The organism is Xanthobacter autotrophicus (assembly GCF_030015065.1).
Classification (GTDB): Bacteria; Pseudomonadota; Alphaproteobacteria; order Rhizobiales; family Xanthobacteraceae; genus Xanthobacter; species Xanthobacter autotrophicus_D.
The window spans coordinates 1-45,798 of sequence record NZ_JAIVFN010000024.1; the positions used below are offsets into that span (position 1 = coordinate 1).

At 69.5% G+C, this 45,798-nt stretch carries 47 protein-coding genes; 28 read left to right on the plus strand and 19 right to left on the minus strand.

Annotated elements, in window-relative coordinates; genetic code table 11:
- The 6 genes from K9U40_RS07305 to K9U40_RS07330 all read left to right on the plus strand — a co-directional run.
- The coding region (locus tag K9U40_RS07305; RefSeq protein ID WP_282889553.1) for an ABC transporter ATP-binding protein at positions 1 to 933 on the plus strand (933 nt) is incomplete at its 5' end.
- Positions 930 to 2,120: an ABC transporter permease gene (locus K9U40_RS07310; protein ID WP_282889554.1), complete on the plus strand. Its 1,191-nt coding sequence runs from the start codon at positions 930 to 932 to the stop codon at positions 2,118 to 2,120. The genes K9U40_RS07305 and K9U40_RS07310, both read left to right, overlap by 4 nt.
- Before the next feature lie 95 nt (positions 2,121 to 2,215).
- A complete protein-coding gene (locus K9U40_RS07315) occupies positions 2,216 to 2,947 on the plus strand; it encodes a heme ABC transporter permease (protein ID WP_282889555.1) in 732 nt (243 codons plus the stop codon).
- Between the two features lie 23 nt (positions 2,948 to 2,970).
- Complete coding sequence (ccmD, locus tag K9U40_RS07320) at positions 2,971 to 3,141, plus strand: heme exporter protein CcmD (protein ID WP_282889556.1); 171 nt, start codon at positions 2,971 to 2,973, stop codon at positions 3,139 to 3,141.
- Positions 3,138 to 3,752, plus strand: coding sequence for a DsbE family thiol:disulfide interchange protein (locus tag K9U40_RS07325; protein ID WP_282889557.1), 615 nt, complete (start codon positions 3,138 to 3,140; stop codon positions 3,750 to 3,752). The genes ccmD and K9U40_RS07325 overlap by 4 nt, the downstream gene beginning before the upstream one ends.
- Positions 3,753 to 3,908: 156 nt before the next feature.
- Complete coding sequence (locus K9U40_RS07330; protein WP_282889558.1) at positions 3,909 to 4,727, plus strand: HesA/MoeB/ThiF family protein; 819 nt, start codon at positions 3,909 to 3,911, stop codon at positions 4,725 to 4,727.
- A 119-nt stretch (positions 4,728 to 4,846) separates the two neighbouring features.
- Here the strand turns inward: K9U40_RS07330 and K9U40_RS07335 are convergent, their stop codons facing one another.
- Positions 4,847 to 5,848 carry a 2-hydroxyacid dehydrogenase gene (locus tag K9U40_RS07335; protein WP_282889559.1) on the minus strand — a complete coding sequence of 334 codons (1,002 nt, stop codon included), beginning with the start codon at positions 5,846 to 5,848 and terminating at the stop codon, positions 4,847 to 4,849.
- Between the two features lie 153 nt (positions 5,849 to 6,001).
- On the opposite strand from K9U40_RS07335, the gene K9U40_RS07340 reads away from it, so the two are divergent.
- Positions 6,002 to 6,553, plus strand: coding sequence for an SH3 domain-containing protein (locus K9U40_RS07340; protein WP_282889560.1), 552 nt, complete (start codon positions 6,002 to 6,004; stop codon positions 6,551 to 6,553).
- Positions 6,554 to 6,612: 59 nt separating this feature from the next.
- Here K9U40_RS07340 and K9U40_RS07345 read toward each other — a convergent pair whose 3' ends face one another.
- Positions 6,613 to 6,933, minus strand: a complete 321-nt coding sequence (locus K9U40_RS07345) for a 2Fe-2S iron-sulfur cluster-binding protein (RefSeq protein WP_282889561.1) — start codon at positions 6,931 to 6,933, stop codon at positions 6,613 to 6,615.
- 314 nt (positions 6,934 to 7,247) lie between these two features.
- Between K9U40_RS07345 and K9U40_RS07350 the strand changes: the two genes are divergently transcribed.
- The 4 genes from K9U40_RS07350 to K9U40_RS07365 all read left to right on the plus strand — a co-directional run bounded on the left by K9U40_RS07350 (position 7,248) and on the right by K9U40_RS07365 (position 13,932).
- Positions 7,248 to 11,468: a hypothetical protein gene (locus K9U40_RS07350; protein ID WP_282889562.1), complete on the plus strand. Its 4,221-nt coding sequence runs from the start codon at positions 7,248 to 7,250 to the stop codon at positions 11,466 to 11,468.
- Positions 11,469 to 11,581: 113 nt separating this feature from the next.
- Positions 11,582 to 12,355: a hypothetical protein gene (locus tag K9U40_RS07355; RefSeq protein ID WP_282889563.1), complete on the plus strand. Its 774-nt coding sequence runs from the start codon at positions 11,582 to 11,584 to the stop codon at positions 12,353 to 12,355.
- A gap of 30 nt (positions 12,356 to 12,385) precedes the next feature.
- Positions 12,386 to 13,402: a P1 family peptidase gene (locus tag K9U40_RS07360; protein ID WP_282889564.1), complete on the plus strand. Its 1,017-nt coding sequence runs from the start codon at positions 12,386 to 12,388 to the stop codon at positions 13,400 to 13,402.
- On the plus strand, positions 13,399 to 13,932 hold the full coding sequence (locus K9U40_RS07365) for a hypothetical protein (RefSeq protein ID WP_282889565.1): 534 nt from the start codon (positions 13,399 to 13,401) through the stop codon (positions 13,930 to 13,932). The genes K9U40_RS07360 and K9U40_RS07365 overlap by 4 nt, the downstream gene beginning before the upstream one ends.
- Before the next feature lie 3 nt (positions 13,933 to 13,935).
- On the opposite strand, the gene K9U40_RS07370 is transcribed toward K9U40_RS07365, so the two are convergent.
- Entirely contained in the window at positions 13,936 to 15,483 is a 1,548-nt protein-coding gene (locus tag K9U40_RS07370; RefSeq protein ID WP_282889566.1) for an FAD-dependent oxidoreductase, read from the minus strand.
- Between the two features lie 190 nt (positions 15,484 to 15,673).
- Between K9U40_RS07370 and K9U40_RS07375 the strand changes: the two genes are divergently transcribed.
- Both K9U40_RS07375 and K9U40_RS07380 read left to right on the plus strand, forming a co-directional pair.
- Positions 15,674 to 16,195 (plus strand): SixA phosphatase family protein, encoded by a 522-nt coding sequence (locus K9U40_RS07375; protein WP_282889567.1) that lies wholly within the window; start codon positions 15,674 to 15,676, stop codon positions 16,193 to 16,195.
- A gap of 15 nt (positions 16,196 to 16,210) precedes the next feature.
- Entirely contained in the window at positions 16,211 to 17,665 is a 1,455-nt protein-coding gene (locus K9U40_RS07380) for a YcjX family protein (RefSeq protein ID WP_282889568.1), read from the plus strand.
- A gap of 74 nt (positions 17,666 to 17,739) precedes the next feature.
- Here the strand turns inward: K9U40_RS07380 and K9U40_RS07385 are convergent, their stop codons facing one another.
- The 4 genes from K9U40_RS07385 to K9U40_RS07400 all read right to left on the minus strand — a co-directional run bounded on the left by K9U40_RS07385 (position 17,740) and on the right by K9U40_RS07400 (position 21,315).
- The gene (locus tag K9U40_RS07385) at positions 17,740 to 18,381 is read right to left on the minus strand and encodes an ABC-type transport auxiliary lipoprotein family protein (protein WP_282889569.1); all 642 of its coding nucleotides are present in this window, start codon (positions 18,379 to 18,381) and stop codon (positions 17,740 to 17,742) included.
- Between the two features lie 7 nt (positions 18,382 to 18,388).
- Positions 18,389 to 19,312, minus strand: a complete 924-nt coding sequence (locus tag K9U40_RS07390; protein WP_282889570.1) for an MlaD family protein — start codon at positions 19,310 to 19,312, stop codon at positions 18,389 to 18,391.
- A gap of 62 nt (positions 19,313 to 19,374) precedes the next feature.
- Positions 19,375 to 20,181 (minus strand): ABC transporter ATP-binding protein, encoded by an 807-nt coding sequence (locus K9U40_RS07395; protein ID WP_282889571.1) that lies wholly within the window; start codon positions 20,179 to 20,181, stop codon positions 19,375 to 19,377.
- Positions 20,182 to 20,187: 6 nt separating this feature from the next.
- Entirely contained in the window at positions 20,188 to 21,315 is a 1,128-nt protein-coding gene (locus K9U40_RS07400) for an MlaE family lipid ABC transporter permease subunit (protein ID WP_414114781.1), read from the minus strand.
- A gap of 375 nt (positions 21,316 to 21,690) precedes the next feature.
- On the opposite strand from K9U40_RS07400, the gene dgcA reads away from it, so the two are divergent.
- Positions 21,691 to 22,677: an N-acetyl-D-Glu racemase DgcA gene (gene dgcA / locus K9U40_RS07405; protein WP_282889572.1), complete on the plus strand. Its 987-nt coding sequence runs from the start codon at positions 21,691 to 21,693 to the stop codon at positions 22,675 to 22,677.
- On the opposite strand, the gene K9U40_RS07410 is transcribed toward dgcA, so the two are convergent.
- The 5 genes from K9U40_RS07410 to K9U40_RS07430 all read right to left on the minus strand — a co-directional run bounded on the left by K9U40_RS07410 (position 22,647) and on the right by K9U40_RS07430 (position 27,497).
- Positions 22,647 to 23,846 (minus strand): MFS transporter, encoded by a 1,200-nt coding sequence (locus K9U40_RS07410; protein WP_282889573.1) that lies wholly within the window; start codon positions 23,844 to 23,846, stop codon positions 22,647 to 22,649. The two genes, dgcA and K9U40_RS07410, sit on opposite strands and share 31 nt — an antisense overlap.
- An 8-nt stretch (positions 23,847 to 23,854) precedes the next feature.
- Complete coding sequence (locus K9U40_RS07415; RefSeq protein ID WP_282889574.1) at positions 23,855 to 24,856, minus strand: threonine ammonia-lyase; 1,002 nt, start codon at positions 24,854 to 24,856, stop codon at positions 23,855 to 23,857.
- Positions 24,853 to 25,920, minus strand: a complete 1,068-nt coding sequence (locus tag K9U40_RS07420) for a glycosyltransferase family 4 protein (RefSeq protein ID WP_282889575.1) — start codon at positions 25,918 to 25,920, stop codon at positions 24,853 to 24,855. Before K9U40_RS07420 ends, K9U40_RS07415 begins: the two co-directional genes overlap by 4 nt.
- A complete protein-coding gene (locus tag K9U40_RS07425; RefSeq protein WP_282889576.1) occupies positions 25,920 to 26,729 on the minus strand; it encodes a UDP-2,3-diacylglucosamine diphosphatase in 810 nt (269 codons plus the stop codon). The genes K9U40_RS07420 and K9U40_RS07425 overlap by 1 nt, the downstream gene beginning before the upstream one ends.
- 198 nt (positions 26,730 to 26,927) lie before the next feature.
- Complete coding sequence (locus K9U40_RS07430; protein WP_282889577.1) at positions 26,928 to 27,497, minus strand: LysE family translocator; 570 nt, start codon at positions 27,495 to 27,497, stop codon at positions 26,928 to 26,930.
- Positions 27,498 to 27,715: 218 nt separating this feature from the next.
- On the opposite strand from K9U40_RS07430, the gene K9U40_RS07435 reads away from it, so the two are divergent.
- Positions 27,716 to 28,564, plus strand: a complete 849-nt coding sequence (locus K9U40_RS07435) for a fumarylacetoacetate hydrolase family protein (RefSeq protein ID WP_282889578.1) — start codon at positions 27,716 to 27,718, stop codon at positions 28,562 to 28,564.
- Between the two features lie 28 nt (positions 28,565 to 28,592).
- Here K9U40_RS07435 and K9U40_RS07440 read toward each other — a convergent pair whose 3' ends face one another.
- The 5 genes from K9U40_RS07440 to K9U40_RS07460 all read right to left on the minus strand — a co-directional run bounded on the left by K9U40_RS07440 (position 28,593) and on the right by K9U40_RS07460 (position 33,697).
- Entirely contained in the window at positions 28,593 to 30,257 is a 1,665-nt protein-coding gene (locus K9U40_RS07440; protein ID WP_282889579.1) for an SDR family oxidoreductase, read from the minus strand.
- Positions 30,250 to 30,657, minus strand: coding sequence for a thiol-disulfide oxidoreductase DCC family protein (locus tag K9U40_RS07445; protein WP_282889580.1), 408 nt, complete (start codon positions 30,655 to 30,657; stop codon positions 30,250 to 30,252). The genes K9U40_RS07440 and K9U40_RS07445 overlap by 8 nt, the downstream gene beginning before the upstream one ends.
- Positions 30,658 to 30,724: 67 nt before the next feature.
- Complete coding sequence (locus K9U40_RS07450) at positions 30,725 to 31,846, minus strand: carboxylate-amine ligase (RefSeq protein WP_282889581.1); 1,122 nt, start codon at positions 31,844 to 31,846, stop codon at positions 30,725 to 30,727.
- A gap of 253 nt (positions 31,847 to 32,099) precedes the next feature.
- Positions 32,100 to 32,828 (minus strand): 16S rRNA (uracil(1498)-N(3))-methyltransferase, encoded by a 729-nt coding sequence (locus K9U40_RS07455; RefSeq protein ID WP_282889582.1) that lies wholly within the window; start codon positions 32,826 to 32,828, stop codon positions 32,100 to 32,102.
- Positions 32,829 to 33,304: 476 nt separating this feature from the next.
- Positions 33,305 to 33,697, minus strand: coding sequence for a c-type cytochrome (locus K9U40_RS07460; RefSeq protein WP_282889583.1), 393 nt, complete (start codon positions 33,695 to 33,697; stop codon positions 33,305 to 33,307).
- A 190-nt stretch (positions 33,698 to 33,887) separates the two neighbouring features.
- Here K9U40_RS07460 and K9U40_RS07465 point away from each other — a divergent pair, with 190 nt between their 5' ends.
- Genes K9U40_RS07465 through K9U40_RS07485 form a run of 5 tightly spaced genes read left to right on the plus strand, consistent with a single transcriptional unit; the run spans position 33,888 to position 37,848 of the window.
- Positions 33,888 to 34,547: an aspartate kinase gene (locus tag K9U40_RS07465; protein ID WP_282889584.1), complete on the plus strand. Its 660-nt coding sequence runs from the start codon at positions 33,888 to 33,890 to the stop codon at positions 34,545 to 34,547.
- Positions 34,544 to 35,125 (plus strand): flavoprotein, encoded by a 582-nt coding sequence (locus K9U40_RS07470; RefSeq protein ID WP_282889585.1) that lies wholly within the window; start codon positions 34,544 to 34,546, stop codon positions 35,123 to 35,125. Before K9U40_RS07465 ends, K9U40_RS07470 begins: the two co-directional genes overlap by 4 nt.
- A 1-nt stretch (position 35,126) precedes the next feature.
- On the plus strand, positions 35,127 to 36,545 hold the full coding sequence (locus K9U40_RS07475) for a DUF6513 domain-containing protein (protein ID WP_282889586.1): 1,419 nt from the start codon (positions 35,127 to 35,129) through the stop codon (positions 36,543 to 36,545).
- On the plus strand, positions 36,542 to 37,111 hold the full coding sequence (locus tag K9U40_RS07480; RefSeq protein WP_282889587.1) for a DUF447 domain-containing protein: 570 nt from the start codon (positions 36,542 to 36,544) through the stop codon (positions 37,109 to 37,111). Before K9U40_RS07475 ends, K9U40_RS07480 begins: the two co-directional genes overlap by 4 nt.
- Positions 37,108 to 37,848, plus strand: coding sequence for a (5-formylfuran-3-yl)methyl phosphate synthase (locus K9U40_RS07485; protein ID WP_282889588.1), 741 nt, complete (start codon positions 37,108 to 37,110; stop codon positions 37,846 to 37,848). The genes K9U40_RS07480 and K9U40_RS07485 overlap by 4 nt, the downstream gene beginning before the upstream one ends.
- A gap of 30 nt (positions 37,849 to 37,878) precedes the next feature.
- Here the strand turns inward: K9U40_RS07485 and K9U40_RS07490 are convergent, their stop codons facing one another.
- Positions 37,879 to 38,586, minus strand: coding sequence for a type 1 glutamine amidotransferase (locus K9U40_RS07490; RefSeq protein ID WP_282889589.1), 708 nt, complete (start codon positions 38,584 to 38,586; stop codon positions 37,879 to 37,881).
- A gap of 416 nt (positions 38,587 to 39,002) precedes the next feature.
- Between K9U40_RS07490 and rpsD the strand changes: the two genes are divergently transcribed.
- Positions 39,003 to 39,620, plus strand: coding sequence for a 30S ribosomal protein S4 (gene rpsD, locus K9U40_RS07495; protein WP_282889590.1), 618 nt, complete (start codon positions 39,003 to 39,005; stop codon positions 39,618 to 39,620).
- A gap of 96 nt (positions 39,621 to 39,716) precedes the next feature.
- Here the strand turns inward: rpsD and K9U40_RS07500 are convergent, their stop codons facing one another.
- Positions 39,717 to 40,040, minus strand: a complete 324-nt coding sequence (locus tag K9U40_RS07500) for a DUF1476 domain-containing protein (RefSeq protein WP_282889591.1) — start codon at positions 40,038 to 40,040, stop codon at positions 39,717 to 39,719.
- 369 nt (positions 40,041 to 40,409) lie between these two features.
- On the opposite strand from K9U40_RS07500, the gene purC reads away from it, so the two are divergent.
- The 7 genes from purC (at position 40,410) to K9U40_RS07535 (ending at position 45,728) form a co-directional block, all read left to right on the plus strand.
- On the plus strand, positions 40,410 to 41,204 hold the full coding sequence (gene purC, locus K9U40_RS07505) for a phosphoribosylaminoimidazolesuccinocarboxamide synthase (RefSeq protein ID WP_012116061.1): 795 nt from the start codon (positions 40,410 to 40,412) through the stop codon (positions 41,202 to 41,204).
- 112 nt (positions 41,205 to 41,316) lie between these two features.
- Complete coding sequence (purS, locus tag K9U40_RS07510) at positions 41,317 to 41,559, plus strand: phosphoribosylformylglycinamidine synthase subunit PurS (protein ID WP_121625173.1); 243 nt, start codon at positions 41,317 to 41,319, stop codon at positions 41,557 to 41,559.
- Between the two features lie 100 nt (positions 41,560 to 41,659).
- On the plus strand, positions 41,660 to 42,358 hold the full coding sequence (gene purQ / locus K9U40_RS07515) for a phosphoribosylformylglycinamidine synthase subunit PurQ (protein WP_282889592.1): 699 nt from the start codon (positions 41,660 to 41,662) through the stop codon (positions 42,356 to 42,358).
- Positions 42,355 to 44,604, plus strand: a complete 2,250-nt coding sequence (gene purL, locus K9U40_RS07520) for a phosphoribosylformylglycinamidine synthase subunit PurL (RefSeq protein ID WP_282889593.1) — start codon at positions 42,355 to 42,357, stop codon at positions 44,602 to 44,604. Before purQ ends, purL begins: the two co-directional genes overlap by 4 nt.
- A gap of 30 nt (positions 44,605 to 44,634) precedes the next feature.
- Positions 44,635 to 44,874 (plus strand): BolA family protein, encoded by a 240-nt coding sequence (locus K9U40_RS07525; RefSeq protein WP_282889594.1) that lies wholly within the window; start codon positions 44,635 to 44,637, stop codon positions 44,872 to 44,874.
- A gap of 165 nt (positions 44,875 to 45,039) precedes the next feature.
- Complete coding sequence (gene grxD / locus K9U40_RS07530; RefSeq protein WP_282889595.1) at positions 45,040 to 45,378, plus strand: Grx4 family monothiol glutaredoxin; 339 nt, start codon at positions 45,040 to 45,042, stop codon at positions 45,376 to 45,378.
- A 14-nt stretch (positions 45,379 to 45,392) separates the two neighbouring features.
- Positions 45,393 to 45,728, plus strand: coding sequence for a hypothetical protein (locus K9U40_RS07535; protein WP_282889596.1), 336 nt, complete (start codon positions 45,393 to 45,395; stop codon positions 45,726 to 45,728).
- Positions 45,729 to 45,798 lie beyond the last annotated feature (70 nt).

Consider the following 45,798-nt stretch of genomic DNA (forward strand, 5'->3'; position numbering starts at 1 on the left):
TCATTGGCCCCTCCCCTGGCCATATCGGGCCTTCACGCGGGCTATGGCGCCCGCGCGGTGCTGACGGGCGTCGACCTCGTCGTGCCCGAAGGCACCGTGACCGCGCTCACCGGACCAAACGGCGCGGGCAAGACCACCCTCGTGCGTGCCATCTGCGGCCGCATCGCCCCCCGGGACGGGGCGGTCGAGGTGTGCGGCGTGTCGGCGGCGGACGGCGCCGCCCGCGCCCGCATCGGTCTCGCGCCGCAGGACATCGCGCTCTATCGCAGCCTGACCATTTCCGAGAACCTCGAAGTGTTCGCCAGCCTTGCCGGCGTGGCGGGCGCCCGCGTGCCGGCCCGCGTCGCGGACGTGATGGTCCGGGCCGGCATCGCCGACCGCCGCGACGAGCGCATCGACCGGCTCTCCGGCGGCTGGCAGCGCCGGGCGAACGTGGCCGCCGCCCTGGTGGGCAACCCGCGTCTCCTCGTGCTCGACGAGCCCACCGTGGGCGTGGATGCGCCGGCCCGCGCGGATCTTGCCGCGCTGGTGCGCAGCCTGGCGGCGGAAGGGCTCGGCATTCTCCTCGTCACCCACGATTTCGCCTTTGCCGAGATGGTGGCTGACCGCGTCGCCATACTGGTGGCGGGGACGGTGGCGCTGGAAGGCCCGCTGGCGACCCTCGTCGCGGCCCGCTTTCCCCACCAGCGGCGGGTGGAAGCGACCTTCGCCGTCCCGCCCGATCGCGCCGGGCGGCAGGCGCTCGCCGCGCGCGGGCTTCACGACGGCGCCGACGACACCGCCTTCAGCGGCGTGGTGGCCGACACCCCGGAGGCGGCGGGCGACCTGATCGCGGCACTCAAGGCGGCGGGCCTAGCGCCCCGCACGCTGTCGCTCCAGGCCGCTGGGCTCGATGCGCTCTACGCCGCGGTCACCCGGGAGGCGCAGCCATGATGGCCGCCATCGTCCGCGCCATGGCGCTCACCCTGTTGCGCGACCGCGGCGCGCTGCTGATGACCTTCGTGCTGCCGCCGGTGCTGTTCGTGCTGTTCGCGGCGGTCTTCGCCGGCACCGGGGGCGAGGCGTCCAGCATCAAGGTGGCGGCGGCCCGGACAACCGACGCGCCATCGGCCCGGATGCTCCTCGACGCCCTCGCCCGCGCCCCCGAGATCCATCTGGCCGCGAGTACCCCCGAAGAGGTGGCGCAGCGCGTGGCGGACGGGCGCGCCGACGTGGGGCTGATCGTGCGCGGCGACGTGGCTGCCGCCACCGACAAGCCGCCCCTTGTCGTCATCTCCGATGCCGGGCGCAATGTGGCGGCGGCGCTGCTGGCGGCCCGCATCCAGCGTCTGTTCACGGACGACCTTCCCGGCCTCGCCATGCGGCGTGTGGCGGCCCAGATCGAGGTGCTGACGGGGCCGTTCTCCGCCGCGCAGAGGGCACGGCTCGACGATGCCGTCTCCCGCGCACCGGAACTGGTGGCCCAGGGCGGCGCCGATTTGATGGAGCGCCAGCCCCTCGCCAGCCGCCGCGCCGAGCCGGGGGTGAGCTATTATGCCGGCGCCATCGCCATGCTGTTCCTGCTGTTCGCTGCGGTGCAGGGCGCCGCGAGCCTGGTGGATGAACGCCGCTCGGGCGTGTTCGACCGCATCGTCATGAGCCGGGGCGGCGTCGTGGCGCTGGTGGGCGGCAAGCTCTTCTTCCTGATCCTGCAGGGGCTCGCACTCGCCGCCGTGCTGCTTGCGGTGGCGCAGATCGTCTATGGCGTCCACGTGGTCCAGCATCTGGGCACCGTCACGCTGGTGGCGACGGCGGCCTCGGCGGCGGCGGCGGGCATCGCCCTGCCGCTGGCGGCCTTGGCGCGCACCCGTCATCAGGCGCAGACCCTCTCCACCTTCGCGGTGCTGCTACTCTCGGCGGTTGGCGGCAGCATGGTACCCCACTTCCTGATGCCGGACTGGCTGCAGAAGCTCGGCGTGGTGACGCCCACCGCCTGGGGCATCGAAGCTTTCCAGGGCGCGCTCTGGCGCGGCGACGGCCTGGGCGAGCTTGCCCTGTCCCTCGCCATCCTGCTCGGCTATGGCGCGGTGGGGACAGCGCTGACCTTGTGGCTGATCCGCCGGCAGGTCCGGCTGGCCTGAGAGCCCCGGGCGAGCGGCACCGGCGCCCCTGCGACACGAAATCCTGAACGGCGAGAGCGCTTCCCTCCGGCGCGCGGGGGCTTTAGAACCGCGCCATGGCGATCCTCGACCTTGCCAACCCGGTCCGCTTCCTCAGCCTGTCCGCCCGCATCCTGCCATGGATCGCGGGAGCGGCGGTGGCGACGCTCGCCGTCGGCTTCTTCCTCGCCTTCCGCGCCCCGCCCGATTACCAGCAGGGCGAGACGGTGCGCATCATGTACATCCACGTGCCGTTCGCGTGGCTCGGCCTGTTCGGCTATTCCATGATGGCGGCCTCCTCCATCGGCATCCTGGTGTGGCGCCATCCTTTGGCCGACGTGGCGCACAAAGCCGCCGCGCCCGTGGGCGCCACCTTCACCGCCCTGTGCCTCGTCACCGGCGCCCTGTGGGGCCGGCCCATGTGGGGCACCTACTGGGTGTGGGACGCGCGGCTCACCTCCATGCTGGTGCTGCTGCTGCTTTATCTGGGCCTGATGGCCCTGCGCGCCGCCATCGACGATCCCAACCGCGCCGGCCGCGCCGCGGCCGTGCTCACGTTGGTGGGCTTCATCAACGTGCCCATCGTGAAATTCTCGGTGGACTGGTGGAATACCCTGCACCAGCCCGCCTCGGTGTTCCGCATGGGCGGCTCCACCATCGAATCGAGCCTGTTGTGGCCGCTGCTGGTCTGCGCCATCGGTTTCACGCTGCTGTTCGTGGCGCTGCACATGCTGGGCATGCGCACGGAAATCCTCCGCCGCCGGGTGCAGGCGCTGGAGGCCCGCGCCGCCGCCGAGGCCATGGCCTGAGCCGGCGGGATGAGCAAACTGTCATGAGCCACTTCGTCTTCATCGCCGCCTCCTACGGCGTCGCGACCCTCGGCCTCGGCCTGCTGGCCGGCTGGCTCCTGGCCGATTACGGGCGCCAGCGCCGGGCGCTCGCGGAGCTGGAGGCGCGCGGCATCGGCCAGAGATCCCGCCGCGGAACGGGGGATGCCCCATGAGCGACACCGCCCCCCAGCAGAAGCCCGGCCAAAATGCAGAGCGGCCCCGCCGCCGGCTGTGGCTGGTGGCGCTGCCGCTGGTGCTGTTCCTGGCGCTGGCCGGCCTGTTCTTCTCGCGCCTTGAAACCGGGGGCGACCCCTCGCGCATTCCGTCCGCCCTCGTGGGCAAGCCGGCGCCCCGGATCGCGCTGCCGCCGCTGGAGGGACTGAAGGGTCCCGGCGGCGCGCCCTTGCCGGGCATCGAGCTGGCGGCGCTCGGCGGCAAGCCGACGCTGGTGAACGTCTGGGCCTCCTGGTGCGGCCCCTGCCGCGACGAGCATCCCGTGCTCATGCAGCTCGCCAGGGACGGCCGCTTCAACCTCGTCGGCATCAACTACAAGGACGCGCCGGAGAACGCGCGGCGCTTCCTTGGCCAGTACGGCCTGCCGTTCCAGGCGGTGGGCGTGGACCCCAAGGGCCGCGCGGCCATCGAATGGGGGGTCTACGGCGTGCCGGAGACCTTCGTGGTGGCGAAGGATGGGACCATCGTCCACAAGTTCGTCGGGCCGCTCACGGCCGAGGCGGTGAACGGGACGCTGCTGCCGCTGATCGCCCGTCTTTCGGGAAACTGAACGGCCGCGACAGGGGTGACGCCGACGACAGCTGGATCTAACACCAACGGCCGGTGAGCACGGCTTTGCCGGTCGTTGGTCCCGCCCGCGCGGCGCTTGAGCGAAACCCTCTCGGCGCCGGTCACAGACCGGGGCCGTTGGTATATGGATTCCGCCATGGCCTTTTCCCCCGACGAGATCGAACGCTACGCCCGCCACATCGTGCTCCACGACGTGGGCGGGCCCGGACAGCAGAAGCTGAAAGCGGCCACCGTGCTGGTGGTGGGCGCCGGCGGCCTCGGCGCGCCGGTGCTGCTCTATCTCGCCGCGGCCGGCGTCGGACGGCTGGTGCTGGTGGAGGACGACGTGGTCTCCCTCTCCAACCTCCAGCGGCAGGTGATCCACCGCACGCAGGATGTGGGCCGGGCCAAGACGGAGAGCGCCCGCGACGCCATCGCCGCCCTCAACCCCCATGTGGAGCTGGTCACCCACGCGGTGCGGCTCGATGCCGGCAATGCGCTGGATCTCATCGACGGGGCCGACGTGGTGGTGGACGGGTCGGACAATTTCGCCACCCGCTATCTGGTGTCGGATGCCTGCGTGCTGGCGCAGAAGCCGCTGGTGACGGCGGCACTCGGCGCCTTCGACGCCACGGTCACCACCCTGCGCGCCCATGAGATGGGGCCGGACGGCAGCCCCAACCCCACCTATCGCTGCCTGTTCCCCGAGCCGCCGCCGGCCGGCACCGTGCCGGCCTGCGCGGAAGCCGGTGTGCTGGGGGCGCTGGCGGGGATCGCCGGCTCGCTGGCTGCGCTGGAGGCCATCCGCGCCGTGGTCGGCTTCGGCGAGGGGCTGGTGGGGCGCCTCTTGATGATCGACGCCCGGGCCATGCGCTTCGAGACCCTGAGCTACGCCTGGGACCCGGACAACCCGCTGACGGGGACCGGAGCGCGCATCACCGACCTGTCGGCGCATGTGCGGGGCGCTGGGGCCTGAGGAGCCAGCGCTCCGGGGCATGACGGTCCAAGGGAAGGGCCGACCAAGGGAAGGTCCGAGCCCGGCGGGAGCGTGTCTGCCCCCGCACCGGCGGGACCGGCAACCCTGCGGGCCTTCCCTCACAGCATGGCGGGCAGCACGCGGTCCGGCGGACGGTGGCCGTCCATGAAGGTCTTGATGTTGACGATGACCTTCTCGCCCATGTCCACGCGACCTTCGAGAGTCGCGGAGCCCAGGTGCGGCAGCAGCACCACCTTGCCGTGCCTGGCGAGGCGGATGAGCTTCGGGTTCACCGCCGGCTCGTGCTCGAACACGTCGAGGCCGGCGCCGGCCAGTTCGCCCGCCTCCAGCTGGCGGGTCAGCGCGTTCTCGTCGATCACCTCGCCGCGGGCGGTGTTGACCACATAGGCCTCAGGCTTCAGCAGCTTGAGCCGGCGCGCCGAGAGCAGGTGGTAGGTCGCCGGCGTGTGCGGGCAGTTGACCGAGACGATGTCCATCCGCGCCAGCATCTGGTCGAGGCTGTCCCAATAGGTGGCGTCCAGCATCTCCTCGATGCCGGTGGGGAGGCGGCGGCGGTTGTGGTAGTGGATCTGCAGGCCGAACGCCTTGGCGCGCCGCGCCACCGCCTGCCCGATGCGGCCCATGCCGATGATGCCGAGGCGCTTGCCCCAGATGCGCCGGCCGAGCATCCAGGTGGGCGACCAGCCCGGCCACTCCTCCTTGTCGGAGATCATCACCTGCGCGCCCTCGGCGAGACGGCGCGGCACGGCGAGGATGAGCGCCATGGTCATGTCGGCCGTGTCCTCGGTGAGGACGCCGGGCGTGTTGGTGACCGTGATGCCGCGATTGAGCGCGCTCGCGACGTCGATGTGATCCACGCCGTTGGAGAAGGAGGCGATCAGTCGCAGGTTTTCCCCAGCCTGGGAGAGCACCGCCGAATCGATCCGGTCGGTCACGGTCGGCACCAGCACGTCCGCGGTCTTCACCGCCTCAACGAGCGCGGCCTGATCCATGGGCACGTCTTCAAGGTTCAGCTTCGCGTCGAACAGCTCGCGCATCCGGGTCTCGACCGAGTCGGGCAGCTTGCGCGTGACGACGACGAGGGGTTTGCGACGCACCATCGTTACTCCCCATTCCCCATTTCTTAACGCTTCTGGTCCCGTCTATCAGACAGGCGGGGAAACACAAGGCGCGCGGCGCCGCGTGCCCTTGACGCGCCCGGCCCCGCGGCGCACTCCCCGGTCAGGACTGCAATGCGAAAGGACGAGCCCATCATGCCCACGATGCGACCTCATCTGATGCGAAGCCTCAAGGCCCTTGCATTGGTGCTGGCGGTCACGGGGGGCGCGGGGCTCCAGCCCATGACCGCACGGCCCGCAAGGGCGGCCGAGGACGGCACCTCCGGCCTGCCGGTGCCGCGCTTCGTCTCGCTCAAGGCGGACAAGGTGAACGTGCGCAACGGCCCCAACAAGGACCACGACGTGTCGTGGGTGTTCAACCGCGCCGGCCTGCCAGTGGAGGTCACCGCCGAGTTCGAGACCTGGCGGCGCATCCGCGACGCCGACGGCGCGGAAGGCTGGGTCTACCATTCCATGCTGTCGCTGCGCCGCACCGCGCTGGTCGCCCCGTGGCTGAAGGGCGAGACGGTGGCGCTGCGCGACGCCGCCAGCACCGATGCCAAGGTGGTGGCGCGCCTCGAGCCCAGCGTGCTCGGCGTGGTGAAGGGCTGCGACGGCAAGTTCTGCCGCCTCGCAGGCGACGGCTTCGACGGCTATGTCCAGCAGTCGCAGCTGTTCGGCGTCTATCCCAACGAGAAGATGGAATAAGGCGGGCCGCCCCCCGGGCGGGACGCAGGGGCGGCCCGCCGGGCTTGCGGCCGCGCGCCTCAGCCCTGTGTCTCAGGGATGTTCAAAACGAGCCCGTCCAGGGCCGCCGTCAGCTTGATCTGGCAGGACAGGCGGGAATTGGGCCGCACATCGGTGGCGAAATCCAGCATGCCCTCCTCCATCTCGGAGGGCTCGCCCACCTTCTCGACCCAGGCTTCGTCCACATAGACATGGCAGGTGGCGCAGGCGCAGGCCCCGCCGCACTCGGCGACGATGCCGGGCACGCCGTTGCGCACCGCCGTCTCCATGGCGGTGGCTCCCTCGGGGCCCTCGACCTGGTGCGCCGTGCCGTTATATTCGATGAAGGTGATGGCAACCATGAATGAGCCGCTTGCTGATCGCCCGCCGGAACCGGCCGTGGCGGAATGAGGACGTCGCGTCGTGACGCGATGCCTATAGCTGCAAGCGCGGGGCCACACCAGCTTCGCCCGGCCGAACGGGGCCGAAGGGGCGGCGTTAACGATATCTTCATTATTGTGGCAGGGCCGGTTCAATCCGCAGCGCAGCATGGCTAGGATAAGGAACGGTAAACCATTTCCATCCGGTCCTGCCGGATAGAAAGGGTGTGTGTACTGGACACGACGCCTGACGGGGGCACCCCGCGCGCGTCGTCGAAGGCAGAGGCGACAGCGACATGAAGCAACCGAAGAAGATCCAGGACCCGACCGAGGCGGCTCTGTCGGCCATCCAGGAAGCTCTGACGCTGGAGCTCGACAATGCCGAAGCCGGCGCCTCGCCCAAGGGACCTGAAAGGGGACCCGAGCCCGCATTCCCGCAGGAGCGCAACGCCACAGCCGAGCGGCACCTGCCCTCCGGCCCGCCCCGCGACGGGCGTCCCATCAATCGCCGCCCCCGGCCGCCGGAAGGCGAGGCCGCCCGGCCGGACGCGCCCCGGCCCGAAGGTCGCCGCGAAGGCCCTTCGCGCGCCCGCATCGACGCCGAGCGCCGCGCCGCCAACGACGATCGCCAGACCATCGGCCAGTTGCTGGGCCAGCTCCAGAAGCGCCCTGCCTCGACGCCCTATTACTGGGCCGCAGGCGCTTCGGCGCTGTGGATCATCGCCGGCATCGTCTTCGCCTTCGCCTATCACCGGGGCCTGATGGCGAGTTCCAACGGGGTGGAATCGCTGGGCAGCTCCCCTGCCCTGCTCGGCATCTTCGCCGGCATCCTGCTGCCGCCGCTCGGCTTCTTCGGCCTTGCCAGCGTGCTGCGCCGGTCGCTGGAGCTGCAGGCCATCGCCCGCTCCATGACCGAGGTGGCGCTGCGGCTCGCCCAGCCCGAATCCATCGCCACCGAAACGGTGGTGACCGTGGGCCAGGCCGTGCGCCGCGAGGTGGCGGCCATGGGCGACGGCGTGGACCGTGCCATCTCCCGCGCCGGCGAGCTGGAAGCCATGGTGCGCGCGGAGGTCTCCATCCTCGAGCGCGCCTATGAGGAGAACGAGGCCCGCATCCGCTCGCTCATCGACGAGCTGAGGGCAGAGCGCCACAACATCCAGATCGAGACCGAGCGCCTGCGCGAGGGCATCGTGAGCGCCGAGGTGGTCCTCTCCAACGAGGTGAAGGACGTGGCCTCGCGCATTCACGGCACCATGATGGAGGCCAGCGAGCAGGTCACCGAGATCCTCGCCCAGAAGGGCGAGCACATCACCGCCGCCCTCGCCCGCGTGGGCGACAGCATGATCGACGGCCTCACCGCCAAGGGCGGCGAGCTGATCGACCGGCTCCAGCTGACCGGCTCCGACATCCGCCAGGACCTGTCCGAATCCGGCGACCTGTTGGTTCACACGCTGAAGTCGCGCACCGACGACCTCTCCACCAACCTGCTCTCCACCACCTCCGACGTGGCCCAGCTCATCGACCGGTGGGGCGAGGACATCACCGCCAACATCGACCGCCTGAAGCTGGGCATCGGCGAGACGCTCGCCGACAATTCCAGCCGCTTCGCCGACGACATCGACCTGCGGGTGTCGGAGGTGAATACCGCCCTGCGCGCCAGCAGCGAGAGCGCGGTACTGGAATTCTCCACCCGCGGCGGCGAGCTGATCAAGAAGCTGGAAGACACCGGCGAGCGCGTGGCCCAGACCCTGGCCGTGCGCGGCACCGATCTCGCCGACCGCATCGAGGCCACCGGCAACCGCATCTACGACGCCGTGGCCGTGCGCGGCGAGGATCTCCAGCAGCGCCTCGCCGAGACCGGCGAGCGCATCACCACGTCGCTCGACCGCTCCGGCTCCCAGGTGGTTTCCACCTTCATGGAGAAGGGCAACGAGATCTCCGCCTCCCTCAACACCGCCGGCTCGGACATGACCGAGCGCCTCTCGCGCGTCGCCGGCGACGTGACCCAGGCCATCGGCGCCCGCGGCTCCAAGGTCACCGACGCCTTCCGCGAAACCGCGGACATGCTGGTGGCCACCATCGGCATCAAGGGCGACGCCATCAAGGAGATGCTCTCGGCGCGCCTCAAGGCCATCGAGGAGACCATCACCGTCAGCGGCTCCGACCTCGCCGACCGCCTGCAGCACGACGGCGCGGCCATCGCCCGCACCATGCAGGACGGCGTCAAGGCCTTCGACACCACCATGAAGGTCCACGCCCCCGAGCTGGTGGAGCAGATCGCCCACCGGGTAGCCGCGGTGAACGAGAACCTGAAGCTCGCCACCGCCACCCTGGACGAGCGCCTGTCGTCCACCACCGACAGCGTCGCCACCATCATGGACCAGCGCATCTCGCGCATCGAGCAGACCCTGGACCAGCGCGCCCAGAGCCTCACCGAGACCCTGGCCACCCGCACCGTCACCTTCGCCCGCACCATCTCCGAGGGCACCAAGTCCGCCACCGAATCCCTCGACAAGTCGGTGGAGACGCTGGAAACCTTCTTTGCCTCGCGGTCCAAGGCCCTGGGTGACGTGCTCACCGAGCGCGCCGAGGTGGTGAACCGCAATATCGGCACCCGCGCCACCGAGATCGCCTCGGTCCTGGACGGCCGCGTGCACCGCATCGAGGAGCTGGTGCTCGGCCGCCTCGACGGCGTCGCCACCTCCCTCGAGGTGCGCGGCGTGGCCATGGCCGATGCCCTGGTGGGCCGCATCGAGCACGTCTCCGGCGCCCTGCGCGCCGAGACCTCCGAGGTGGAGCGCTCGCTCTCGGCGCTGTCCTACAATGTCAGCCGCACCCTCACCGAGCATTCGGAGAAGGTGGCCGACGCGCTGGGCACCCGCCTCACCGAGATCGCGCACCTGATCGACGACAAGAACGGCACCTTCCTCGCCGCCCTGGAGCGCACCAGCCAGCGTGCCGTGGCGGAGATCACCGCCACCAACAGCTCGCTCAAGAGCGACGTGGGCTCCATCATCGAGCGCCTGGCCGAGGCCAACACCACCTTCCAGGGCGCCATGTCCATGGCGGTGAACAACCTCGACGCCTTCTCCGGCTCGTTCGCCCGTCAGGTGGAAGGCTTCGGCGCCACCGTGGACGGCATCAGCCAGAATGCCGACGCGACCGCCAGCCGGTTCCAGAACCAGGTGGCCGCACTCAAGGACGTGTCCAACGGCGCGCTCTCGCAGATGGGAGCGCTGGCCGAGCGGCTGGAACAGAACCGCCAGCTCATGGACGAGGCGGCCCGCACCCTCGGCATGGCGCAGGACCAGGTCGACTCCACCCTCAACGCCCGCCGTGCCGACATGGACCAGCTCGCCCTCACCCTGGGCCAGCGCATCGCCGACGTGGACGCCCGCGTCACCGCATTCCACACCATGCTGGACCAGGCCTTCGCGGCGGCCCAGGAGCGCGCCCGCCAGATTGCCAGCGTGGTCACGGAAGCCACCTCCGGCTCCACCCAGGCGGTGGAGAGCCAGCTGGAGCTGGTGCGCTCCGCCGCCGACCTGGAACGCGAGCGCACCGCCGCGGCCCTGCGCGAGACCTATGCTGCCGCCCTCGCCGACGTGCAGAGCCTGTTCGGCGAGACAGGGAACCGCTTCACCGAGGTGGCCGGCGACCTCAAGCGCGTGGCCGAGGACGTGCAGCAGGCCATCACCCTCGCCCGCGAGGAGATGAAGCGCGGCATCCTGGAGCTGCCCGCCGAGACCGAGGCGAGCGCCGCCACCATGCGCCGCGCCGTCGCCGAGCAGATCAAGGCGCTGGCCGAGCTCAACGAGATCGTCGCCCGCCAGGGCCAGGCGCTCGACGTGGTCGAGACCTCCGCCCGCACGGCGACGCAGGACGCCGCCCGCGCCTCCGCGGTCCGCGAGGCCTCCCGCGAGAGCGGCAGCCTGCGCAGCCGCGCCGAGGGCGGCCTGCTCCAGAGCGAGCTGCGCCGCACCGCCTCGACCTCGGCCCCCCGCCGCGCCGAGCCCGTCGAGCGGCCCGCCGCGCGCCCCGCCCCGGCCCGCGAGGCCCAGGGCGAGGAGAAGGAGGGCTGGCTCTCCGAGCTGCTGGCCCGCGCCTCCGACAACCTGAACGACGAGGACCGGCCCGGTGCCCGCGCGGCACAGGCGGCCCCCACCCCGGCCGCGCATGCGGTCTCCCTCGACACGCTGTCGGCGGACATCGCCCGCATGGTGGAGCATCAGGCGGCGGTGGAGATGTGGGATCGGCACAACAAGGGCGAGAGCCACGTCTTCTCGCGCCGCCTCTACACCGCGCAGGGCCAGCAGGCGTTCGACACCCTGAAGCGCCGCTACCGCGCCGATGCGGACTTCCGCGAGACCGTGGACCGCTACGTGACCGAGTTCGAGCGCCTGATGGAGCAGGTCTCCGGCGATGACCGCGGCAGCGCCCTTGCCAAGACCTATCTCACGTCTGACACCGGCAAGGTCTACACCATGCTCGCCCACGCCGCGGGCCGGCTCGACTGAGGATGACGCAACACGGCGCGCCGGACTCCAGCCGGCGCGCAGTGACGGTATCCAGAGGTTCCCGGCCGCCACGGCGGGAACCATCCTTTCGGCAAGCGACCGGAGCCCCTGCCATGAAGACCTATATCTGCGCCGCCTATGCCGGCGGCCAGGGCAAGACCACGCTCGCGCAAATGGTGTTCTCCGCGCTCAGGAAGCGGGATCTCTCCTACAAGCTGGTCGCCGCCGACTTCACCGACGGCACGGGCCATTCCAAGATCGGCAAGTTCTTCCCCTCCAAGGTGCTGGAACTGGGCATCGGCTCGGCGCTGGGCTCCAGCAAGTCCGAGAACGACGCCAACGCCCCGCTGCGCTACTGGGACCGCTTCGGCGGCCTGCTGCTGACCGGCGGCGCGGTGCTGGACCTCGGCGCCAACGTGGTGCCGCAGCTGGTGCAGTGGGCGCACCACCGGCGCGTCACCCACATCATGCAGCAGCGCAACTCGCCGGAGATCGACCTCCTCGTCATCACCAAGCCCGAGACGCACTCCATCGAGAACGTCTCCACCCTCATCGAGGACGTGGTGGTGGGCGGCGCCCTGCCCGTGGGCAACATCATCGTGGTGAAGAACGAGGTCGGCGGCTCCTTCGACGGGCAGAACCTCGCCCGCATCGAGAAGGCGGGCGGGGGCCGCGGTCTCAGCTTCATCACCATCCCGCGCTGCACGTCGGAGCTGTGGCCCCACCTAGAGCGCACCTTCACGCCCGTGGAGGAGGCGCTCGCGTCCACCGAGAACGACCTCGCCGAAAAGTTCGGCATCGAGATCTGGTCCGCCTATGCCGGCCTCATGGACCTGAAGACCTGGTCGGACGAGGTCTACGCGCAGCTCGGCCGGGTGGGCGTCTGAGCGCCCGTTGCCGGCCGTAGGCCTGAGAGGGTGCGCAATCTCATCACCGACGTGCCCGGCCTCAGGGTCGGCAACGCCACCGATCCGCACATCGGCACCGGCGTCACGGTCGTGCTCTGCGACGCGCCCGCGGTGGCGGCGGTGGACGTGCGTGGCGGCGGCCCCGGCACGCGGGAGACCGACCTGCTCGATCCCGCCGCCACGGTGGAGCGTGTGGACGCCATCGCCCTTTCCGGCGGCTCCGCCTTCGGGCTCGATGCCGCGTCCGGCGTCATGGCGGGGCTCGCGGCGCGGGGCCGCGGCTTCGCGGTGGGCACGGCGCGGGTGCCGATCGTACCCGGCGCCATCCTGTTCGACCTGCTGAACGGCGGCGACAAAGGCTGGGAAGCGCACCCGCCCTATACCCATCTCGGCCGCGATGCCCTGGAGGCGGCGGACCTCGACTTCACCCTCGGCTCGGTTGGCGCCGGCGCCGGCTGCACCACGGCCACCGTGAAAGGGGGGCTCGGCTCGGCTTCCGCCGTGACGGCATCGGGGCACGTGGTGGGGGCGGTCGTCGCGGTGAATGCGGCGGGCAGCCCGCTGTTCGGCGAGGGCCCGCATTTTCGCGCCGCGCCCTATGAGCGGCACGGCGAGTTCGGCGGCCTCGGCCTGCCTTGGGCCCCGTCCCAGGCGCTGGCGGACGAGGTAACCGCCCCTCACCTGAAGGGCGGCATCTCGCGCTTTTCCACCACCATCGCGGTGGTGGCCACCGACGCGACGCTGACCACGGTGCAGGCGCGCCGGCTCGCCATCATGGCGCAGAACGGACTGGCGCTCGCGCTGTTCCCGGTCCACACCCCCCTGGACGGCGACGTGGTATTCGCGCTCTCCACCGAAAAGCGTCCGCTGGAGGTGCCCCTGCCCGACCTCGCGCGGCTGGGCGCGCTGGCCTCGGTGGTGCTGGCGCGGGCCGTGGCGCGGGCGATCTTTTCCGCCACCCGCCTGCCCTTCCCCGATTGCCAGAAGACGTGGCACGATCATTTTTCTTCCAAGGACCGGACATGACCACCCCTGCCCCCCGCCACATTCCCGCGCGCCCGCCAGATGGAGGGGCCACTGCCGGGCCGCAGGCGGCGCGCCTCGGCGGGCCGCTTGCCGTGCTGTTCTGGTGCTGCTGCGGCATCACCGCGCTGCCGCTGGCGGGCCTGTTCACGCTGATCGCGGAATTCGGCGTCGCGGGGGCAAAGTCGGCGCTGTTCGACAGCTTCGCCGGACCGGGCCTGCCACAGCAGGTGCTGCGCCTCGGCCTTTTGCCCCAGGTCTTCCTGTTCGCATGGGCGGCGACGCTGGTGGTGCTCACGGTGGCGAAGGCGCGCATCGCGCTCACCCTCCTGCCCTGGATGCTGGCGACCGTGGTGGCGGCATCGGCCTATGGCCAGTTCGCCATCCGCGATGCCATCTCGCCCGATGGCGCCGACCTCGGCGCCTTCGCCGCGCTCATGCCCGGCCTTCTCGCCCAGGCGGCGGGAGCGGCGGCCTTCTTCGGCTATTTCCGCGAGGGCCGGCGGCCGCAGGCCTATTACGTCAGGGGATAAAGATCAGGGTCCGCGCGGACGCCGGGGCGGAACCTCCTCGTCCGGCTCCGGGCGCGGGCGACGGCGCCGGGCGGGCTCCGCCGCCGCGCGGGCGGCAAGGCCAGAGGCCCAGCCCGAGGCCGCATGCAACGCCGCCCGCGCCGCGTGGCGCGAGGCCGAGGTCGCCGCCGCCATCCCCCGCCGCGGCAACGCTGCGGGGGCAGCAAGCACGGCGGGTGCCGACACGGGAGGAAGCGCCCGCGCATCCGCGACGTCCTGTTCCGGCGTCGGAACCGCATCGTCCGGCGCGGGTGCGATCGATGCCGCGATCTTGTCCATATGCAGGCGCGCCGCGAGCCGCACGTGCCAATAGCCGGCGAAACGCGCCACCCGGCCGGCCCATCCCCGGAGCGGCACTGCGGCAAACGGCTGGAGCAGGGCGATGCGGTCGTCCTTCTCGGCCATGGCACCGGCAATGAGGCGGCCGGCGAGGAAGCCGTGGCTCATGGCATCGCCGGCCGCGGCGAGGGCATACCACACGCCCCGCTCGCCCTCGTGCACCAGCGGCATCCCGGCGGGTTCCGGCAGCAGGCGGCCGGCGGCCCCATCCGTGAGGCTCGGCCCCACCGGATAGATCTCGGCGGCGTGGCGGCGCAGCACCCGCGCCGCGCCCACCCGCGTCATCACCCGGGTCGCGGTGGCGGCGGCAAGGGTCATGCGGTCCCCGTCAAAGTGGTAGCGCAGGCCGGTGAGCCCGGCTTCCTCGACCATGCCCGCAAAGGGCACGTCGAGCCCCGGCAGGCGGAAGCCGCCATAGACCCACGGCGCGCGCGGCAGCGGAGCCACCTTCGGCCCCAGACGGGCAAAAGCTTCGGGCCCGGTAATGGCAACCTGGAAGGCGCGGACGCGCCAGCCCTCGGTCGTCAGATACTTCCTGAGCCCCTTCAGGTCGGCGGAGAGTGCCCCCTCCACGGCAAGCGGGCGCACGCCCGCCGCCACCACCTCGGCCTCCAGCGCCGTCTTCAGGGCCGCGGGCGAAACCCGCTCGGCCGGGACCACGCCGAGGCCGGCGGCGAACACGTTGGTGCCGAGCAGCGCCGCCACGTCCTCGGCTCCCACCAGCACGGTGGTGTCGGGCGCCAGCTCCTGCCGCAGCTCATACTCGCGCAACATGGCCTCCGCCGCATGGGGGCGGGCCACCGACAGACGCCCGCGCGGCCCCACCTCGACGCCGGCGTGGCGGGCGAAGGCCAGAGCCCGCTCGGCCGCCTGCGCGGAAAGGATGAGAAGCTCCTGCGCATCGTGACGCCCGACGCGATCGACGAGGGTCGCGGTGGGCATGGCGAAGCCGGGGGCGAGGATGCCATCGAGGGGCAGCGGACGCTTGGCCGCAAACGTGAGCAGGATGACATCCCGCCCCCGCCGTGCCAGATCTATCGCAATGGCGAGCCCCGCCACGTCGTCGCCGACGACGCAGACGTCGCAATCATAGGTGCGCTTCAGCGCCGTGCCCGACCGCTCCCGGTCGGTAACATCCTGCGCCGCCGCGCGGGACGGGGCCGTTTCGATCATGAACACTGTCCGTTGGCACCCGCCTAAATTGGTGCCCTCCCGCTTGAGAAACCGTTTATTTGCGGCGCTCTCGTGACATTTCGTCCAGCCTCGGGGGATGGGCGTGACCCTGCGGCGCGGGCATTCCTGTTGCACTGCACACGGTGCCTAAGTCATAAGGAGCGGCGTTTCGTTGATTGGTTTGGAGCCCATGCGCCGTCTCATATTGCTGCGCCATGCCAAGTCCGACTGGCCGGATGGCATCGCCGACCCCGAGCGCCCGCTGGCCCAGCGGGGGCGCATGGCGGCGCCGCGCATCGGTACCTACATCGCCCATGAGCAGTTGGTGCCGGACCGCGTGCTGGTTTCCCCTGCCCGCCGCACCCGCGAGACCTGGGACCTGGTGGCGGCCCAGCTGCCTCCGGTGAAGGTGGTGGCCAGCGAGCCCCGCATCTACGACGCCGCCACCGCCAGGCTCCTCTCGGTGGTGCGCGAGCAACCCAGGGAGGCGCACAGCCTGATGCTGGTGGGCCACAATCCCGGCCTCCAGGACCTCGCGGAGATGCTTGTATCCTCCGGCGCGGCATCCCATCTGTCGAGGATGGCAGAGAAATTCCCCACCGGCGCCCTTGCAGTCATTGATCTTCCCGTGGACGAGTGGTGCGATGTCGCGCCCGCCACGGCGCGGCTCGACCGCTTCGTCACCCCGCGCGAGCTGCCCGGAAACGACTGATCAAGGAGCGAGCCTTTGGCGCTCTTCACCGACGCCATGGACGAGGCGCTGATCGCGCTGAAGGCCTTGGCCGACCGCGTGGATGGCATCGCCCATCCCACGCTGCGCCTCGGGGTGACCGGCCTGTCGCGGGCCGGCAAGACCATCTTCACCACCGCCCTCGTCCATGCGCTCACGCGCGGCGGCCGCCTGCCCGTGTTCGAGCCGCTCCAGTCCGGCCGCATCGCCCGCGCCGAGTTGCAGCCGCAGCCCGACGATGCGGTGCCGCGCTTCGCCTATGAGGACCATCTGAAGACATTGGCTGAGGCGCGCGCGTGGCCCTCCTCCACCACGCGGGTCAGCGAGCTGCGGCTCTCCATCCGCTACGCCACCGCGCGCGGCAGCCTGCGCACCCTCACCCTCGATCTCGTGGACTATCCCGGCGAGTGGCTGCTCGACCTGCCGCTGCTGGACATGAGCTATGCCGACTTCGCCCGGCAGAGCCTCGCCCTCGCCCGCGCGCCGGCCCGCGCGGAGGTGGCGGCGCCCTGGCTCGCGGCGGTCGCGGCCGCCCCCGCGGACGGGCGGGAGGACGAGGCGAAGGCCCGTGAGGTGGCGGGCCTGTTCACCCAATATCTGTCCGCCTGCCGCAGCGAGCGGCTGGCCATGAGCCTGCTGCCGCCGGGCCGCTTTCTCATGCCCGGTGACCTCGAAGGCTCGCCGGCGCTGACCTTCGCGCCCCTCGACGCAGGCGGCGACGCAGCCAGGGCGGGCAGCCTCGGGGCGATGATGGAGCGGCGGTTCGAGGCCTATAAGAACGCCGTGGTGCGGCCCTTCTTCCGCAACCACTTCGCCCGTCTCGACCGGCAGATCGTGCTGGTGGACACCCTCGCCGCGCTCAATGCGGGACCGGCGGCGCTGGCCGACCTGGAACGGGCGCTGGATGGCATCCTCGCCGCCTTCCGCACCGGCCGGAACAGCCTGGTGAGCACCCTGTTCCGGCCGCGCATCGAGAAAGTGCTGTTCGCCGCCACCAAGGCCGACCACCTGCACCGGGAGAGCCACGACCGGCTGGAGGCCATCCTCGCCCGCCTGGTGGAGCGCGCCCGCGCCCGTGCCCACGATCAGGGCGCGGCGCTGGATGTGGTGGCGCTTGCCGCGATCCGCGCCACCCGCGAGGCGCGGGTGCGGCGCGACGGACATGAGCTGGACGCCATCGTCGGCACGCCGGAAGCGGGACAGGAAGCGGCGGGCCACCGGTTCGACGGAACCGAGGAGGTGGCGGTGTTCCCCGGCGACCTGCCGGCCGATCCGGATGCGCTGTTCGATCCCTCGGGGGCCGGCTTTCGCGGCCTCGCCGGCGGCGTCGAGGGAGATGCGGACTTCCGCTTCCTGCGCTTCCGGCCGCCTGCCGGGATCGGCGAGGGGGCCATCCCCCACATCCGGCTCGACCGGGCGCTGCAATTCCTGCTGGCCGACCGCCTGGCTTGAGACAGGATCGGGCGCGCGGCCGAAACGCCGGCGCCGGGGCGGAGCACCCTCCGGGCGCCGTCCCACCCGGCCTGTCAGAACCGGGCTGACGCCCAGCGCACCATCTGCACCAGCACCTGTTCCTGCGCCGTATCGAGCGCTGCGGTGGCCACCGGGCCGGCGGTGGAGGCCGCCGGCACCGCCGCCTTGAACACCTGCGCCGCGAGGATCCGCCCGCTCTGGGTGCCGATGAGCTTGGCCGACAGCTCCACCACCGCCACCGGCCCCTGGTCGGTGATGCGCAGGGCGAAGGTGCGGATGTCGATGACCAGCTGATAGTCCGCATTCACCCCGTCGCCGGGACGGGCGACGCGGCGCAGCTTGCTGGCATTCTCGAAGGCCTGGATGGTGCGCGCCTGAAGCAGAGCCGGAAGGTTGTCGCTCCACTGGGCGTCGGCGAGGTACGCCACCTGGCCCGGCCCCGGCTCCACCATCACCTTGTCGGTGTTGAGCACCGCGAGCGCGGTGGGCGCCACCACCACCAATTGCCCGGCCCCCCTGCCGCCCGCCGTGAAGCCGGCGGGGGCCGAGAGGTTATAGGTGGGGGTGGGCGTCGAGCCGCATCCTGCGAGGCCGAGGACGAGGACCGCGCCGAACAGGAGGGCGGCGATCGGCGGCACGGTACCGGCCCTGGAAGCGGAAAGGCGAGCGAGGCGGCTCCAGCGAACGAAAGTCATGATCGGCTCATCGCCCGTATTTCGGAATGGAGTTGCCGCCGCCGAAAATGAACTGCTGCGGATTGCGCTCGATGTTCTTGAGCACGCGGTCGATCTCGTTGAGGGTGCGGCGACCGTCGGTGGCCAGCGCCTCGTATTGCTTGAGGCCCGGGCCGGTGAAACGGCTGATCTGGTCGGTCAGGAGCGCCGTGCGCTGGTCCAGATTGTCGGCGAGCTTGCGGACCGAGGATGCGGCGTCGGTGGCCTGCATCAGCAGGCCATCCTTGTCCTCGGTGGCCTTCTGCAGGTTCACCACCACCCGCTCCACCTTCTCGGCGACGCCGTTGAGCTGCTTGACGAGGGCGTTGGACTGCTCGATCAGGCTCGCCACGTCCTCCGACTTCGACGCCACCGCCTTCGAGAAGGTGTCGATGTTGGCGATGATGTTCTTGATATCCTGCGGGTTGATGGCGTCCAGCACCACCTCGATCCTGCGGGCCACGCCCTGGGCCGAGGCGAGGAGCCCGGCCATGCCTGCCCCGCCATCCGCGGAGATGCGCGGGACGCCGTTCGGTCCCAGCGGGAGGGGCGGGGCGCCGGGCTGGCCGCCGCGGATGGAGACCACGACGATGCCCGTCAGCCCCTGGGATTCGAGGCCCGCCTTCGCGTCCGACAGCACCGGCACGTCATTGTTGATGGCGACCCGCGCCAGCACCTGCCCCGGCTGGCCCGCCACAAGCCCAAGTCCCGTCACCTGCCCGACCGGAATGCCGTTGAAGAGGACATTGTTGCCCTGGCGCAGGCCGGCCACCGAGCCGTCGAAGACGATCTCGTAGGGCTTGCGCGCGGTGGAATCCTGCGGTCCGGCGAACCAGTATACGAAGCCGAACGCCGCGGCGAGCACCGCGAGCGTGAAGGCTCCGATAATGGTGTAGTTGGCCCGTGTTTCCATGCCTGATCCCGGCTCCGTTCCGACCTTGCCCCCGCCGTCCGGTCCGCTCCCCTAATGCTGTGTCATCGGCGCGCACCCTGCACCGCCCGGGCCCGCGTGCCATGAAAATAGGCCCGCAGCCAAGGGTGCTGTTGCGCCATCATGTCCTCGATGGTGCCCTGGGCGATCACCTTCCCATCCGCCAGCGCGGCGATGCGATCGCACACGGTATGCAGACTGTCGAGATCGTGGGTTACCATGAAAACCGTAAGCCCCAAAGTCTGTTGCAACGTGCGGATGAGCTCGTCGAAATCGCCGGCGCCGATGGGGTCGAGGCCCGAAGTCGGCTCGTCGAGAAAGAGGATTTCCGGATCGAGGGCCAGCGAGCGGGCGAGCGCGGCGCGCTTGATCATGCCGCCGGACAGCTCCGACGGCAGCTTCTCCGCCACGTCGCATTTCAGGCCCACCATCTCGATCTTGGTATAGGCGATCTCGTCCAGCAGGCGCTGGGACAGGCGCAGATTCTCCCGCAGCGGAAACTGGATGTTCTGCTTCACCGTGAGCGAGGAGAACAGCGCGCCCTGCTGGAACAGCACGCCCCAGCGCCGCTCCAGCGCCGAGCGCTCGCGCTCGGAGAGGTCGTCGAGATTCTGGCCGAACACCTCCACCGTCCCCGAGCGCTTGGGCACCAGGCCGAGGATGGTGCGCGTGAGAACGGACTTGCCGCCGCCGGAGGTGCCGACGAAACCCAGGATCTCGCCGCGATACACGTCGAGGTCGAGGTGGTTGAGAATCACCCGGTCACCGAAGCCGACCACGATGTCGTGGACGGAGATGATCGCTTCCCGGTGGCTGTCCGCCTCGGCGGTGGTGGAGGTGCGCGCGTCCATGCCGCCTCACATGTCGATCGCGGCGAAGAACATGGCGAACACGCCGTCCATCACGATGACGAGGAAGATGGCCTTCACCACCGACGCCGTGGTGTGGGCACCGAGCGACTCGGCGCTGCCCCCCACCCGCAGGCCTTCGAGACAGGCGACGATGCCGATGGTCGCCGCCATGAAGGGCGCCTTGATCATGCCCACGTTGAACTGGTCCATGTCGATGGCGCCCTTGAGGCGGTTTAGGAACACCTCGGGCGTGATGCCGCCATAGCCCCATGAGACCAGCCCCGCCCCCAGCAGGGACGACATGGAGCCGATGAAGGTGAGCAGCGGCAAGGCGATGATCAGCGCCAAAAGGCGCGGCACCACCAGCACCTCCACGGGATCGAAGCCCATGACGCGCAGGGCGTCGATCTCCTCGCGCATGCGCATGGAGCCGAGCTCGGCGGTATAGGCGCTGCCGGAGCGGCCGGCGATCATGATGGCGACGATGAGCACGCCCAGCTCGCGCAGCACCAGCACGCCCACCATGTCCACCACATAGATGTCGGCACCGAAGCGGCGGAAGTTGAAGATGCCCTGCTGGGCCAGGATGCAGCCGATGAGGAAGGTGATGAGCACGATGATCGGCACCGCCCGGAAGCCGACCCGGTCGAGCTGGTTCACCATGGCGGTAAAGCGGAAGCTGCGCGGGCGCAGCAGCACCCGCCCCATGGCGGCCACCGAGGCCCCGACGAAATTCAGCAGCGCCGCGGCATCGGCGGCGACATTCACCGTCTCGTGGCCGAAGCGCTCCAGGATCGCCTCGTGGCGCCGGGCCGGCGGGGGCGGCTCCTGCCCCGTGCGGCCCATTTCCTCGATGAGCACCGTGTAGCGCGGGGCGAGCCCCTTCACCTGCGGCTCGATGCCCGAATCCTTCCAGGAGCGCTTCAGCCGCTCGAACAGGAGGGCGCCGAAGGTGTCCATGCGCTCGACGGCGGCGAGGTCGATCTCGACGCCCTTGGGATGGGCATAGGTGCTGACGGTATCATCAACCGCCTGCTCGAGCTCGTCGGCATATTCGGATGTCCATGCGCCGCGCCCGGCCACGGTGAGCAGGTCGTCCTGGCTATGCACGGAAATCAGGGAGGCGTGGGGCAACGCTCGGTCTCCATGGGGGCGCCGCGAAACGGCGGGGCGCCGGCCTGTCCTCTCGTCCTGGCGGGTCCGGGCCCGGCATCGCCGGCCCGGGGCCCCGCCCCGACTTGCGCTCTCGCCCCGCCGGGCTGCGATCCGGTTCCACGCGAACGCAGAAATCGCAGCCTTAACTCTTTTTCGCTCTTTCGACCTCTCCTGCTGCGACGCAACACACAGCGGATCGTGCGCCCGTGCGGGCACTTTCGAGCGACGGCACGGGCAGTTGGTTAAGCCATACAGACAACCGCGCGTCGCGTCGAGATCACGAAGGACACACCCGGCCGGTATCCGTTTCGCCCCCGCGAAGCGGACGGCGGAATCGGATATTAAGCTTAACCCATGGCCCAACTTGCCCTCAGCATCGAGCGCTTTCCCATCGCCGGCACCTTCACCATCGCCCGCGGCTCCAAGACGGAGGCAGTGGTGGTGGAAGCGCGCCTCACCCATGACGGCACGACCGGGCGCGGGGAATGCGTGCCCTATGCCCGCTATGGCGAGACGGTGGAAGGCGTCGCCGCCGCCATCACGGCGCTTGCCCCCCGGATCGCGGCGGGGCTCGATCGCGAGGCGCTGCAATATTGCCTCCCGCCGGGGGCCGCCCGCAATGCCCTCGACTGCGCCTTCTGGGACCTCGAAGCCAAGCAATCGGGCATGGCGGTCGCGGAGCGCGCCGGGCTGGGCGCGCTCCGCCCGCTCGTGACCGCCTTCACGCTCAGCCTCGATGCACCGCAGGCGATGGCGCAGGCCGCAGCCGCCGCGGCGCAGGCTGGCCGGCCCCTGCTCAAACTCAAGCTGGGCGCGCCCGGCGATCGCGAACGGCTCAGGGCGATCCGCGCCGCGGCGCCCGAGGCCCGCCTCATCGTGGACGCCAACGAGGGCTGGAGCGCCGCCGACCTGCCGGCGCTGCTCGATGCCTGCGCCGCCGCCGGCGTCGAGCTGGTGGAGCAGCCATTGCCTGCCTCGGACGACCGCATGCTGGCGCGCATGGAACGCGCGGTGCCGGTCTGCGCCGACGAGAGCGTCCACGACCGCGCGGGCCTCGCCACCCTGCGCGAGCGCTACGACGCCGTGAACATCAAGCTCGACAAGGCCGGCGGCCTCACCGAGGCGCTGGCGCTGGCCGAGGCGGCCGAAGGGCACGGCTTCCGCATCATGGTCGGCTGTATGCTGGCCTCCTCCCTCGCCATGGCCCCTGCCCTCCTGGTGGCGCAGCGGGCGCAGGTGGTGGACCTCGACGGCCCGCTCCTCCTCGCCCGCGACCGCATGCCGGGGCTGCGATACGAGGGCGCCGTGGTCTATCCGCCGGAGCCGGAGCTGTGGGGCTGAAGCCGCGCGGCAAGGATTGCGGCCAGGGCGCCCACAAGCCCGACGGCGGCCGAGGCGAGGAAGGCGAGCGGCCCCAGGGCGGCCCAGAGCGGGCCTGACGCGACGTTCGCGCTCGACATCAGGATGCTGCCGATCCAGGCGGCAGCGGTCTGCCCGGTGCCGGAACGATGCTCGCTGACACTGCGCCCCACAAGCTCCACCATGGCGAGGAAGGTGGCAGCGAAGGTGAAGGCGTGCAGCAGTTGCAGCGGCACCAGCACCACGAGCGGCGGGTCGAAGGCCATGGCCGAAAAGCGCACCACCGCCGCGACCCCGCCCATGGCGATCAGCGCATGGGGCCCGAAGCGGACCACCAGGCGGGTGCCGAAGCGGAACAAACCCATTTCCGCCGCCACCCCGATGGCCCACAGCACACCGATGGCGGTGAGGGAATAGCCCTGCGCCTTCCAGTTCACGGTGGCGAAGGCATAAAGCGTGGCATGGCTCGCCTGCACCAGCGCCGCCGCGACGATCCCGGCCAGGAGGCCCAGCCGCGCCCGCCGCCCGGCGACCGGCGCAGGCCGGCGCTCGGGCCGCGGCAATTCCGGCAGGGCGAAGGTTGCCAGGACATAGGCAAGCTGGCCCGCCAGCATCATGAGCACCACGGAACTGGCGCCCAGCAGGCCGAGCAGCGCCCCGCCCACCAGATTGGCGACAAGGAACGCGGCGGAGCCCCATTGCCGGGCCGATCCATAGTCCGCTCGCCCCGCCCGCGCCTGACGGGAGGTGTAGGAATCCAAAAGCGACAGGCTGGGCATCCAGGCCAGGGCCGTAAAGGCCAGCGCCACGAGGATGCCGAAGAACTCAACCGACACCGCCAGCGCCGCCATGCCGCCCGCCGCCGCCAGGGCGAGCGCCACCAGCATGGCCTTGGGCCGGCCGAGCCGGTCGGAGAGCACGCCGAGGAGGGGCGTCGAGACGAGGCGCGCCAGCATGGGCACCGCCAGGGCGACGCCGATGGCTTCCGGCCCAACGCCGCGGTCCTGCAGCCACAGGGGCAAATAGGGCACCTGGATGCCCATGGCGAGGAAGAAGGCGGCATAGGTCCCGCTCAGGCGCAGCCCCAGCGGGGGCAGCGGCGGAAGGCCGGGCCGGATCCCGGTTTCCTCGGCCTGCGCCTGGTGCGCCACGCCGGGCCTCAGGCGGTGAGGCAGCGGATGAAGGTCTCGGGCTCCACATTGCCGCCCGAGAGCACGATGGCCACCGTGCCGCCGGAGACGCCGAGCCGGCCTTCCAGCAGGCAGGCCAGCGCCACCGCGCCGCCGGGCTCCACCACCAGCTTCAGCTCCAGGAAAGCGAAGGCCACCGCCCGCGCCACCTCGGCGTCGGTGACGCTGGCGCCCTCGCCCACCAGCGGGCGGGTGATCTCGAAGGTCAGCGCACCCGGCGTCGGCGCCAGAAGCGCGTCGCAGAACGAGCCGGAGGGCTCGGCATTGCGCTCGCGCACGCCGGAACGGAAGGAGCGGGCGTGATCGTCGAAGCCGGCCGGCTCGCAGGCCACCACCCGGGCGCCGGGCGCGCGGGCCTTCACCGCCAGCGCGATACCGGCGACGAGGCCGCCGCCGGAGACGTTCGCCGCCACCAGGTCCGGGACAAGGCCCAGGGCGGCAAGGTCCTGCGCGATCTCCAGGCCCACCGTGCCCTGCCCGGCGATGATGTGCGGATCGTCATAGGGCGGCACCATGGTCGCGCCGCGTTCCTGCGCGATGGCGCGGGCAATGGCGTCGCGATCCTCGGTGCGGCGGTCGTAGCCCACCACTTCGGCGCCGAGCGCCCTGGTGCGATCGCGCTTCAGGGCCGGCGCATCGTGGGGCATCACGATCACCGCCGGCATGCCGAGCAGCTTCGCGGACGCAGCCACCCCCTGCGCGTGGTTGCCGGACGAGCAGGCCACCACGCCGGCCGCCCGGTCCGCCTCCGGGATCTGCACCATGCGGTTGTAGGCGCCGCGGAACTTGAAGGAGCCGGTGCGCTGGAGCGTCTCGGGCTTCAGGAACACCCGCGCGCCGGTGCGCTCGCTGAGGACCGTGGAGAAGACGAGGGGCGTGCGAACGGCGACGCCGGCGAGGCGACGGGCAGCGGCCTCCACGTCTTCAGCGGTGGGAATCGGGGCGGCAGCAGGATGAAGTTGGGCGCTCATGCGCCGGACGCTATCCGACGCCGGCGGCGAAGGCGATAGCGTCGCGCGATGGGACCTATGTCGTGGGCGATGAGCACATTGTCGAGGAACTGGCGGGCGCTCTCGCGCCACGTGAAGCGCAGGGCGAAGCGCCGCGCCGCGGCCGGCGACAGTTCCAGCGCCTTGAGGCAGGCGGTGCGCAGGTCATTGTCGAGGATGCCCACCGTCTCGGTGGCGTCGGCCAGCACGTCGGTGGGGCCGGTAACGGGATATGCCGCCACCGGAAGGCCGCTCGCCAGTGCCTCCAGCAGCACGATGCCGAAGGTGTCGGTGCGCGAGGGAAAGCAGAACACGTCGCAGGCCGAATAGACCTGCGCCAGATCCTCCCCTTCCTTCGGCCCGAGGAAATGGACCTTGGGGAAGCGCTCCTTCAGGCTGGCCAGCGCCGGGCCGCCGCCCACCACCACCTTGGAGCCGGGCAGGTCCAGTTCCAGGAACGCCTCGATGTTCTTCTCCACCGCCACCCGGCCGACGAAGAGATAGACCGGGCGAGGCAGGTTCAGGGTCGCCTCGGGGCGGGGGCGGAACAGCTCCGCATCCACCCCGCGCGACCAGCGCATCAGCCGCTTGAAGCCCCGTGCCTCGAGGTCGCGCTCCAGCGTGGCGGTGGAGACCATGACGCCGCCGCCCGCATTGTGGAACGAGCGCAGCCAGGCATAGGTCAGCCGCTCCGGCACCGGGGCCCGGGCGGAGAGGTATTCGGGAAACTTGGTGTGATAGGACGTGGTGAAGGTGCGCCGCGAGGCGATGCAGGCCCGCCGCACCAGCATGCCGATGGGGCCTTCGGTGGCGATATGGACGAAATCCGGCTGCATGGCCTCGATCCGCCGCATGATCATGCGCGGGGTGGCCAGCGCCAGGCGGATCTCGCTGTAGCTGGGCATGGGAATGGTGCGGAAGCCCTGCGGGCTCAGGAATTCCAGCTCCGCCCCGAGCGCGGCGGCTTCCCTTGCGGTATGCTCCAGGGAGCGCACCACGCCATTAATCTGTGGATGCCACGCATCGGTGGCGACGAGAACCCGCATCAGGCCGCCGCGCGCGCCCCCTCGACCATGTCCCGCTCCCCGGCGGGGGCCTTCTCGAGATGCCGCGTCCAGCAGATGATCTCAAGGCGACCGTCTTCATATTCGGCGATGGCGGTGCAGCTTTCCACCCAGTCGCCGCAATTGACATAGCGCACGCCGAACTGGTCGTGAATGACCGCGTGGTGGATATGGCCGCAAATGACGCCGTCCACCCCATGGCGCTTGGCCTCGTCGGCCACCGCCTCCTCGAACTTGCCGATATAGTTGACGGCGTTCTTCACCTTGAGCTTCGCCCACTGGCTCAGCGACCAGTAGGTCAGGCCGAGCCGGCGGCGCGCCTTGTTCACATAGGTGTTGATGGTCAGCGCCGCGGAATAGGCCCAATCGCCGAGGAAGGCGAGCCACTTGGCGTGGCGCACCACCACGTCGAACACGTCGCCGTGGATCACGAGATAGCGCTTGCCGTCCGCCGCCTCGTGGATGGCGGTTTCCACCACCTCGATGCCGCCGAAATGGGTGCCGTAATAATCGCGCAGGAATTCGTCGTGGTTGCCGGGCAAGTAGACCATGCGCGTGCCCTTGCGGCCCTTGCGCAGCAGTTTCTGCACCACGTCGTTGTGCTTCTGCGGCCAGTACCAGGAGGATTTCAGCCGCCACCCGTCCACGATGTCGCCCACCAGATAGACGGTGTCGGCCTCGTGATACTTGAGGAAATCGAGGAGGAGTTCCGCCTGGCACCCCTTGGTGCCGAGATGGACGTCTGAGATGAAAAGTGCGCGGAAGCGGCGCGCTTCGGGACTGTCGCTCACGCAATCACCTCCCGCTTGACCTGCCGTTGGGGTACCTTCCCGCCCGGACAGGCGACTTGCGACGGCCTTTCGACGTCGAAGTCTCACCAGCTGACCTTGCGCCTTGAAAGCGCAGTCCGGACTTAGCCGGAGTCTCGTTTCCTTTTTATGACGCCTGCGCGAAAAACGGAAGCGCAAACGCTCATCCGCGCGCCATGATTAGAAAAAGAGCAGTAATACGCTGGCGGCTACGGAGGCGGCTAATAGTCCATTGACGCGGCGGCGCAGCTTTTCCTCCGACAGCAGCTGCGACAAGGCGACGCCGAACAGGGCCCAAAGCGCCAGAGATGGCAGCGCCGTCACCGAAAATACCAGCGCCAGCATGAGAACCTGCGCCAGGACATCTCGCGCAGGATCGACGAAAGTCGGAATGACGCTGAGGGCCACCGTCCACGCCTTCGGATTGACCCACTGGAAGGCAGCGGACCCGAGGAAGGTGGGTGCCGACTCAGCCCCATCTTCCCCTGCGTCCGGCGCATCGGCATGGAGCAGCCCCCAGGCCAGGTAGAGCAGGTAGGCCGCGCCGGCGAGCTTGAGCACCAGGTGCAATGCCGGCAGCGCCACGAACAGGCCGCCGAGCCCCATGCCGATGGCGATGACCAGCAGGGGAAAGCCCGCCGCCACGCCCAGCATCTGCGGCAGGGTCTGCCGGAAGCCGAAGCGCGAGCCGGACGCCGCGGCGATCAGATTGTTCGGACCCGGCGTGACGCTGGCGGCGAACGAGAACATGATGAGAGGGAGCAACTGGTCGGTCATCGGGCACGGTTCGGGGCATGGCCTGCATTTTGTTGGCTTCCCACCATTGACCAATGCCCGCGTCCGCGCCAGCGTGCGCACCCGGCGAGCGACCGCGCGCCGCACGCGCCGGAGCACGCACCGACCGGATTGATGCAATCCGATCGGATCCGGTTCCAGACATTCAATGATACCATTAGGGAGTTTCACCGATGAAGCTGGTCCGCTTCGGGGAAAAAGGGCAGGAAAAGCCGGGTCTAATCGATTCAACCGGCAAGGTGCGCGACCTGTCCTCGATCATTCCCGACCTCGCCGGCGAGGCGCTCTCGCCCGCCAGCCTGAAAAAGGTCGCGGCGGTCGATCCGGCCTCCCTGCCGCTCGCCCCCGAGGGCGTGCGCCTCGGCTCCTGCGTGGCGCGGCCGGGCAACTTCGTCGCCGTGGGCCTCAATTTCGCGGACCACGCGGCCGAGACCAACAATCCCATCCCCGAGGAGCCCGTCCTCTTCAACAAGGCGCCGAACTGCGTCGTCGGCCCCGATGACGACGTGATGATCCCCAAGGGCTCGCTGAAGCTCGACTGGGAGGTGGAACTGGCCTTCGTCATCGGCACCCGCGCCCGCTATGTGGAAGAGCAGGACGCCCTCGCCCACGTCGCCGGCTATTTCATCTGCAACGACGTGTCCGAGCGCCACTTCCAGATCGAGCGCGCCGGCCAGTGGGCCAAGGGCAAGGGCTGCGAGACCTTCGGCCCGCTCGGCCCCTGGCTCGTGACCACAGACGAGCTCACCGACACCTCGGACCTCGCCATGTGGCTGGAGGTGAACGGCGAGAAGGTGCAGAACGGCTCCACCAGGACCATGATCTTCCGGATCCCGTTCCTGGTGCACTATATCAGCCAGTTCATGGTGCTGGAGCCCGGCGACGTGATCACCACCGGCACCCCGCCCGGCGTCGGCCTCGGCTTCAAGCCGCCGCGCTTCCTCAAAGCGGGCGACGTGATGCGCGTGGGCATCGCCGGCCTCGGCGTGCAGCAGCAGACCGTGGTGCCGTTCCAGCTGTGAGGGGATCGAGGCTGATGGCAGAGCGCCGTCAGCCTCGCTCGCCGTCCGGCACGAGCCAGCCCCGGTAACGGATGATGGGGCCGACGAGAGGCAACGCGATGGCTACGTCGAAGCAGGCCCGCCCGGCCGCGTCCAGGCCCTCGCAACTGGTGCTGGTGGGCAGCAGGGCCCGTGGCAACGGCACGCCCGCGAGGCGGCCACCAACGACGGGATACCAGAGACCGCCGTCGCGGATGGCCAGTCCGATGTCGAAACTGAGCAGTCCGAAACGCTCGCGGACGCCGGGACCCGTCGTATTGCGGGTCAGGTGGGAGCGGAATCGCTGACCGGCGAAGTCCCTCACCCAGACTTCCCCGCTGCCTCGGCGCTCCATGGTCACCGCGACGCGGACAGCGCCCCCGGCCCGCGGAAATCGCATCACGGCCCGAACGAGCCGAGCGAACAAGCCGGGACCGTGAGTGACCTCAGCTTCCCCGTACCACCGCCGTACATCTATCACCGCATGCAGATCGACCAGCGGTGGCGGAAGCAGGCGAAGATCCGGCCCGAGCGCCTTGGCGAACAGCAGCGGCATTGGCCGCTTTGCCCGGTGCGTCGCAAGGTTCAAACCCGCCATCAGCGCCTCGGCGTCCGCGAGCGGAAACTCCGCCACGCAGGCCCGCGCTCCGGGCTCCACCTTGCCGTCGCGGAGGCGGCGATAGAGAACGCGGGCGGGCAAAGCCGGCACATGCGGCCCGTCCCCGGCACCGGCAATCAGAACCCATTCGCGCAGTTCCATGTCTGCGGCCGTGGTCCGGCCCACGACACACACGCGCATGCCGCCGGTATCGGAGCCGAACGGCTCCAGGCGCTCGGCGACCCATTTCAGCAGGCGCGCCAGCGGCGCAAGGCTGCGCACCAGTCCCCATCGCACCGGAAGCGACAACAGCAGGAGTCCTCCGTGCATAAGCTTCAACTCCAGCCCCGCCCGGAACAGGACAGAGCGGGCGCGGAACCTTGGAGGAAACAGCGCGAGGTCCGGCGCAGCGTTATGGCTCGCCCAACGTCCGGTGACGCGCGTCCCGCCTCCGGGGTCGAGGGTGACGCGCTCAAGGCCACTCCATCCCGGAACGGATACGAACCGGCCACCCCGCCAGACGGAAAGGGGCTGCCCCGCCTGACCGACGATGGCGCGGATCACCGACAGGCCACGCGGCGCACGGTTGCCGGGCAGGATCACACTCTCGATCACGTGGATGTCCGCCATGCCTTCGGCAAGCTCGGCCACCGCGGATGACGACAGAGCCGGCACGCTCGACACGCCAGACAGCACGGTCCGACCGGCAGCGCGAGCGGCCGCGTCGAGGCCCGTGATGCCCGCGGTGAAGTGCGGATCGTCGGACAGGTCCAGATAGTGGGCGCCCGCCGCCAGCGCAGCCTCGGCGAGGCGGTAACATTCCGGCCCGTAATTCTGGAAGGGGCCGGCAACGTCAATCACCACGGACGGCCCGACATCGCGTACCCGCGCCGTCAAATCGGCATCGTCGCGGTCAAGCCGCAGGGGTCGGCCACCGTAGCGGACGCAGAAAGCTTCGGCAGCGCGCATGTTGCGGCCCGCGACAACGAGGTCCACGCTCGCCTCGCCGGCAAGGCCCATGCAGATGCGTGCGCCGAAGACGCCGTAGCCCCCGACGACGAGGACGATGTCACTCAAGGAACCGTGCTCGCAGTTCCGGGGATGGCGGGGCGCAGGCGCGGCGCCCGAACCGGTAGCGGTTTCGCGCGATGACGTCGTAGAGCCGATCCGTCAGGCCGGCCGGCAACCACCCGAGCGGCTGGAACACAGCCCAAGGCCAGCCGATGGTGCCCATCGCCGCCGCGAAGGCCCGCATCCGGACATGGGCGCGTCCATTGACCACGACGATGTTGGTTTCCATGAGGTCGGGATCGAGCCCGTAGCGGCGGTACAGCGCGCGGCCGGTGTCCGATTGGGCGACGACGAAGCGGAAGCGCTGCTTGCGGTCGCACCGCACGATGAACCGCGCGAAGCCCGAGCAAAACAGGCACGCGCCGTCGAAGACGATGAGATCCTGGTCGGGCGGAGGGGCGCTCATGGAATGCCGTATGGAGGAGCCTTCGGGCATCCTAGGGATGGACGGGCGGCCCGTCCATCCGCCCCCCTCACTGCAGCGTCGCGTTGGCGAGCCAGGTCTTCACCGCGTCGAGGGCCTCGTTGCGCTTGCCGGTGCGGTGCTGGGCCTCCTGGAAGACGGCGAGCTGCACGTCGGCGCTGGTGCCCGCCTCGGCGATGGTGCGCACATGCAGCAGCGCGTCGAGGCAGCCGAGCGCCTCCGCATCCTCCGCCACCAGATGGACGAGCCCGTCCACCGCATCGCGCACCGCCACCGCGCGACGCTGGGCGAGATCCACGAACGAGCCGTGGATGCCGTAGCGCTGGGCCCGCCACTTGTTCTCATCGGCGATGGCCCGGTCCACCGTGCCCACATCCTTGTTGTGGTGCCGGTTGCGCACCAGGAAGCGCACCAGCGCGCGGTAGAGCGCCGCGATCGCCACCGTGTCCTCGATGCGGGTGCAGCTGTCGGGGGCACGCAGTTCCAGTGTGGGCAGCTGGCGCGAGGGGCGGATCGCCCACCACACATAGCTCGAATCGGTGATCGCACGGGCCTCCACCATGGCGTCGAGATAACGCTCGTAGGTGGCGCTGTCCTCGAACATCTCGGGCAGGCCGGTGCGCGGTAATTCGTCATAGGCCGCCAGCCTGTAGCCCATGAGCCCGGTCTGCTTCGCCCCCCAGAACGGGGAGGAGGTGGACAGGGCGATGAAATGGGGGATGTAGGGCACCATGCGGCGCATCACATCCACCCGCTCGTCGGGGTCGGGCAGCTCCACATGCACGTGCAGGCCGCACACCATGTTGCGCTCGCCCAGCATCTTCAGGTCGTTCATGACCCCGTCATAGCGGTTGGCCCGGGTGGCGCGGACACCGTCCCAGGTGGCGGTGGGATGGGTCCCGGAGGCGATGACCCCCAGACCGTGCTCCGCCGCCACATCCGCCACCGCGCGGCGCAGCCCCTTCAACTGGTCGAGAGCGCTGCCCGTTCCGGTGGTGGGGCGGGTCGCGATCTCCAGCTGCGACTGGAGCATCTCCACCGAGACGCTGTCGCCAAGACGCTCCTTCAGCTCGTCGAAAAAGCCCGAGGGCATGCGCCTTTGGACCGCTTTCGTCTCCGCGCCGACGACGAAGAACTCTTCTTCGATTCCGAAGCTGTAATCGTGCGACACGCAGGCCTCCCGCAGATTTTAGCCCCGAAGGCGAGCCTATAACGCCCGACCAACGGCTAAGTTCCGGACAGACTGGCGCAGAATCCGACCAAAATGGGGCACCGCGCGGATAGATTTATCAGCCTATGCTTTCAATACTTTAACGCAATGCAGCGAAAATCGAATCACTTGTTTGGAGCAAATGCAAAATGCAACTGACTTTCTTGCACCAAAAATGGGAACAAATCGGCGCACCCGGCGTTTAAGGCGCCCGTCAGCCGCCTCGCGCCGCCCCCACCAGGGCAAGAGCCGCCACCGCCGCGGTGTCCGCCCGCAGGATGCGGGGGCCGAGGGACAGGGTGACCGCACGCGGAGCGATGCGCGCGCGTTCCTCCGGGCTGAAACCGCCTTCCGGCCCGATCAGCACGCTGACCGGCCCTTCCGGCGCCGTGCGCAGAGCGTGGATGGGATCGTGATCGGCCGCCGCCTCGTCGCAGAAGACGAGCACCCGTCCGGTGGACAGCGCATCGAGCCATTGGGCGAGCGGGCGCGGCTCGGCCACGCGCGGCAGGCTGAGGATGCCGCATTGCTCCGCCGCTTCCACCGCATTGGCGGTCATGCGGTCGAGGTTGATGCGGGACACCTGGGTGTAGCGGGTGAGGACGGGAGACAGCAGGCCGGCGCCCATCTCCACCGCCTTCTGCACCATGTAGTCGAGGCGGGCGTGCTTTAAGGGGGCGAAGGCGTATTCCAGCGTCGGGGCGGCCGGCTGGGGCCGCACCTGGGCCGTCGCCTCCAGGCGCACCTCCCGCTTGCCGCCGGCCACGCGGGTGGCGCGCCACTCGCCGTCGCGTCCATTGAACAGCAGCAGATCCTCGCCCACGGCGAGACGGATCACGTTGGCGACGTAATGCGCCTGCTCCGGCGCCAGCAGAACGGCGGCACCGGGCGCAAGATCGGCGTCCACGTAAAGGCGCTGCGCACGGAAATCATGGTCGGGCATGGGGTGCTCCTCCGATCCGGGAGGGACACCACGGGAGGCCCGCGCTTGGCAAGAACGGACTGGCAAGAACGGACTGGCGAGACGGGACTGGCGGGGTTCGCCGCACAGGGGCAGGCCTGCGCCGTTCCGCCGAGATGGCATGCGCGGATACGGACATACGGCAGGAACAGGCGGGGCCCGAGGGGCCGCCGCCTGCCGCCCCCAGCCTTACGGGTGGATCGCGAGCCCTGACCGGCACAACCCTTGATGGCTGAGGCTCAGCTGGATTTCATCCCCCAAATGCGGGATGCGGTATCATCGCCCGCCCGCTAACGGCGGGCGGACGGCCAATATCGCGGATGGCTTCCAGATCTTGGGCTTTCGCGCATTCATGCCGAATCGCCTTCCTGAACGCCAAACTGTCCGCGCAACAACGCAGGGGCGCGTCTCCATTCAGCCCGGCGACCCCGCCTGTGGAACGGATCGCGCCCCTGGCCTCACTTCTTGCTGCCGTCGGCGTTGAACTGGGCGAGGAAGGCGATGAGATCCTTGCGCTCGTCCTCGTTCTTGATGCCGGCGAACGCCATCTTGCCCTTGGGCGCGAGCGCCTTGGGATTGGTGATGTAGGCGTCCAGGGTGGCCTCGTCCCACACCTTGCCGGCGGCGGCGCCGTCCTTGATGTCGGCGGAATAGGCATAGCCCTCGAAATGCGCCCATTTGGCGCCGACGATGCCGTTCAGGGGTGGGCCCACCTTCGCCTTGGCATCGGGACCCACGGCATGGCACGCCATGCACTTCTTGAACGAGGTCTCGCCCTTGGCCACATCGGGATCCGCAAGGGCCGAGCCGGTGGCTGCGAGGACAAGAACCGAAGCCAGAATGAGACGCATAAAGCTTTCCTCTCTGAACAGGCGCGAGCGGGATATTCTATTCATATATCCGAATATATGAAAATACCCACGCGCCGCGCAAACCCTTGCTGCAGCGCACAAAACTCCTCCATTGGAGGTGGCGCCGCGCCTCCTTAGCATGACTCCAGCCAACCCACCGATGCGACCTTGAGCCCGAGCGGGAGACCACGTGACCATCATCGTGAAGATCGGCGGCAGCCTGACGCGGGACGCGGCGCCACGCCGCCTGCTGGCCCGCCTCGCCGCGGAAGGAGGGCTCGTCGTGGTGCCGGGCGGCGGGGCGCTGGCCGATCAGGTCCGCGCCGTTCAGCCGCAGTGGGACCTCTCGGATGCCGCCGCCCACCGCATGGCCCTGCTTTCCATGGAGCAGATGGCCCACGCCATGCGCGATCTCGAACCGCGCCTCCTGCCCGCCCGCGACCGTGCGGAACTCGCGGCGGCGGTGGCACGGGGCGCCGCCCTGTGGTTCCCGGCCGCCATGACGCTCGGCCGCCCCGACATCGCCGAAAGCTGGGACGTGACCTCCGACAGCCTCGCCCTGTGGCTCGCCGCCGAGATGGGGGCGGAGCGGCTGGTGCTGGTGAAGGCGCCGGGCACACGGATTCCCGCGCCTTTGCCCGCCCCGTCCGGCGGCCGCGCCGCCGACATCGCCGCCTGGACCGCGATGGGGCTGGTGGATGCGGCCTTTGCGACCATGGCGGTCCGGTTTACAGGCGATATTCTGGCCATCCCCGCCGACGATGGGGACCGGCTGGACGCCGCCTTGCGGGCCAAGGGGCGCGCCGCCGCGATAAACGAGGAAACGAAGGAAGGCTCGCGCCTGTCATGACCGCCAAAGCGCCCCGGGCGAAGTCGCCGCGCTGGGCCTGGGCCCTCACCGGCTCCGGGCACTATTTCACGGAGAGCATCGAGATCATCCGCGAGCTTCAGGACGTGGACCTGTTCATCTCGGACGCGGCCGACGAAGTGCTGCGCATGTACAAGCAGGACAAGGAGCCGCTGCCCGAACAGACCCAGGTGTTCCGCGACAACAGCGCGTCCTCCGCCTCCATTGGCCGCTTCTATCACGGCGAGTACCATACCCTCGTGGTCTCCCCCGCCTCGTCCAACACGGTGGCGAAGGCGGTGCACGGCATCTCCGACACCCTCGTCACCAATTGCTTCGCCCAGGCCGGCAAGTGCCGGGTGCCGGCCATCGTGTTTGCCTGCGACAGCATGCCGGAGATGATCACCATGGCCCCCGAAGGTCCGGTGCCCGTCTATCCGCGCCGCATCGACCTGGAGAACACGCGCCTGCTCAAGGAGTTCGAGGCCACTGTGGTGGCCGAGACGCTGGACGAGCTGCGCGCCGCCATCGCCCGCCGCCGGGCGGAGCTTGCAGCGCTCTTCCCCACCCCGGCCGCCTGAGATGGCCGAGCGCGTCGCCCTTGTCACCGGGTCGCTGGCCGAGCCGCGCATCCGCCGCATCGCTCAGGAGATCGCGGACGAGGCGCTCGACCCGGTGGTGGTTAATGTGGGCGTGAAGGTTGCGGCCTTGATGACGGCGGAGATCGTGGAACGGCGCCTCAAGCTGCCGGAGCGCATCGACCGCGTGCTCATGCCCGGCCGCTTCCGGGGCGATCTCGACCGCCTCGCCGCCCGCTTCGGCCTGCCGTTCCTGCGCGGGCCGGAGGAGGCGGCGGACATCCCCGCCTATTTCGGCAAGGGCCGCGGCGGCGCCGTCAGCCTCGACCGGCAGGACGTGCTGCTGTTCGCCGAGATCGTGGACGCCACCCGCCTCACCATCGACGAGCTTCTCACCCGCGCCCGCTTCCTGAAGGGCGAGGGCGCGGACGTGATCGACCTCGGCGCCCTGCCCGACAATCCCTTCCCCCATCTGGAAGAGGCCATCGCCGCGCTCAAGGCGAACGGCTTCAGGGTGAGCGTTGACAGCTTCGACCCGCAGGAGCTGGCGCGCGGCACCCGCGCCGGGGCCGACTATCTCCTCAGCCTCAACGAGCACACCCTCGCCATCGCCGAGGAGGGCCCTGCCGTTCCGGTGCTGGTGCCCGCGCAGGCGGGGGACCTGCCCTCGCTCCTGCGAGCCATCGAAACATGCGAGGCCAGGGGCAGGCCCTTCCTCGCCGATCCCATCCTCGATCCCATCCACCTCGGCTTCACCGCGTCACTGCTGCGCTACGCGGAGCTGCGGCGGCTGAAACCGGACATCCCCATCCTCATGGGCATCGGCAACGTCACCGAGCTGACGGACGCCGACACCACCGGCATGAACGCCTTGCTCATGGGCATCATCTCCGAGCTACGGCTGAATGCGGTGCTGGCGGTGCAGGTGAGCCCCCACTGCCGCACCGCCGTGCGCGAGTTCGACCGGGCGCGGCGGGAATTCTTCGCCGCGCGGGAGGCGGGCGCCCTGCCCCAGGGCTTCGGCGGCGGCCTGATGGCCCTGCGCGACCGGCGCCCCTTCACCACCACGCCGCAGGAGGTGGACCGCCTCGCCGGCACGGTGGCCGACCGCAACTTCCGCATCGAGGTGACGGAACAGGGCATCCACGCCTACAACCGCGACGGCCACCACGTGGCGCAGGACCCGTTCGACCTCTTCCCCCACCTCAAGGTGGAGGACGACGGCGCCCACGCCTTCTATCTCGGCGTGGAGACAGCGCGGGCGGAGATCGCCCTGAAGCTCGGCAAGCGCTACGCCCAGGACGAGCCGCTGAAATGGGGCGTGGCGGGCGAGACCTCCGCCAGTGCCGAGGATGCCCACCGGTTGACTTTCAAGGAAGCGGGCTCGACCCTTTCCGCAAAGAAGAAAGGCGAAGCCACGTGATCCGGGAGACCATCGTCACCACCCAATCGGCCTCGGGAGAGCCCCATGTGGCGCCCATGGGCGCGACCCTCGTGGAGGGGGGGTACCTGCTGCAGCCGTTCCGGCCCTCGCGCACGCTGGACAACATGGCGGCGCTCGGGGTGGCGGTGGTGAACTTCACCGACGATGCCCGCATCTTCGCCGGCTGCATCACCGGCCGGCACCGCTCCTGGCCCACCGTGCCCGCCACCCGGCTCGACGGCGCCGTGCGCCTCGACCTGTGCCTTGCCCATGACGAGGTGGAAGTGACGCGGATGGAGGACGACCCCACCCGCCCGCGCTTCTTCTGCCGCATCGTCCATCGCGAGCAGCACGCCCCCTTCCTCGGCCTCAACCGGGCGGTGGCGGCGGTGCTGGAAGGCGCCGTGCTGGTATCGCGCCTGCACATGATGGACCCCGAACGGGTGGACCGGGAAATGAACTACCTCTCCATCGCCATCGAGAAGACCGCCGGCCCCGCCGAGCGCGAGGCCTGGGACTGGCTGTGCGAGACCATCGCCGACCATCGGGCGCGGGCGGCATCATGACCTTGCATGTATCTGTTCCCGCGGCGGCACGCCCGGGCCTGCTCGCCTCCGTCGCCGATCTCGCCGAGATGGAGGTGGCGCTCGGCGCCGGCGCCGACATCGTGGACCTGAAGAACCCGGCCGAAGGCGCGCTCGGCGCCTGGGGGGAAGCCCCGCTGCGGGCCGCCGTCGCCCGCTGGCGCGCGGCGGGCTGCGTCACCGGTCTCAGCGCCACCGTGGGCGACCAGCCCCTCGATGCGGCGATCCTCCTGGCCGCCGCCCGGCGCACCGCCGCAACCGGCGTGCCGCTGGTGAAGATCGGCTTTCCCCTGCCCGCCGAAGGCCCCGGAGCGGCGCTGGCCCCCGTCCTCGACGCCCTTGCGCCGCTGGCGCGCGAAACCCGCCTCATCGCCGTGCTGTTCGCCGACCAGCGCCCGGACCTCGCCGCCCTTCCCCATTTCGCCGCGGCCGGCTTCCACGGGGTAATGCTGGATACGGCGGACAAGACGGCCGGCGGCCTCCTCGCCCATCTCGGCGTGGAGCGCCTCGCCGGCTTCGTGGCAGAGGCCAAAGCGGCCGGCCTGCTCACCGGCCTTGCGGGCTCGCTGAAGCTTGAGGACATCGCGCCTCTGGCGGCGCTTAAGCCGCACTATCTCGGCTTCCGCGGCGCCCTGTGCGCCACCGGGCGTACCAGCGCGCTCGATCCGGTGCGGCTCGCTCGGGTGCGGGAAGCGCTGAAGGGGCGGGTGACAGCTTAAGCGTCGCCCACGGCCACGGGTTTCACCGCGTTACCACGTCGCCCTGAAATTGCGGTAAAGCTGCTCCGCCGCCTTGCGGAACACGGGCATCTTCTCCTCCACCGCCGCCACCAGCAGCGCCCCGCCGCCGGGGCCGGTGATGGCCTCCAGCGCGCAGCGATATTCGGTGATCTCGCCCCATTCGGGCACCGTGTCGTCGGTCAGCTCCACATGGTACTGGATGCCGAACGCCCGCTCCCCCACCTGCAGCGCCTGGATGGCGCAATGGTCGTTGTGCGCCAGCACCTTCGCCCCGTCCGGCAGCTTCAGCACGGCGGCGCCGTGCCACTGCAAAGTCGGGAAGGTGGGCGGCAGGCCGGTGAAGAACACCGATGCCTGCCCCGCCTGCGTGAGCGACACGTCGGTCACCCCCACCTCGGGGCGCGGCATGAGGCCCACCTTGCCGCCCAGGGCGTCGGCCAGCAGCTGGTGGCCGAGGCAGACGCCGAGATAGGGCCTGCCGGAGGCCACCCAGTCGCGGATCGCCGCCTTCTCGGCCACGAGCCAGGGGTGCTCCTCCTCCTGCCAGACATCCATGGGGCCGCCGAACACCATGAGGGCGTCATAGCCGTCGAGGGCGGGGATGGCCGCCCCCTCGTCCAGCTCCACGGCGTCCCAGATCACGCCGTCGGCACGCATGAAGTCGCGGAAGCTGCCGGGATGCTCGGCGGCAACATGCTGGAAAACGAGGACTCTCAAGGGACTCTCCCGGAGCGGGCGGAGCGGGTGGCCGCCATACTGGCGCACCGCTCGCCGGGACGGCAAGGGCGGCAATGTCGCAAACTGGTATCCTTATAAAGTATGGCGCAGGGTTTGACCCACCCTCACCCGGGCCACTCCTCCCCCTGACTTTATCGAGCAGCCGAGCGCCGGGGTCGTCTCGTCGTGGCGTCCTGGCGCCGGCAAACATTGACTCGGACACGGTTCGCGATTAAGAACCCGCCACCTTTCGGGCCGTCAGCGGCCCGTTCGGCGTTTCACGCACCCGTGGCATCGTCTGGCAGCGCGCCGGCCGAGCCTGTCGGTGGAAGGGGTTCCGGCATTGCGCCTGAACCCCGTCCGCAGAGGAGGGGCGCGATCCCAATTCAACCAAGACCATCAAGGATCCGCGTTACATGAGCAAGCGCATTGCGGCCAAGCACAAGATCGATCGCCGTATGGGCGAGAACATCTGGGGCCGCTCCAAGAGCCCGGTGAACCGTCGCGAGTACGGTCCCGGCCAGCACGGCCAGCGCCGCAAGGGCAAGCTGTCCGACTTCGGCGTGCAGCTGCGCGCCAAGCAGAAGCTGAAGGGCTATTACGGCTCCATCGGCGAGAAGCAGTTCCACAAGGTGTATGTTGAAGCCTCCCGCCTCAAGGGCGACACCGGCGCCAACCTCATCGGCCTTCTGGAGCGCCGCCTCGACGCGGTGGTGTACCGCGCCAAGTTCGTGCCCACCATCTTCGCCGCCCGCCAGTTCGTCTCCCATGGTCACGTGAAGGTGAACGGCCAGCGCGTGAACATCCCGTCCTACCTGGTGAAGGTCGGCGACGTGGTGGAGGTGAAGGAAGCTTCCCGCCAGATGACCCTGGTGCTCGAGGCCCAGCAGCTCGCCGAGCGTGACGTGCCCGATTACATCGAGCTCGACACCAACAAGCTGGCGGCCCGCTTCGCCCGCATCCCGGAGCTCAACGAGGTGCCCTACCCGGTCCAGATGGAACCGAACCTCGTGGTCGAGTTCTATTCGCGCTGACCTGATCGGCGCCCGCCAAACGAAAAGGCCGTCCTCTCGGGCGGCCTTTTTGCTTTCAGGGACGGGAGCCGGCCGCGCGGCCGGCTCCGCCGTCGATCAGCCCGCGGACTTCACCTCCGCCGCCGCAGCGGCAAGGAACTCGTCCATGTTGCGGCGGATCTGGTGGTCGGAGACCTCCACGCCCTTGGCGTCGAAATCGCCGCGCAGCTTGCGGAACACATCCTCGTCACCGGCCTCCTGGAGGTCGGCGACCACGACTTCCTTGGCATAGGCCTCGGCGGCCTCGCCGCTCAGGCCGAGGATCTGGGCGGCCCAGAGGCCGAGCTTCTTGTTTCGGCGGGCGACCGCCTTGAAGCGGGCTTCCTCGTCGAGCGCGAAGCGCTTCTCAAACCCTTCTTCGCGCTTGTCGAACGTGGTCATGGCACCCCTCTTCCTGACGCATTGGCGGCCGATGGCGGCCGGGATCGGTCTGGCGGCCACATGACCGCTCGCGCGCCTTGAATATCTCCCGCTTCACCCCAGATCAACGTCAGTGAGGCGCTGCCACATGCTGCCACGTGTCGCGTCCCGCCGCAGGGGCAGCAAGCCGGCCTTCGGGCGGCACCCTGCCGGCCATTTAAGCGCGAAGGATGCCGCAAAAGCCAGAGGGCAGGCATGCGCAAGCGGGCGTGGACGCGCGTTGTGTCGCGGCGCCTGATCGGCTAGTGTCCGAACGGGCTTGGTGTGCGCTGACAACAGCCATTCCGGTCCCGCCGAGGAGCGTCACCAGAACGGAGCCTTGGCAAACCCATGGATTTCCTCAATCAGCGGTATATTCCCATGAGCCGCCGCCGCCGAATCTACGAAGGCAAGGCGAAAGTCCTCTATGAAGGACCTGAGCCCGGCACACTCATCCAGCACTTCAAGGACGATGCCACGGCCTTCAATGCGAAGAAGCACGATGTCATTGATGGCAAGGGCGTGCTGAACAACCGGATCTCGGAGTACATCTTCTCCCGGTTGAACGACATCGGTGTGCCCACCCACTTCATCCGCCGGCTGAACATGCGCGAGCAGCTCATCCGCGAAGTGGAGATCATTCCGCTTGAGATCGTGGTGCGCAACGTCGCCGCCGGCTCCATCTCGACCCGTCTCGGGATCGAGGAAGGCACGCCGCTGCCGCGCTCCATCATCGAATTCTATTACAAGAACGACGCGCTCAACGACCCGATGGTATCGGAAGAGCACATCACCGCCTTCGGCTGGGCCACGACCCAGGAGATCGACGACATCATCGCGCTCGCGATCCGCGTCAACGACTTCCTGTCCGGCCTGTTCCTCGGCGCCGGCATCCGTCTTGTGGATTTCAAGATGGAATGCGGCCGCCTGTGGGAAAACGACATGATGCGGATCGTGGTGGCCGACGAGATCAGCCCCGATTCGTGCCGGCTGTGGGACATCAAGTCCAACGACAAGATGGACAAGGACCGCTTCCGCCGCGACATGGGCGGCCTCGTGGAGGCCTACAGCGAAGTGGCGCGCCGGCTCGGCATCCTGATGGAAAACGATCCCACCCAGGGCAAGGGTCCCGTCCTGGTGAAGTGAGGCGTTGAGCCCTGCATAGGAAAAATGCTAGGCGGGGGCCGCATTGGCCCCCGTTTGCGTTGCAGCATGCCGCACCGCTCACCCGGGGCGGACCAGAAAAGCAGAAGGTGTCATGAAGGCACGTGTCATTGTCACGCTGAAGTCGGCGGTGCTGGACCCCCAGGGCAAGGCCATCGAGGGCGCGCTGCGCTCGCTGGGAGTCTCGGGCGTGCAGAGCGTCCGCCAGGGCAAGGTGTTCGACGTCGAACTCGCGGGCAACGACCGCGCCTCCGCCGAGGGCGCGCTCAAGGAAGCCTGCGACAAGCTCCTCGCCAATACCGTGATCGAAACCTACAAGGTCGAGTTCGCGGAGTGATGCGCCATGGGCGATGTGCTAGCCTTTCCAATGCAGCATCGCCCCATTGAACGCCGGCCCGACTTCCCCCGTGCCATTGGCCCGCGCCCATTGAGAGACCATGAAACCTGCCGTCATCCTCTTCCCCGGCTCCAACCGTGAGCAGGACGCCGTACGCGCGCTGCGCCTCGTCGCCGGCGCCAGGCCGCAGGTGGTCTGGCATGCCGATCACGAACTGCCCCAGGGCACGGACCTGGTGGTCCTGCCCGGCGGCTTCTCCTACGGCGACTATCTGAGGTGCGGCGCCATCGCGGCGCGCGCCAACATCATGGATGCCGTGCGCGCCCACGCGGCCAAGGGCGGCCTGGTGCTCGGCATCTGCAACGGCTTCCAGATCCTGTGCGAAGCCGGCTTGCTGCCGGGCGTGCTGGTGCGCAATGCCCGCCTGCGCTTCGTCTGCCGCGAGGTGCTGCTGCGGGTGGAGCGGGCCGACACCCCCTTCACCAGAGCCTATCGCAAGAACGACCTCATCCGCATCCCCGTCGCCCACGGCGAGGGTAACTACACGGCGGATGAGAGCACCATCGCCCGCCTGGAGAGCGAGGGCCGCATCGCCTTCCGCTATGCCCGCCGCGACGGTCAGATCGACGAGACCGACGGCCCCAACGGTGCCATCAACGGCATCGCCGGCATCTATTCCGAGAAGTTCAACGTGCTCGGCATGATGCCGCATCCCGAAAACTACATCGAGCCGGAGATCGGCCCCACCGACGGTCGCGGCCTGTTCGAGAGCCTCGCCGGAGCCCTGAAGGCGGCGTGATCACGCCCCTCAACTCGGATCGAACCGCTGTGAACTCCATTCCCAACACGCCCCGCATCACTCCGGAGCTCGTGGCCGAGCATGGCCTGAAGCCCGAGGAGTACGAGCACTTCGTCAAGCTGATCGGCCGCGAGCCGTCGATCACGGAGCTCGGCATCGTCTCCGCCATGTGGAACGAGCACTGCTCCTACAAGTCGTCCAAGGTCTGGCTGCGCACCCTGCCCACCACGGGCAAGCGCGTCATCCAGGGGCCGGGCGAGAATGCGGGCGTGGTGGACATCGGCGACGGCCTCGCCGTCATCTTCAAGATGGAAAGCCACAACCACCCCTCCTTCATCGAGCCCTACCAGGGCGCGGGGACGGGCGTGGGCGGCATCCTGCGCGACGTGTTCACCATGGGCGCGCGGCCCATCGCGGCGCTCAACTTCCTGCGCTTCGGCGACTGCCACAACGTGAAGACCCGCCGGCTGCTGGCGGGCGTGGTGGCCGGCATCGGCGGCTATGGCAATTCCTTCGGCGTGCCCACCGTGGGCGGCTCGGTGGGCTTCCACAAGCGCTACAACGGCAACATCCTCGTCAACGCCATGGCGGTCGGCCTCGCCCGGACCGACGAGATCTTCTACGCGGCGGCCACCGGGGTGGGCCGCGCCATCGTCTATCTCGGCTCCAAGACCGGGCGCGACGGCATCCACGGCGCCACCATGGCCTCCGCCGAGTTCGGCGCCGACGCCGAAGAGAAGCGCCCCACCGTGCAGGTGGGCGACCCCTTCGCCGAGAAGCTGCTGCTGGAAGCCTGCCTCGAGATCATGAAGGCGGGCTGCGTGGTGGCGATCCAGGACATGGGCGCCGCCGGCCTCACCTGCTCCGCCGTGGAGATGGGCGCCAAGGGCGACCTGGGCGTGGAACTGAACCTCGACGCCGTGCCCTGCCGCGAGACCGGCATGAGCGCCTACGAGATGATGCTGTCCGAGAGCCAGGAGCGCATGCTCATGGTGATCGCCGACGGCAAGGAGGAGGAGGCCGAGGCCATCTTCCGCAAATGGGGGCTCGACTTCGCGGTGGTCGGCCACACCACCGACACCCTGCGCTTCGTGGTGAAGCACAAGGGGCTGGTGGAAGCCGACCTGCCCATCAAGGAACTGGGCGACGAGGCCCCCGAATACCGCCGCCCCTATGAGGAGCCGGCTCCGCGCCCGGTGATCGACCCCTCGGACGTGCGCACCGCGGCCTCCGTGGCCGATGCGCTGGAACGGCTCATCGCCTCTCCGGAGCTGTGCTCCAAGCGCTGGGTGTGGGAACAGTACGACCACCTCATCCTCGGCAACACCGTGCAGCGGCCCGGCGGCGACGCCGCCGTGGTGCGAGTGGAGGACGGCCCGAAGGCGCTGGCCCTCACCACCGACTGCACCCCCCGCTATTGCGAGGCCGGCCCCTTCGAGGGCGGCAAGCAGGCGGTGGCCGAAGCCTGGCGCAACCTGACGGCCGTGGGCGCAACCCCCATCGCGGTCACCGACAACCTCAATTTCGGCAATCCCGAGAAGCCCGAGATCATGGGCCAGTTCGTGGCCTGCGTGAAAGGCATCGGCGCGGCCTGCGAGGCGCTCGACTTCCCGGTCGTGTCCGGCAATGTCAGCCTCTACAACGAGACCAACGGCAAGGGCATCCTGCCCACCCCGGCCATTGGCGGCGTCGGCCTCATCGACAATCTCGAAGACAGCATGACCCTCGCCTTCAAGGCCGCCGGCGAGCCGGTGCTGCTGGTGGGCAAGACGCAGGGCTGGCTCGGGGCCTCGGCCTTCCTCGCCACCGTGTGCGAGCGCGAGGACGGGGCGCCGCCGCCGGTGGACCTCATCGCCGAGAAGCGCAACGGCGACTTCGTGCGCGGCCTGATCCGCGACCGCATCGCCACCGCCGTGCACGACATCTCCGACGGCGGCCTCCTCGTCGCCATCGCCGAGATGGCCATGGCCGGGCGGGTGGGCGCCTCGCTGGAGGACCCGCCGGCCGGCATGGACCCCTACGCCTGGTGGTTCGGCGAAGATCAGGCCCGCTATGTGGTGACCGTGCCCGCCGGCCAGAGCGCCGAGGTGATCCACAAGGCGGAAATGGCCGGCGTGCCCATGATCAAGATCGGCAAGACCGGCGGAGATCGCTTGATCGTCCCCGACGACCGCTCGATAGTTGTGGAATCGCTGCGTGACCGGCACGAGACCTGGCTGCCCATCTATATGGGCGCCTCCTCCTGACCGTTCCGCCGTTTTGAGGGACCTGCGACCATGCCCATGAATGCCCGCGAGATCGAGCAGCTCATCAAGGACGCGCTGCCCGATGCGACGGTGGTGATCGAGGACCTGGCCGGTGACGGCGACCACTACGCCGCCCGCATCGTGTCGGAGTCGTTCCGCGGCAAGAGCCGGGTGCAGCAGCACCAGATGGTCTATGCCGCGCTGAAGGGGAACATGGGGGGCGTGCTGCACGCCCTCGCCCTGCAGACCGCAGCGCCGGACAAGGGCTGACCGTCAAAGCTCCATTCCGGCAAGGCCGGTCCCGACAAGGGACGAGGCGCGCCCTCACGCGGCAGTGCACAAGCCGCAGGGCCAGCCCCCTTGCGCTTTGCCACGCGAGGGTCGATCCTGAAGCATGCTGGCCCTCATTCGGCCGATCAGAACGGATTTGAGACCATGGGTATTCGTGAAGACATCGACGCCATCGTGAAGTCTGGTGACGTGGTCCTGTTCATGAAGGGCACGCCCCAGTTTCCGCAGTGCGGCTTTTCCGGGCAGGTGGTGCAGATTCTCGACCATGTGGGCGTCCCCTTCAAGGGCGTGAACGTGCTTGAGAACGACGCCGTCCGCCAGGGGATCAAGGACTACGCCAACTGGCCGACCATCCCGCAGCTCTACGTCAAGGGCGAGTTCGTGGGCGGCTGCGACATAGTCCGCGAGATGTTCCAGGCCGGCGAGCTGACCACCTTCCTTGAGGAAAAGGGCGTCGCCATCCGCGACCGGGCCATCGGCTGATCACGCCGGTCCAGGTGTCCCAGCCTGATCCCAGGCCCGCGCCAGCTGCCGCGCCGCTCGCCCTCAAGCTGGCGATCACCTTGGGGCTGCTGGCAAACGCCGGACTGGCGATTCTGCTGATCGCCATTTCCGGTTTCGTCATCGCCATTTCCGGTTTCGTCTTCGGCGCCCAGGAAGGTGCCAACGGGGAAGCCTCGGCCGTCGCCGGCTGGGGCTCCACCCTCGCCATCAGCGTGCTGGCGCCCATACTCGGCCTGATGATGTGGCGGCGCGGTCGCCGCGACCTTGCGCTCGCCATGGTCTGGCTGCCGCCCCTGGCCCTGCTGGTGGGAGCGCTGGTGGTCATCTGAGCTGCGCCCTTGCAGGCATCGGGCCCGGGCGCGCGGCATCGCCGGCCCCCGCCCCTCATCTGTCCTGAAC

Bases quoted from the DNA above. Each gene is read 5' to 3' on its own strand.
- K9U40_RS07340 (WP_282889560.1), top strand. From the start codon at position 6,002: ATGCCCACGATGCGACCTCATCTGATGCGAAGCCTCAAGGCCCTTGCA.
- grxD (WP_282889595.1), top strand. From the start codon at position 45,040: ATGGGTATTCGTGAAGACATCGACGCCATCGTGAAGTCTGGTGACGTG.
- K9U40_RS07435 (WP_282889578.1), top strand. From the start codon at position 27,716: ATGAAGCTGGTCCGCTTCGGGGAAAAAGGGCAGGAAAAGCCGGGTCTA.
- K9U40_RS07375 (WP_282889567.1), top strand. From the start codon at position 15,674: ATGCGCCGTCTCATATTGCTGCGCCATGCCAAGTCCGACTGGCCGGAT.
- K9U40_RS07500 (WP_282889591.1), bottom strand. From the start codon at position 40,040: ATGACCACGTTCGACAAGCGCGAAGAAGGGTTTGAGAAGCGCTTCGCG.
- rpsD (WP_282889590.1), top strand. From the start codon at position 39,003: ATGAGCAAGCGCATTGCGGCCAAGCACAAGATCGATCGCCGTATGGGC.
- K9U40_RS07485 (WP_282889588.1), top strand. From the start codon at position 37,108: ATGACCTTGCATGTATCTGTTCCCGCGGCGGCACGCCCGGGCCTGCTC.
- K9U40_RS07430 (WP_282889577.1), bottom strand. From the start codon at position 27,497: ATGTTCTCGTTCGCCGCCAGCGTCACGCCGGGTCCGAACAATCTGATC.
- K9U40_RS07365 (WP_282889565.1), top strand. From the start codon at position 13,399: ATGACCACCCCTGCCCCCCGCCACATTCCCGCGCGCCCGCCAGATGGA.
- K9U40_RS07325 (WP_282889557.1), top strand. From the start codon at position 3,138: ATGAGCGACACCGCCCCCCAGCAGAAGCCCGGCCAAAATGCAGAGCGG.
- K9U40_RS07350 (WP_282889562.1), top strand. From the start codon at position 7,248: ATGAAGCAACCGAAGAAGATCCAGGACCCGACCGAGGCGGCTCTGTCG.
- K9U40_RS07390 (WP_282889570.1), bottom strand. From the start codon at position 19,312: ATGGAAACACGGGCCAACTACACCATTATCGGAGCCTTCACGCTCGCG.
- K9U40_RS07385 (WP_282889569.1), bottom strand. From the start codon at position 18,381: ATGACTTTCGTTCGCTGGAGCCGCCTCGCTCGCCTTTCCGCTTCCAGG.
- purS (WP_121625173.1), top strand. From the start codon at position 41,317: ATGAAGGCACGTGTCATTGTCACGCTGAAGTCGGCGGTGCTGGACCCC.
- K9U40_RS07355 (WP_282889563.1), top strand. From the start codon at position 11,582: ATGAAGACCTATATCTGCGCCGCCTATGCCGGCGGCCAGGGCAAGACC.
- K9U40_RS07470 (WP_282889585.1), top strand. From the start codon at position 34,544: ATGACCGCCAAAGCGCCCCGGGCGAAGTCGCCGCGCTGGGCCTGGGCC.
- K9U40_RS07525 (WP_282889594.1), top strand. From the start codon at position 44,635: ATGCCCATGAATGCCCGCGAGATCGAGCAGCTCATCAAGGACGCGCTG.
- ccmD (WP_282889556.1), top strand. From the start codon at position 2,971: ATGAGCCACTTCGTCTTCATCGCCGCCTCCTACGGCGTCGCGACCCTC.
- K9U40_RS07455 (WP_282889582.1), bottom strand. From the start codon at position 32,828: ATGCCCGACCATGATTTCCGTGCGCAGCGCCTTTACGTGGACGCCGAT.
- K9U40_RS07415 (WP_282889574.1), bottom strand. From the start codon at position 24,856: ATGAGCGCCCAACTTCATCCTGCTGCCGCCCCGATTCCCACCGCTGAA.
- K9U40_RS07345 (WP_282889561.1), bottom strand. From the start codon at position 6,933: ATGGTTGCCATCACCTTCATCGAATATAACGGCACGGCGCACCAGGTC.
- K9U40_RS07335 (WP_282889559.1), bottom strand. From the start codon at position 5,848: ATGGTGCGTCGCAAACCCCTCGTCGTCGTCACGCGCAAGCTGCCCGAC.
- K9U40_RS07395 (WP_282889571.1), bottom strand. From the start codon at position 20,181: ATGGACGCGCGCACCTCCACCACCGCCGAGGCGGACAGCCACCGGGAA.
- purQ (WP_282889592.1), top strand. From the start codon at position 41,660: ATGAAACCTGCCGTCATCCTCTTCCCCGGCTCCAACCGTGAGCAGGAC.
- K9U40_RS07315 (WP_282889555.1), top strand. From the start codon at position 2,216: ATGGCGATCCTCGACCTTGCCAACCCGGTCCGCTTCCTCAGCCTGTCC.
- K9U40_RS07310 (WP_282889554.1), top strand. From the start codon at position 930: ATGATGGCCGCCATCGTCCGCGCCATGGCGCTCACCCTGTTGCGCGAC.
- K9U40_RS07460 (WP_282889583.1), bottom strand. From the start codon at position 33,697: ATGCGTCTCATTCTGGCTTCGGTTCTTGTCCTCGCAGCCACCGGCTCG.
- purC (WP_012116061.1), top strand. From the start codon at position 40,410: ATGGATTTCCTCAATCAGCGGTATATTCCCATGAGCCGCCGCCGCCGA.
- K9U40_RS07475 (WP_282889586.1), top strand. From the start codon at position 35,127: ATGGCCGAGCGCGTCGCCCTTGTCACCGGGTCGCTGGCCGAGCCGCGC.
- dgcA (WP_282889572.1), top strand. From the start codon at position 21,691: ATGGCCCAACTTGCCCTCAGCATCGAGCGCTTTCCCATCGCCGGCACC.
- K9U40_RS07445 (WP_282889580.1), bottom strand. From the start codon at position 30,657: ATGAGCGCCCCTCCGCCCGACCAGGATCTCATCGTCTTCGACGGCGCG.
- K9U40_RS07370 (WP_282889566.1), bottom strand. From the start codon at position 15,483: ATGATCGAAACGGCCCCGTCCCGCGCGGCGGCGCAGGATGTTACCGAC.
- K9U40_RS07330 (WP_282889558.1), top strand. From the start codon at position 3,909: ATGGCCTTTTCCCCCGACGAGATCGAACGCTACGCCCGCCACATCGTG.
- K9U40_RS07420 (WP_282889575.1), bottom strand. From the start codon at position 25,920: ATGCGGGTTCTCGTCGCCACCGATGCGTGGCATCCACAGATTAATGGC.